Below are 57,671 nucleotides of genomic sequence, written 5' to 3'. Positions count from 1 at the left end.
CGCGCGCCGCGGTGGCCGCCGCCGCCAGGGTCGAGCGCGCGCTCGACATCCTCGGTGACTCCGCGCCGGACCACCTGCTCGCCGCCGGCAAGCTCCGCCTGTCCAACCGGCAGGCCTCGCTGGAGGAACTGGGCCAGCTCTCCGATCCGGTGATGACCAAGGACGCGGTGGCCGGGCGGATCCGGCGCCTGCTGGCGATGGCCGACAAGAAGGCGCGCGAGCAGGGCGTGCCGGACACCGAATCGGCGGTCACCGCGGAGATGCTCGAAGAGGAAGAGGCCTGAAGTCCGGGCCGGCCGGGGTGGCCCGCCGCCGCTCAACCGCCCCGGCCGGTCCGGTGGGGATTTCACCCCGGAAGACGGTTTCCTGTCAACTTTCTGTCAAGGGCCGCGGTAAACGCTTGCTCAGTCGGCGATCCCGGCGAAGGCGAGCACCTTGGTGATCCTCGCCCGGACGAGGTATTCGCCGGGGACCGCGTTCCGCTCGCCGAAGGCCGCGCCCCGCTCGGGCCCCATGTACCGGCTGCCGAGCCGGGTCGCCCACTCCAGCATCTCGCCGAGGTCCTCGTGCAGCGTGGCTTCGGCGGTGAACTGCAGGTAGGAGTACGGCGGCTGCTGGTCGTCCACGCACAGCGAGAACCGCGGGTCGCGGCGGAACGCCTTGCCCTTGAGGGAGTCGCGTTCGGTGGTGAAGATCAGCTCGTCGTACCCGGGGCCCTCGTTCAGCACGAACCAGATCGGCGTCACGTGCGGGGCTCCGTTCGCCCGCACCACCGCCAGCTTGCCCGTCCGCGTGCCCTCGCTCGCGAACTCCCACCACTCGGCCCTGCTCATCTCACGCATGGCGGCGACGCTACCGATGCGCCCGCTCGCGCGCCCATCGCCAAAGGCTAACCTGGCTCGCTGTGCACACCGAAGAGCTGATCACCGCGGGTCCGGCCGGCGAAGGGCTGACCCGGCGGCTGAAGGCGCTCGCCTGCACCGCGCCGCTGCACGACCTCGACGCGCGCAAGGCCAAGCTCGACTGGGCCGACGCCACGGTCTACCAGATGGCCGAGATCGCGCTGCACACCATCGACCAGGTCACCATCGCGATGGACTTCGACACCGGCGCGGACCACCAGCAGGTGACCGAGCGCCTGCTGCCGTTCATCGCCGCCCAGGCCCCGCACCGCCCGCCCGGCGAGCACACCAGGGTGGCGCGCTGGGTGCTGGACAACCTGATCAACGTCGGCACCACCGACCGCGGGTTCCGCCGGGTCTACGGCTCGGTCGCCGCCGACGGCACCTACCAGCGCCGCGCCTTCGACTTCAAGCTGCTGGTCGAGCTGGCCGCCCCGGACGGCGAGGTGTACCTGCGCGCCACCGACGAAGCGATCAACGTGCTGGTCGGCGCGCTGGACACCGACGTCGAATCGGCCCAGATCGCGGCCGAGGTCAAGCTGGAGAACCTGATCAGCCGCGGCCGCCTCGCCGACGCCAAGCTCGCCGCCGAGCAGGCGCGCTACCGCACCGTCCAGTACGGCGAGACGCTGCGCGCGAAGCTGGACGCCACCCGCCGCGACGTGCGCGCGGTCGACTGGGAACGCGAGATCCCGGACCTGCTGGACTCCGCGCTCGGCCACATCGAGTCCCGGTTCCGCGCGGAGAACGCGATCCTGAAGAACATCACCGCGGCCCGCGACGAGGCCGAGGACCCGGTGCACAAGCGGCGCGCGGCCGAACTGGTGGACATCGTCGCCGACTGCATCCGGCGGCACACCCAGCTGCAGTCCCGGCTGCAGGCGGCGGGCGCGGTCTTCCGCGCCGAACAGGACCGCCAGCAGTTCTCCGGGCCCCCGCAGCGCGCCGCGATCGACCTGTTCGGCCAGCTGCTCGTACCCGCCCTCGGCCTGCCGCTGGCCGACGCGGTGGAGCCGGTGCGCCGGTACTTCCACGCGGGCACCGGGGTGAGCGTGCCGGTGGTGCCGTCGCTGTCCGCGCTGGTGTCGCTGCTGCTGCGCCCGGCACCCGAACGCGACCAGCTGGTCGGCGAGGTGCCCGAGCCGGAACTGCTGCCCGCCGAGGAGACCGACCGCTACTCCGACGAGCAGTGGCGCCAGGCCGACGAGCTGCTCACCCTGCCGGAGGTGCCGCGGCGGCTGTCCGGGCTGATCGAGGAGGCCCGCCGGCTCGACCCCGCCCTGCCGCGGCTGGTCGCGCTGCGCGCGGTGCACGCCTACGGCCCGGGGATCGGGGCGGCGATCCGCCAGGGGGAGCGGCGGGTGCTGCTGGCCGTGGACGACGGCACCGAGCTCGACGACCCGGAGTTCGGCGGGTCGGACCTGCTGCTGATGACCGCGCGGGTGGAAGCCGAGCACACCGGAGAAACCGAGGGGGCCGCGTGAGCGCGCAGACCAACGACGCCGAGGCGGCGGCCAGGCTGATCTCCTTCGGCATGCGGCCGAAGCAGCTGCCCGCCCGCGACGTCGTCTACGGCGACCTGGTCCGGCGCTACGGCGAGGACAGCGCGTTCAAGCAGCTGACCCACGCGGTGGCGGCCGGGCTCGGGCTGATGGTGCTGGAGGTGAGCACGGCCGCCGGTGCGGTGCTCGCGGCCACCGACGAATCGGTGTTCGAGATCAAGATGGACAGCTACGCCCGGCAGAGCAAGATCCGCGAGCGCCGCGACACCGAGAAGGTGCTGCACGGGCTGGTCCACCTGGCCGTGGCCGCGCTCGGTTTCCCCCGGCCGGACGACCTGGCCAACGACACCTACATCGGCCGGGTCAGCGTGGCGCAGGTCGACGGCATGGTCCGCGAGGCGTGCCGCATCCTCGACGAGCGCGCGGCCGCCGCCGAGGCCAACAACGACCCGCTGGCCGACGCGCCCGAACTGGAGCAGGCGTGGCGCGCCTACGCCCGCCGCCCGGCGGCCGCGGCCACCAAGGACGGCAGGCTCGCCCCGGACACCACCCGCGGCATGGTCGCCCGCGCCCTGCGCTTCCTGGCCGACCAGGGTTTCCTGGTGCCGGTCAGCGGTGAGCAGGACGGCACCTACCGGACCACCCCGCGCTACCAGATCCAGGTGCGCGAACTCGCCGCCGACCTCGCCTTCGAGGAACTGCTCGCGCTCGGCGTGCTCGAGGTCGCCGACGGCGGCGGCACCCTGCGCGCGACCATCTCGGACACCCTCCAGTAAACGGGGACCTTCACAGCCATGTATGAGCTTTCGCGTGTGCGCCTGCATTCGGTCGGCCCGGCCGGTGCCCGCTACCAGGACGTGGTGCTGGACTTCAGCGGGGTCGGCGAGCCGGTGACCACCCCGCGCCAGGACGCGTTGTTCGCCGCGGGCATCCACTCCGCCGACCGCGGCCCGGTGCGGCGGCCGTCGCCCGCCAGCGTGCTGTTCCTGGAGAACGGCGGCGGCAAGTCGGTGCTGATCAAGCTGATCTTCTCGGTGATGCTGCCGGGGCGGCGGCAGGTGGTCGGCACCACCAGCACCCGGGTGCTGGAGAAGTTCGTGGCGGCCAAGGACGTCGCGCACGTGGTGCTGGAGTGGCAGCACACCGCCACCGGGGAGCGGGTGATCACCGGCAAGGCGTCGGAGTGGCGCGGGCACGTGGTCTCCGCCGATCCGGCGAACCTGATCGACTCCTGGTACTGCTTCCGCCCGAGCACCTCGCTCGGCCTGGACTCGCTGCCGCTGACCGAGGACGGCCGCCTGCTCACCCTGTCCGGTTACCACGACCGGCTGGCGAAGGCGCACACCGGCACACCGGAGCTGGAGCTGTACTGGACGCGGCGGCACAGCGACTGGACCGGCAAGCTCGACCAGCTCGGCCTGGACACCGAGCTGTTCCGCTACCAGCGCGCGATGAACGCCGGTGAGGGCGAGGCCGCCGACGCCTTCGCCTTCGGCACCGACGAGGCGTTCGCCGAGTTCCTGCTGCGGGCCGTGCTGTCCGAGGACGAGCCGAAGGAGCTCGCCGAGGTGCTGGCCACCTACGCGGGCAACCTGGCCCAGCGCGGCGAGCTGATGGCCGAGCGCGACTTCGTCGCCGGTGCGCTGGACCTGCTCGGGCCGCTGGCCGAGGAGGAGTCGCTGGCCGCCGCCTCGCGCAAGCTGGCCGCCACCGCGCGGGCCGAGCTGGCCGAGCTGGCCGGGATGATCGCCGCGCGGGAGAAGGTGGAAAGCGACCGGCTGGCGGTCCTCGAAGCCCACGTCGACGAACTCAGGACGGCCGAGAAGCTGGCCGAAGGAGATCACCGCAGGCTCACCGCGGTGGTGACCGAGCTGCGGCGGGTGGTCGCCGGGATGCGGCTGGAGGAGGCCACCGAAACCCGCCGCCGGCTCGACGAGTCCTACACCGAAGCCAAGGTCGAAGCCGAAGCCTGGCGGGAAACCACCACCGTGCTGGCGCACCTCAACGCCGCGCGCAAGGCCCGCGACATCCGCGAGCTGGTCGGCAACCGCGAGCAGAAGGCGCAGCCCGCGCTGGAAGCGAAGAACTCCGCCGCCACCGCGTTCGCCCGCGGCCTGCTCGCACTGGCCAAGGACGCGCAGGCGCAGGCGGACGCGGCCGACCAGGCGGCGGAGGCGCTGCTGGCCGAAGCCGAGCACGCGCAGCGGGAACGGGACGAAGCCACCGCCACCGCGGCGACGCGGCGTGCGGAGGCCGACGGCCTGGCCGGGCGCATCGCCGAGGTGCGCGCCGAGATCGCCGACGCGGTGCGCGAGAAGCTGCTCACCGACGCCGCCGAGGTGGCCGAAAGCGCCCGGATCGCCCGTGCCGCGGCCGAAACGGCGGCTTCGGAACTGGCCGGCCGCGAGGCCGAGCTGGAAGCCGTCGCCGAGGAACTCGGTGCCGCGCAGGCGGTGGCCAACGAGGCGCACCAGGCCGCCGGTTCCGCGCGCGACCGGCACGAGCGCGCCGCCGAGGAATTGGACCGGGCCACGCGCCGCACCGGCAGCCTGGCCGCCGAACCACGCTTCACCGAACTGCTCGGCACCGACGACGTGCAGCTCGAAACCGACGTCCCGGCCCTGGTGGATCGCCTGCGCGAAGCACGCGCGACAGCCGAGCGGGAGCAGACTGCCCTGCGCGTGGCCGAATCCGCCGACGAGCGCATCCTCGCCGCGCTCGGCTCCGGTGGCCTCCTGCCACCGCCGGAAGAGGTGCAGGCCGCGCTCGACGCGCTGGAGTCCGCCGGGATCACCGCGTGGTCCGGCTGGCGTTACCTGTCCAAATTGGACGCCGAGCAGCGCGCAACGGCGCTTTCCCGTGCCCCGCAACTGGTTTCCGGGGTGCTGCTCAACGAAGCGGCGCAGACCGGCCGGGCGCGTGAGGTGCTCACCGAACGGAAGCTGCTGCCCAGCGCGATGATCGCGGTCGGCACCACGGCCGCGCTCACCGCCGCGGCCGGGCAGGGCGGCGGGCAACCGGACGGCGTCGAATTCCTGGTACCGCCCAATCCGGCCATGTACGACGAGGACGCCGCCGACGCCGAACGCCGAGCGGTGGCCCAACGGCACGCCACCCGCCTGCGCCGCCTGTCCGAACTGGACGAAGCGATCGCCGCCGACGGGGCGCTGTCGTGGAAACTGGCCACCTGGCGCGAGGACTACCCGCCGGGCGCGATGGCGAGCCTGGCCGAGCGCGCCCAGTCGGCGAGCACCGCCCTCGGCACCGCGGAGAAGGCACTGGCCGCGGCGAACACCGAGCTGGAGCGCCTGAACACCAAACGGGTCTCCCTGCGCGAGCGCGTGCCGGGCCTGCGTTCGGCGCTGGCCGCGGCTGAGGACCGGGCCCGGCGGCTGGACGCGCTGGCCACCAGGGCGGCGAAGATTCCACAGTGGACCGAAGCGGCCGAGCACGCGCGCGAGGTCGTCGACCGCGCGGAGTCGCAGGCCAAGGAAGCCGGGACCAGGGCGGCGAAACTGCGCGAGCAGGCCGGTGAGCAGCAGCGCACGGCCGACGGGCACCGCCGCACCGCCACCGGCGCGCGAGCCGAACTGGCCGAGGTGCCCGGAGCCGGCTCGGTGAGCGAAGCCGATCCCGTCCCCGCCGAACCGGTCGACGCCCTGCGCCGGGCGTACGCCTCGGCCACCGAGGCCTACGCCAAGGTCGAGGTCGGCAGCGACCTGCGGGCCGAACTGGAGCAGGCCGAGAGCGCCGAGGCGGCCGCCCACGCCGCGGTCGAGGCGCTGGCGGAGCCGGTGCGGGCCCGCGCGGCCGGGCTGCTGGAAACCCCGGACGGCTCCGACGCCTCCGCCCGCGCCGCCGCGCAGGCCAGGGCCGGGCGCGCGGTCGCCGCGCTCGAGGAGGAACGCGCCGAGGTGATCGCCGAGGTCGCCACCCGCAAGGCCGAACTCGAGCAGTTGCCGCGGCAGAGCGGAACCGCCGACGCCCCGGAACGGCCCCGCGACGTCGAGCACGGCCGGGAGCTGATCGACGCGGCCGGCGCCGAGGTTTCCACCGCCGCGCGCAAATGGGAGGAACTCACCCGCCAGCGCGCCGACGCGGTGGAAACCTTCGAATCCGCGAAGAATTCCTCGGCCGGTTTCGGCCTGCTCGCCGAATCGCTGGCCGGCCTGGTTCCCGGCGGTGAACCGGCCCGCATTTACGACGGCGACCTCGAGTCCGCGCGCGCCAGGTACCAAGCGCTCAATTCGACCTGGACCGGCGCCGCCGAAGCGGTCGAGCACGCCGCGAAACGGGTCCGCGAACAAGCCGACGCGCTGGCGCAGTACGCCACCGAAAAACGGTTCGAACGGCTCACCACCCCGGTCCGGCAGCAGGTGGTTTCCGTCAAACGGGACAGCCTGCCCGCCCACGCCGCCGAATGGGCGCAGGCGCTGCGCCCGCGCCTGCGCTCGCTCACCGACGACCTCGCGCAGATCGACCGCCACCGCTCCGGCATCGTTTCCCGCCTGCAGGGCATGGTCGACGGCGCGCTGCGCACGCTGCGGTCCGCGCAGCGCGTTTCCCGGCTGCCCGACGGCCTCGGCGACTGGTCCGGCCAGGAATTCCTGCGCATCCGGTTCACCGAACCGGAGGACAACGTGCTCGCCGAGCGCCTCGGCGAAGTGGTCGACGAAGCCGCCGCGGGCAAGACCGGCGACGGCCGCGACGTCAAGCGGGACGGCATGTCCCTGCTGCTGCGCGGGGTGGCCGCGGCGGTGCCCAAGGGTTTCCGGGTGGACCTGCTCAAACCGGACTCGGTGCTGCGCACCGAACGGCAGCGCGTGTCCGAGATCAGGGACGTCTTCTCCGGCGGGCAGCAGCTGACCGCGGCGATCATCCTCTACTGCACGCTGGCCGCGCTGCGGGCGAACAACCGCGGCCGCCTGCGCAGCCCCCATTCCGGCGTGCTGTTCCTGGACAATCCGATCGGCCGCGCCTCGGCCGGATATCTGCTGGAACTGCAGCGCGCGGTGGCCCGTGCGCTCGGCGTGCAGTTGATCTACACCACCGGCTTGTTCGACGCGGGCGCGCTCAGTGAATTCCCGCTCATCGTGCGCCTGCGCAATGACGCCGACCTGCGCGCGGGCCGGAAGTACCTTTCGGTGGACGCCACCATCCGCCGCGAAGTGGACGAACTCGGTGAGCCGGACGGCACAGCGCGCCTTTCCGCGGCGAGGGTGTTCGTCCGCGGCGGCTGAACGCATTGCCGCACCTGCCGAAGTCGTCAGGCAAACGGGTCAAGATCAGGGCACGCCCTTGCCGGTGCACCGGCTGCGGCGCTACCGTCCGGCTCGGTTTCGCGGCCAGGGCGCGGAACGCCTGATACGGGGAGAACACCAGCAGTGAATCCGGCCGCAGCCGAACGCGCGAAAAGCACCGCGCGCGCCGAAAGCCGTGCCGGAACGCGGATCGCCGGGGAGCGGAAACGGTGACCGCTCCACTCGCCGATGATCTGTTTTTCCTCGCGCACGACGACCGCACCGGAAAACGGCGGCTGAACGAGCGCGCCGCCGGTTTCGGCCTGGCCGGCGCGGTGCTCGCCGAACTGCTGCTGGCCGGTCGCCTGACCGTGGAACACGGCCGGGTGCGGGTGCTCGACCCGCGGCTGCCGCGCTGCGAGGTGCTGGGCCCGGCGCTGCGGGACGTGGTCGCCGAACCGGAGGCGCGGGTGGTCCGCGACTGGCTGCGCTACTTCGGCCGCACCGCCTACGATTCGGTGGCGCGGCGGCTGCTGGGCAGCGGGCAGCTGCGGCCGGTCCGGTCCCGGATCCCGTGGCGGCCGGACTCCTACGAACCGGTCGACATCAACGCCGCGGCCTGGCCGGCGGCCCGCCTGTCCGGCCCGGTCGCCCGGCTCGACCCGCTCGACACCGTCGACGTCGTGCTGGCCGGCCTGGTCATCGCCACCGGACTGGACCGGTTCGTCTTCTACACCGTTTCCCCCGACGCCCGGCAGCACCTGGAACGGCTGGTCATCGAACTGCCCGCGCCGCTGCGGGTGCTCGTGCTGGAAACCGAGACCGCCGTCGGCGACGCCGTGCTCCACCACCGCATGTAGGTCCCCAACCGCCCAGGGAGTCCCTCGATGAACGATCGACCTGCCAGACCCAGTCCCGTGGCGCAGGCACTGGCCTCGGACCGGCTCGGCGCCTCGGCCGTGGTCTTCTTCGTGATCAGCGCGGCCACCCCGCTGACGGTGATCGCCGGGGTGGTCACCACCGGCTACGCCACCACCGGCCTGATCGGCATCCCGGTCGCCTTCGTGTTCATCGCGCTGGTGCTGGCGCTGTTCGCGGTGGGGTACGTGGCGATGTCGCGGCACGTGGCCATCGCGGGCGCGTTCTACGGCTTCATCAGCCGCGGGCTGGGCAAACCCCTCGGCGTCGGCGCGTCCTGGATCGCGCTGCTGTCCTACAACCTGCTGCAGGTCGGGCTGTACGGCGCGGCGGGCGCGGCGGCCGCCCCGCTGTTCCGGGAGTGGTTCGGCGCCGACCTGCCGTGGTGGGTCTTCGCGCTGGCCGCCTGGCTGGTGGTGGCCGTGCTCGGGCTGCAGCACGTGGACATCAACGGCAAGGTGCTGGCCGTGCTGCTGGCCGCCGAGGTGGCGGTGATCGCGGTGTACAGCGTGTCCAACGTCAGCCACCCGGCGGGCGGACAGGTCAGCTTCGCCACGCTGGACCCCGCCGAACTGGTCGGGCCGGGCGCCGGGGCGATCCTGGCGCTGGCCGTGCTGGGCTTCGTCGGGTTCGAGTCGTCCGTGGTGTTCAGCGAGGAGGTGCGCAACCCGCGGCGCACCGTCCCGATCGCCACCTACGTCTCCCTGCTGGCCATCGGCGGGCTCTACGCGTTCGCGTCGTGGTCGATGAGCGTGGCCACCGGCCCGGACCGGATCGTCGGCGAATCGCAGGCGCAGAGCTCGGAACTGCTGTTCTCGCTGGCCAGCACCCAGCTGGGCAGCGGCATGGCCACCGCGGGCCGGGTGCTGTTCGTGACCAGCATCCTGGCCGCGATGATCTCCTTCCACAACACCATCGCCCGCTACACCTTCGCCCTCGGCCGCGAACGCGTGCTGCCCGCCGCGCTGGGCCGGACCTCGCCGCGGTCGGGGTCCCCGGTGGCCGGTTCGGTCATCCAGACCGGCGTCGGGCTGCTGGTGATCGGGCTGTTCGCGCTGGCGGGCTGGGACCCGCTGGTGCACCTGTTCTACTGGGGCGGCACGGCGGGCGGCCTCGGCATCCTGACCCTGATCGGGGTCACCTCGATCGCGGTGGTGCTGTTCTTCGCGCGGCGGCCGTCGGGGGAGAACCTCTGGCGGCGCCTGATCGCGCCCGCACTGGCGGCGCTGGCCGTGCTGGTGGTGCTGGTGCTCGTGCTGCGCAACTTCGCCACGCTGCTGGGCGTGGGCCCGGAATCACCGCTGCCGTGGCTGGTACCGGTGGTCTTCGTGCTGGCCGGGCTGGCCGGGGTGCTGTGGGCGCTGGTGCTGCGCATCCGCCGCCCGCAGGTCTACGCCGCGATCGGGCTGGGCGCGAAGAACACCTCGCTGGCCGGGTCCGGCGAGCAGTACCGGGGGGCCCCGCTGTGACCGGCACCGCCGAGATCCGCCGCGCGGAGCCCGCCCAGGCCGGGGCGGTGGCGAGCCTGATCGCCACCGCGTTCGAACCGCTGGCCGTGTCGCGCTGGCTGGTCCCCGATCCGCACCCGCGCCGGGCCACGCTGGCCGCGAACTTCCACATCCTCGTCGAGCACGCGCTCACCCACGGGCACGCCGACCTGCTCGGCGACCGCGCCGCCGCGGTGTGGCTGCCGCAGGAAGCGGGCGCCGAGCCGCCGCCACCGCCGCCGGACTACGACGCCCGGCTGCTGGCGGCCTGCGGCCCGTACACCGACCGGTTCCGCGCACTGGACGACGCCTTCGAAGCCGCCCACCCGCACGAGCCGCACCACCACCTGGTGTTCCTGGCCGTGCACCCGGACGCCCAGGGCCGCGGCCTCGGCAGCAGCCTGCTGCGGCACCACCAGCGGGTGCTCGACGCCACCGGCACACCCGCCTACCTGGAGGCGAGCAGCCCGCGCGCCGCCGCGCTGTACGAACGCCACGGCTACCGGTTCCGCGGCGAGCCGTTCCACCTCCCGGACGGCCCGCCGATGTACCCGATGTGGCGCGACCCGGGCTGAGCCGGAGGCGGGGTCAGGCGGTGTCAGGCGGTGTTAGGCGGTGTTAGGCGGTGTTAGTCCTTGCGGCCGCTGACCGCGAGGCCGGCCCCCAGCCCGATCATCACCAGCCCACCGGTCCCGCCGATCATCGACAGCCGGCGCGGTGAACCGGCGAACCAGGAGCGCGCGACCCCGGCGGCGAAGGCCCACGCCGAGTCGCACACCAGCGCGGTCACCGGCAGCAGGATGCCGAGGAACAGCATCTGCGCGGGCACCGAACCGGCACCGTGGTCGACGAACTGCGGCAGCACCGCGGCCAGGAACACGATCGACTTCGGGTTCGCGAAGCCGACCACCAGGCCGTCGCGGACCACCCGCCACACCGGCGCCCGCGCCGCGCTGACCTGGTCGGCGAACGCCGACGCCAGCGACCGGCGGTGCCGGAACGCCTGCACCCCCAGGTGGACCAGGTACGCCGCACCGGCGAACTTGATCACCGCGAACACCGTCGCCGAGCCCTCGACCAGCGCGCCGAGGCCGAACGCCACGCCGACCACCTGCAGGTACACCCCGGCGGCGTTCCCGGCGACGGTGAGCAGCGCGTCCCGGCGCCCGGCGGTGAGCGCCCGGCTGATGGTGAACAGCACGCTCGGACCGGGCACGATGACCATCAGGAAGGTGAGCGCGGCGAAAGCGGCGAAGTGACCGGCGGAGACCATGCCGGAGGTTAACCCGCACCGGGTGCCGCGAGCACCCGAATTGTCGGCGGCCGGTGGTAGGAACTCCGGCATGGCCACACCGACCACCGCGGTGACCACCGCACAACGCCGGGCCCGGCTCGCCCGGCGCCACCTGCTGGCCGTCCCCGGAGCCGGACCGGAGGACGCGGCCGCGGCGGTGGTCGCGCTGCACGCCACCGATCCGGCCACCGTGCACCTGTCGGTGGCCGCCCGCACCGGCGGCTCACCCGTGGCCGTGACCGAGCGCGCGCTCTACGACGACCGCACCCTGGTGCGGCTGCTCGGCATGCGGCGCACCGTGTTCGCCGTGCCGCGCGAGGTCGCGCCCGTGGTGCAGGCCGCGTGCGCGGACGAGATCGCCGCGAAGCAGCGCAAGCTGCTGGTCAAGCACCTCACCGAGAACGGCCACCCGGCGGGCGTGCCCGCGGCGGCCGGGTGGCTGGCCGAGGTGGAGTCGGCGACGATGGCGGCGCTGTCGGCCCGCGGGGAGGCGCTCGGCCAGGAACTCGCCGCCGACGTGCCCGGCCTGCGCCAGCAGCTGCGGATGGCGCCGGGCAAGCCGTACGAGGCGATCGGCAACGTCACCAGCCGGGTGCTGTTCCTGCTCGCGGCGCAGGGCCGGATCGTGCGCGGCCGCCCGCGCGGCACCTGGCTGTCCACGCAGTACCGCTGGTCGCCGCTGGAAAGCTGGCTGCCCGGCCTGCCGCGCGCCGGCGCCGGCGCCGCCCGGGTCGAACTGGCGCGGCGCTGGCTGCACGCCTACGGCCCGGCACCGCTTTCGGACCTGCGCTGGTGGACCGGCTGGACGGCGGCCCAGGCGAAGCAGGCGCTGACCGCGATCGGCCCCCTGGAAGTCGGCCTCGAAGGCGGCGGTACCGGCCTGCTGCTGCCCGGCGACCTCGAACCCGAGCCGGAACCCCAGCCGTGGGTGGCGCTGCTGCCCGCGCTCGACCCCACGCCGATGGGCTGGGCCGGCCGGGACTTCTACCTCGGCCCGCACCGGGACGCCCTGTTCGACCGCAACGGCAACGCCGGGCCGACCGTCTGGTGCGACGGGCGCGTCGTCGGCGGCTGGGCCCAGCGCCCGGACGGGGAGATCGCCGTCCGCTGCCTGGAGGACGTCGGCGCGGAAGCCACCGCCCGCATCGGCGAGGCGGCGACCCGGTTGGGGGAGTGGCTCGGCGGGACCAGGGTCGTGCCGCGGTTCCGGACCCCGCTGGAACGCGCGCTGAGCGGATCATCTTGATCGATGACTTGATCGATTCTTGACCGGCGACCCGGTGTAGTGGAAGTCTCGCTGGGGCATGCGGGAACGCCCAGGCCAGCACGCTAGGGTTGCCCCGAGTCCCCCAGTCTGGCCGGGCCGGGCCCGGCCGAACCCCCAGAGGAGTGGCAGTAGTGACGGTTCGCGTAGGTGTGAACGGCTTCGGCCGGATCGGCCGCAACTTCTTCCGCGCCGTGCAGGCCAGCGGCCACGACATCGAGGTGGTCGCGTTCAACGACCTCGGCGATGTCGCCACCATGGCCCAGCTGCTGAAGTACGACAGCATCCTCGGCCGCTACCCCGACGAGGTCAGCGTCAGCGACGAGGGTCTCGTCGTCGGCGGCAAGACCATCAAGGCGCTCGCCGAGCGCGACCCGGCGAACCTGCCGTGGGGCGACCTGGGCGTGGACGTGGTCGTGGAGTCCACCGGCTTCTTCACCAACGCCGACGCCGCCAAGGCGCACGTCGCCGGTGGCGCGAAGAAGGTCATCATCTCGGCCCCGGCCAAGGGCGAGGACCTGACCGTGGTGCTCGGCGTGAACGACCACCTCTACGACGGCTCGCAGACGATCATCTCGAACGCCTCCTGCACCACCAACTGCCTGGCCCCGCTGGCCAAGGTGCTGCACGACGCCTTCGGCATCGAGCAGGGCCTGATGACCACCATCCACGCCTACACCCAGGACCAGAACCTGCAGGACGGCCCGCACAAGGACGCGCGCCGCGCCCGGGCGGCCGCGCTGAACGTGGTGCCCACCTCCACCGGTGCCGCCAAGGCCATCGGCCTGGTGCTGCCCGAGCTGAACGGCAAGCTCGACGGCTACTCGCTGCGCGTCCCGGTGCCCACCGGCTCGATCACCGACCTCACCGTGGACCTGGCCAAGAAGGCCAGCGTCGAGGAGATCAACGCCGCCTACCGGGCCGCCGCGGAGGGCCCGCTGCAGGGCATCCTGCGCTACAGCGAGGACCCGATCGTCTCCAGCGACATCGTCAACGACCCGGCCTCGTGCATCTACGACGCGCCGATCACCAAGGTGCTGGGCAACCAGGTCAAGGTCTACGGCTGGTACGACAACGAGTGGGGCTACTCCAGCCGCCTGGTGGACCTGGTCAAGCTCGTCGGCGGCAAGCTGTCCTGAGCCATGGCCGTGAAAACTCTCGATGAGCTGATCAGCGAGGGTGTGGCGGGTCGGCGCGTGCTGGTGCGCGCCGACCTCAACGTCCCCCTCGACGGCGACCGCATCACCGACGACGGCCGGGTACGGGCCGCGCTGCCGACCATCCAGCGCCTGGCCGAGGCCGGCGCGCGGGTGATCGTGGCGGCCCACCTCGGCCGCCCCAAGGGCGAGCCCGACCCGAAGTTCTCCCTCGCGCCCGTTTCGGCGCGGCTGGGTGAACTGCTGGGCGCGGAGGTGGCGCTGGCCGCCGACGTGGTCGGCGAAAGCGCGAAGTCGGTCACCGGCGCGCTGGCCGACGGCCAGGTGGCCCTGCTGCAGAACGTGCGGTTCGACCCGCGCGAGACCAGCAAGGTCGAGGACGAGCGGGCCGCGCTGGCCCGTGAACTGGCCGCCCTCACCGGGGACGGCGGTGCCTTCGTCTCCGACGGCTTCGGTGTGGTGCACCGCAAGCAGGCGTCGGTGTTCGACATCGCCGGGGTGCTGCCCGCCTACACCGGTGGCCTGGTGCTGGCCGAGCTCGAGGTGCTGCGCAAGCTCACCGAGGAACCGGCCCGCCCCTACGCGGTGGTGCTCGGCGGGGCCAAGGTCTCGGACAAGCTCGGCGTGATCGCCAACCTGCTGACCAAGGTCGACCGGCTGCTCATCGGCGGCGGCATGGCCTACACCTTCCTCAAGGCCCAGGGCCACGAGGTGGGCCAGTCGCTGCTGCAGGCCGACCAGCTCGACCAGGTCAGCGGTTTCCTCGCCGAGGCGGACAAGCGCGGCGTGGAACTGGTGCTGCCGGTCGACGTGCTGGCCGCCACCGAGTTCGCCGCCGACGCGCCGCACGAGGTGGTCGACGCCACCGCGATCCCGGCCGACCGGCAGGGCCTCGACATCGGCCCGAAGACCCGCGAGCTGTTCGCCGGCAAGCTGGCCGACGCCAAGACCGTGTTCTGGAACGGCCCGATGGGCGTGTTCGAGTTCGAGGCGTTCGCCGGCGGCACCAAGGCGGTCGCCGAGGCGATCGCCGCGAGCGAGGCGTTCAGCGTGGTCGGCGGTGGTGACTCCGCGGCCGCGGTGCGCCAGCTCGGCCTGCCCGAGGACGGCTTCTCGCACATCTCCACCGGCGGCGGCGCGTCGCTGGAATACCTCGAGGGCAAGGACCTGCCCGGCGTCTCGGTACTGGGGGAGTAGACCGACAGTGGCTCGAAAAGTGCTCATCGCCGGCAACTGGAAGATGAACCTCAACCACCTCGAGGCCATCGCGCTGGTGCAGAAGATCGCCTTCTCGCTCCCGGAGAAGTACTACGCGAAGGTGGACGTGACGGTGCTGCCGCCGTTCACCGACATCCGGAGCGTGCAAACCCTCACCGACGGCGACAAGCTCCTGCTCACCTACGGCGCGCAGGACCTCTCGCCCCACGACTCCGGTGCCTACACCGGGGACATCTCGGGGCCGATGCTCGCCAAGCTCGGGTGCACCTACGTCACCGTCGGGCACTCCGAGCGCCGTGAGTACCACCACGAAGACGACGAGGTGGTCAACAAGAAGGTGCGTGCCGCGCTCAAGCACGCGCTTTCCCCGATCCTGTGCGTCGGGGAGCAGCTCGAGGTCCGCGAAGCGGGCGGGCACCTCGAGCACACCACGAACCAGCTGGTCGCGGGCCTGAAGGGGCTCAAGGCCGAGCAGGTGAAGAACGTGGTGGTCGCCTACGAGCCGGTCTGGGCCATCGGCACCGGCCGCGTCGCCACCCCGGCCGACGCGGAGGAGGTCTGCGCCGCACTGCGGACCAAGCTGGGCGAGAAGTACGGCCCCGAAATCGCTGGTGAGGTGCGCGTGCTCTACGGCGGTTCGGTCAAATCGGGCAACATCGGCGACCTGGTCAAGTGCGAGAACATCGACGGCGCACTGGTCGGCGGGGCGAGCCTGGACGCCGACGAGTTCACCAAGCTCTGCGCGCTGGCCGCGGGCGGGCCGCTGCCCTGATCCGGGCGGTGACCGGGTAATGTGGGTCACGGTGCTCGTCAGCCCGCGCCGATCGCGCGTTTTCACCGGACACAGAGGATGAGATGAAACTGTTCCTGCAAGTGGTGTTGATCGCTTCCAGCGTGCTGCTGGTCGTCGCCGTCCTCCTGCACCGGGGACGCGGAGGCGGGCTGTCCTCCCTGTTCGGCGGCGGCATGCAGTCCAGCCTGGCGGGCTCGAGCGTGGCCGAGAAGAACCTCGACCGGATCACGCTCGGACTCGGTGCGATCTGGCTGATCAGCATCGTCGGCCTGGGCCTGCTGCTGAAGATCTGAGCGGCACGAGCCGTGGGAGGCGGCCGGGTGCACGCCCGGCCGGAGCAGACAGTGGCACGGCGTACCGTGCGGGTGCGCCGGGAACAAGACCGGGGTGTGAGAGTTCATGGTTGGCGGAAACGCGATTCGGGGTACCAGGGTCGGGGCGGGCCCGTCCGGCGAGTCCGAGCGGGGGGAGTCGGCGCCGCGGCGCCGGATCTCGTACTGGTGCGCCAACGGGCACGAGGCGCGCCCGTCCTTCGCCTTGGAAGCCGAGATTCCCGAGGAGTGGGACTGCCCGCGGTGCGGGCTGCCCGGCGGGCAGGACGAGCAGAACCCGCCCGCGGCCCCGCGGACGGAGCCGTACAAGACGCATCTCGCCTACGTGAAGGAGCGCCGCAGCGACGCGGATGGCGAAGCCATCCTCGCCGAGGCGCTCGACCGGCTGCGGAAGCGGCGCGAGATCATCTGACCGGCCCGGTGTGACGCCGGGAATGGGGCATTCACCGTGGGGGAATGCCCCATTCCGAGCTTTCCGGGGCTAGTTCGGCAGGGGGTAGACGGCGCGGACTCGGAAGCCGCCGTCGTCGGTCGGGGCCGTTTCGAAGGTGCCGCCGAGCAGCCGCGCGCGCTCGGCCAGCCCGGTCAGCCCGTGCCCGCCCGAAGGCAGCGCGCGGGCCGGTTCGCAGGGCTGCTCGTTGAGCACCTCCACGCCGAGCGCGTCCTCCTCACCGCGCACGCACACCTTCGCCTTCGCGCCGGGTGCGTGCTTGTGCACGTTGGTCAGGCACTCCTGCACGGTCCGGTAGGCCGCCGCGGAGACCTGGCGCGGCAGCGGGTCGGGGATGCGCTCCACGGTGAGCTGCACCGGCACGTCCGAGGTGCGGATCAGCTGGTGCAACTCGTCGATTCCGGGCTGTGGCCCGTCCTCGTCCACCCCGGAGCGCAGCACGCCGACCAGCGTGCGCAGTTCCTCGAGCGTGCGCTTGCTCAGGTGCCGGATGTTCTCCGCGGCCTGGTGCGCCTCGGTACCGGGGGCGGAGATCGACAGCACGTTGGCCTGCATCGCGATCAGCGTGATGTCGTGGGAAACCACGTCGTGCATTTCCCTGGCCAGCCGGGCGCGTTCCTGCGCGCGGACGGCCTGGGCGTGCAGCCGCTGCTCGCGGTCGCGGCTGGCGGCCAGCTCGGCCAGCTTGTCCGACAGCTCGCTCCTGGCCCGGATCAGCAGGCCCAGCGCCACCGGCATCCCGGCGACGACCACGCCGTAGATGCCGTCGAGCACGTGCTCCTGCCAGCTGAGCGCGGCGAACTCGTCCAGCGGCCACAGGATGAACCGGCTGGCCCAGACCATGCCGAAGCCCGCCATGGTCTGCCAGTGCAGTCCGCGCCGGGTGGCGAGCATGCCGAGCGCGATCATCGCCGCCAGCTGGGCCCAGCCGGCCAGGTAACCGGGGAAGGTGGCCAGTACCACGCCGAACGGCAGCCACCGCCGCGCCACCAGCGCCAGGCAGGAGAACGCCGACAGCCAGATGGAGTAGGTCGTGGCTTCTTCGGGGAAGACGAGCCAGACGTCCAGCACGGCGAGCGCGATCGCCAGGACGTCGATGGACAGCGCGCGCACGGCCCGTTTCCGGAACCAGTCCGCGATGCTGCCGTCACGGATGTGCCCGGTCGTGCCCGAATGGGGGCCGCCGACCGACATTCCCGGTATGGAGAGTCCCTCTGTGGTCATCGCAATGGACCTCTCGTCTTGTGGACTTACCAGTGAGAGGGATCCATCACCCGATCGGGACGCGTCGGCGGGCACAAATTAGCGGACGCTAACGTGTGCTGGCCGCTCGGCGGTAAGTTTCCGGCCATTCAGCCGTATGCGTGTCCTGTTTGACGTCATCGCTTCACCCGTCCGGGGGATGACCTCTGGTGTCCGATATCCGGACAGAATCGAGAGGCCAGGGCCGCCCTCGATCCAGGGGCGGCGGGCGTCCGGGCAGCGGCAGTCAGAAGATCACAAAATCCCCGGTGCTGGACGCCGTCCAGCCAGCCGGAGGTCGCGGATCCCCGGACGGAACCGAGGCCGGGAATCACGCAACCCGGCCTCAGCAGCCGTCCGGAGCTCCGGGGTAGACCGATCAAGCGATCCGCGGCCGGTAGACGTTCGAAGTCTTGGCCGCTGCCTGGCGGTCCAGCAGCCACAGCGTGCGGCGCCGCCCGCGGGCGCCCGCCACCGGCAGTTGCACCTCACCGGCCCCGGCCAGGGCCAAGGCCACCGCGTCGGCCTTGGCGGAGCCGGTGGTGACCAGCCAAACCTCGGCCGAGCGCCGGATGGCGGGCAGGGTCAGCGAGATCCGGGTGGGCGGCGGCTTCGGTGAGTTCCGCACCGCGATCACCGAGCGTTCGGTCTCGTAGACCGCCGGGGTCTCCGGGAAGATCGACGCCGTGTGGCCCTCACCGCCGAGGCCGAGCAGGGTGACGTCGAAGGTCGGCACGTCGCCGTGGTCCTCCGGCCGCGCGTTGCGCGCCAGCACCCTGGCGTAGTCGGCCGCGGCGGCGTCCGGGTCGTCGCCGAACTCGCCGTCCGACGGGGCCATCACGTGCACCCGCGCCGGGTCGACCGGCACGTGGTCGAGCAGCGCCTCCCGTGCCTGCTTCTCGTTGCGCTCGTCGTCGTCCGCGGGCAGGAAGCGCTCGTCACCCCAGTACAGGTCCAGCTTCGACCAGTCCACCGCGTCCCTGGCGGGGGAGTTCCGCAGCTCCCGCAGGATCGCCACGCCCGTGCCACCCCCGGTGAGCACCAGCGAGGCCGAGCCGCGCGCGGCCTGCACGTCGACCAGCCGGGTGACCAGCCGGGCCGCGCAGGCCGCCGCGAGCAACTGCGGATCGGAGTAGACGACTACCTCGGAGGTGCTCATGCCTTCGCCTTCGCCGGTGCCTTCGCCCCCGCCTTCGCGCCGGACCTGGCCGGTTCCTTGGCGGGCGCCTTGCGGGAGGTGGCCGCGATCTTGCCGAGGCCGTGCAGCGCCGCCTCGTAGATCTCGTCCGGGTCGAGCCGCCGCAACTCCTCGATCAGGCAGTCCTTGTTGTCCCGCCGCTGCAGCGAGATCCGCCGCGCCGGCTGGCCCGGCTGGGTCAGCGTGCCGACCCGGCCGTCCGGCCTGCTCAGCTCGATCGCCCCGGACCGCCGTTCCAGCGTCACCGACAGGATGCCCTGCGCACTGCTCGACTTGACCCGCTTGACCGGTGCCTTGAGGTACTCGGCCAGCCAGCCCGCGAGCAGCTCGGTCGAGGGCGAGTCCACCTCACCGGTGACCGTGGCCGAGAGCACGTCCTCGTACGGCGGCAGGTCCAGCGCGCTGACCAGCTGGGCCCGCCAGTTGGTCAGCCGGGTCCAGGCGAGGTCGGTGTCGCCGTCGGTGTAGGCCTTGCCACGCGTGCCGAGCGCGCGGATGGGGTTCTTCTCCGCGGCCGAGTCGGTGATCCGCCGCTGGGCCAGCTCACCGAGCTGGTCCTTGGCCGGGTTCCGCGGCCCGGTGCCCGGCCACCAGGTGACGATCGGCGCGTCGGGCAGCAGCAGCGGCACCACCGCGCTCTGGCTGTTGGCCACCAGCGCGCCGTAGAGCCGCAGCACGATCACCTCGCTGGCCCCGGCGTCCCCGCCGACGCGGATCTGCCCGTCGATGCGCGGGGCCGCGGTCTTCGAGCCCTTGGCCACCACGATCACCCGCGACGGGTGCTCCCGGCTGGCCTCGTTGGCCGCGTCGATCGCGTCTTCCAGGTGCTCGTCGTCGTCCGCGGCGATGACCAGGGTCAGCACCCGGCCCAGCGCCACGGCCCCACCGCGTTCGCGCAGCTCGACCAGCTTCTTGTTCAGCTGCGAGGTGGTGGTGGACGGCAGGTCGATGATCACGGGCGCCTCCAGTTGCGGCCCGAAGCGGCCAGCATCGCGTCGGCCGAAGCCGGACCCCACGTGCCCGGCGCGTACTCCTCGGGCTTGCCGTGCTTGGCCCAGTGCGCCAGCACCGGGTCGAGGATCTCCCAGGACAGCTCGACCTCTTCGTTCACCGGGAACAACGACGGCTCGCCGAGCAGCACGTCCAGGATGAGCCGCTCGTAGGCCTCCGGCGAGGACTCGGTGAAGGCGTGCCCGTAGCCGAAGTCCATCGTGACGTCGCGGACCTCCATCGTGGTCCCCGGCACCTTCGAGCCGAACCGCAGCGTCACGCCCTCGTCCGGCTGCACCCGGATGACCAGCGCGTTCTGCCCCAGCTCCTCGGTGGCGGTGGAGTCGAACGGCAGATGCGGCGCCCGCTTGAACACCACCGCGATCTCGGTGACCCGGCGGCCCAGCCGCTTGCCGGTGCGCAGGTAGAACGGCACCCCGGCCCAGCGGCGGTTCTGCACCTCCAGCGTCACCGCGGCGTAGGTCTCGGTGGTGGAGTCCTTCGAGAACCCGCCCTCCTGCAGCAGGCCGGGCACCTTCTTGCCACCCTGCCAGCCGCCGGTGTACTGCCCGCGCGCGGTGGTCGCGTCGAACGGCTCGAGCGGCTTGGTCGCGCCGAGCACCTTCACCTTCTCCGCGCGCAGCGCCTTCGGCTCGAACGAGACCGGCTCCTCCATCGCGGTGAACGCGAGCAGTTGGAGCAGGTGGTTCTGGATGACGTCGCGGGCCGCGCCGATCCCGTCGTAGTACCCCGCGCGCCCGCCGAGGCCGATGTCCTCGGCCATGGTGATCTGCACGTGGTCGACGTAGTTGGCGTTCCAGATCGGCTCGAACAGCTGGTTCGCGAAGCGCAGCGCCAGGATGTTCTGCACCGTCTCCTTGCCGAGGTAGTGGTCGATGCGGAACACCGACTCCTCGGGGAAGACGTCGTTGACGATCGCGTTCAGCTCCCGCGCGCTGCGCAGGTCGTGGCCGAACGGCTTCTCGATGACCACCCGTCGCCAGGTGTTCTCGTCGGTGTCGGCCAGCCCCGAACGAGCCAGCTGCTTGGTCACCACCGGGAACGCGCTCGGCGGGATGGACAGGTAGAACGCGGTGTTGCCACCGGTGCCGCGCTCGGCGTCCAGCTCGCGCACGGTCCGCGCCAGCCGGTCGAAGGCGTCGTCGTCGTCGAAGGTGCCCTGCACGAACCGGATGCCCTCGGCGAGCCGGTTCCACACCGACTCGCGGAACGGCGTCCGCGAGTGCTCGGCCACCGAATCGTGCACCAGCTCGCCGAAGTCCTGGTTCTCCCAGTCGCGGCGGGCGAACCCGACCAGCGAGAAGCCGGCGGGCAGCAGGCCGCGGTGGGCCAGGTCGTAGATCGCGGGCATCAGCTTCTTGCGGGACAGGTCGCCGGTGACGCCGAAGATCACCAGGCTGGACGGCCCGGCGATCCTCGGCAGCCGCTTGTCGCGGTGGTCCCGCAGCGGATTGGTCCAGCTCACGCCAACGCCTCCAGCGCGGCCACCAGCTGTGCCAGCCCGGCGGCCCGGTCGGTGAAGTGCAGCCGCAGCACCGGGCGCCCGTGGTCGGCCAGCACCTGCCCGTCGCCCAGCGCCTGCGCCAGCTGCAGCCCGGCCAGGGTGTACGGCCGGTCCGGCACGTCCAGGTCGGTTTCACCGGCCCCGGTCAGCTGCAGGAAGAACCCGTTCGGGTGGCCGCCCTTGTGGTACTGCCCGGTCGAGTGCAGGAACCGCGGACCCCAGCCGAAGGTGGTCTGCAGCCCGGTCCGCTTGGCCAGCTGCGCCCGCAGCAGCGCGGCGGACGCGTCGTCGAGGCGGTCCAGGTACGCCTGCACCGCGATGTAGGCCGGCGGCACCGAATCCGAGGCGGTCGCCGAGTCCAGGAAGGACTTCAGCGCCTCGGGCAGGTCCTTCGCGTCGAGGCCGTACCCCTCGATCGCGCCGTCGGTGAACGACGGCCCGGCCCCGCCGCCCGTGCCGGACGGCTGGTCCAGCAGCGCCCGCGCTGCCTTCTTCGCCGCCTCCACGTCGGGCTGGTCGAACGGGTTGATGCCGAGCAGCCGCCCGGCCAGCGCGGTGGCGAACTCCCACAGCAGGAACTGCGCGCCGAGCGGGCCGGTGACCGAGAGCTGGGCGGGTGAGTCCGCGCGGCCGATCGCCACCGGGGTGGCGTCGGCACCGGCGTCGGCGAACCCGGCCGCCACCGGCGACTCCACCACCACCGGCAGCAGGCCCGTGCCCTGCTTGCCGGTGGATTCGGCGATCAGCTGCTCGGCCCAGTCACCGAAGCCCCGGATACCGGAGCCGGTGTCGGCGAAGACCACCTTCTCCGCGTGCTGCGCGTGCCGGGCACCCAGCGCCGCCGCCAGCCGGATGGCCGGATTGGCCTCGTCGTCGGCGGCCAGCTGCTCGGCCACGCCCGCGGCCTGGTCGAGCAACCGCGCCACGTCCGCCCCGGCCAGCCCGGCGGGCACCAGGCCGAACGCGGTCAGCGCGGAGTACCGCCCGCCCACGTGCGGGTCGGCCAGGAACACCCGGCGGTAGCCCTCCGCCTCGGCCAGCTCCGCCAGCGGCGAGCCGGGGTCGGTGACCACGACGATCCGCCGGGCCGCCTCGATCCCGTGGTCGGCGAAGGCCTTGGCGAAGATCCGGCGGTGGCTGTCGGTCTCCACCGTGCCGCCGGACTTCGACGAGACCACCAGCACGGTCCGCTCCAGGTCCCCGGCGAGCGCGTCGGCGACCTGACCGGGGTCGGTGGTGTCGAGCACGGTCAGCGCGACGCCCTCGGTCCCGGTGATCACCTCCGGCGCCAGCGAGGAACCACCCATCCCGGCCAGCACCACGCGGTCCACGCCCTCGGAACGCAGTTCCGTGCGCAGCGCCTCGATCTCGCCGATCAGCGGCCGCGAGGAGCGGTGCAGGGTGGTCCAGGACAACCGGATGGCCGCCTCGGACTCGGCATCGGCCCCCCACAGCGTGGCGTCCTGCGCGGCCAGGCGGGAAGCCGCCCGGTCGGCGATCAGGCTGTCCGCGAGCGGTTTCGCCTGCTGTTCCAGCGCGGGGTCGGTGATGGTGACCCCGGCGCCCGTCTCTTCGGCTGCCATGCCCGCGCTCAGCCCTTCGCCTTCGCCAGCTGGCCGCGGACCGTCTCGAGCAGTTCGCCCCAGGACTTCTCGAACTTGTCGACGCCCTCGTTCTCCAGCGTCAGGAACACGTCGGTGATGTCGATGCCGACGCCCTCGAGCTTGGTGAACACCTCGCGGGCGGCGGCCTCGGTGCCGGACACCTTGTCGCCCTCGATCTCGGCGTGGTCGGCGGCCGCGTCGATGGTCTTCTCCGGCATGGTGTTCACCGTGTTGGCCACCACCAGCTGGTCCACGTACCGGGTGTCCGAATAGGACGGGTCCTTCACCCCGGTGGAGGCCCACAGCGGGCGCTGCTTGTTCGCGCCCTCGGCGGCCAGCGCCTGCCAGCGCTCGCCGGCGAACAGCTCCTCGTAGGCGGCGTAGGCGATCCGGGCGTTGGCGATGGCGGCTTCGCCGCGCAGCGCCTTGGCCTCGTCGGTGCCGATGGCGTCCAGCCGCTTGTCGATCTCACTGTCCACACGGGAGACGAAGAACGAGGCGACCGAGTGGATGCCCCCGAGGTCGTGCCCGTTGGCCTTGGCCTGCTCCAGCCCGGCGAAGTAGGCGTCGATGACCGCCCGGTAGCGCTCCTCGGAGAAGATCAGCGTGACGTTGACGCTGATGCCCTCGGCCAGCGTGCGGGTGATCGCCGGCAGGCCCTCCTCGGTGGCCGGGATCTTGATCAGGACGTTCGGCCGGTCGACGGTCTTCCACAGGTCCTTGGCCTCGGCCACGGTGGCGTCGGCGTCCTTGGCCATGCGCGGGTCCACCTCGATGGACACCCGGCCGTCCACCCCGTTCGTGGCGGAGTAGACCTCGCGGAACAGGTCCGCGGCGTTGCGCACGTCGGTGGTGGTCAGCTCGCGCACGGCGGCGTCGACGTCGGCACCGCGCGCGGCCAGCTCACCGACCTGCTGGTCGTAGGCGTCACCCTTCGACAGGGCGTTGGCGAAGATGGTCGGGTTGGTGGTGACCCCCACGACGTGCCGGTCGCGGATCAGCCCGGCGAGGTTGCCGGAGTCGAGCCGCTCCCTGGACAGGTCGTCGAGCCAGATCGAAACGCCGGCCTCGGACAGCTGGGCCAGCCGATCGGTGCTGCTCATGACTTCATCCCCTTCGGTGGAAATTCAGGAGTTCTTGGCGGTGTCCAGCGACCGGCGCGCGGCGTCGACCACGGCTTCGGCGGTGATGCCGAACTCGCGGAACAGGGTGGCGAAATCGGCGGAGGCACCGAAGTGCTCGATCGAGACGATCTCGCCGGCGTCCCCGACGAACTTGTGCCACGACTGGGCGACCCCGGCCTCCACGGCCACGCGCGCCTTCACCCCGCTGGGGATCACCGACTCGCGGTACGCCTGGTTCTGCGCTTCGAACCACTCGACGCACGGCATGGACACCACCCTGGTGGAAACGCCGTCGGCCTCGAGCTTCTTCCTGGCTTCGACGGCCAGCTGCACCTCGGAACCGGTGGCGATGAGCACCACGTCCGGGGTGGCGCCCGACGCCTCGGCGAGCACGTACCCGCCGCGGGCCACGCCCTCGGCGCTGGTGCCCTCGAGCACCGGCACGTTCTGGCGGGTCAGCGCCAGGCCGGAGGGGTGGTGCACGTCCTCCAGCACCGCCTTCCACGCCGCGGCCGTCTCGTTGGCGTCGGCCGGGCGGACCACGTTCAGCCCCGGGATGGCGCGCAGCGCGGAGAGCTGCTCGATCGGCTGGTGCGTCGGGCCGTCCTCGCCGAGGCCGATCGAGTCGTGCGTCCACACGTAGATGACCGGCGCCTTCATCAGCGCGGCCAGCCGCACCGGCGGGCGCATGTAGTCGGAGAAGATCAGGAAGGTGGCGCCGTAGGGCCGGGTGCCGCCGTGCAGCGCGATGCCGTTGAGGATCGAGCCCATCGCGTGCTCGCGGACGCCGAAGTGCAGCGTGCGGCCGTACGGGCTGGTCTTCCACATGTCGGTGGCGGCCGATTCGGGCCCGAACGAGTCGGCGCCCTTCATCGTGGTGTTGTTGCTCTCGGCCAGGTCGGCCGAACCGCCCCACAGCTCCGGCAGCGCGTCGGCGAGGGAGTTGAGCACCTCACCGGAGGCCTTGCGGGTGGCGATGCCCTTGGCGTCGGGCTCCCAGGAGGGCAGGTTGTCGGCCCAGCCCGCGGGCAGCTCGCGCTTGGCCAGCCGGGCGGCCAGCTCGGCGCGCTCGGGGTTGGCCTCGGCCCACTGGTCGAACTTGGTCTGCCACTCGGCGCGGGCGGCCTTGCCGCGCTCGGCGGCCTTGCGGGTGTGCTCGATCACCTCGTCGGCGACCTGGAAGTCCTTGCCGGTGTCGAAGCCGAGGATCTCCTTGACCGCGGCGACCTCGTCGGCACCGAGCGCGGCGCCGTGCGCCTTGCCGGTGTTCATCTTGTTCGGCGCCGGGTAGCCGATCACCGTGCGCAGCAGGATGAACGACGGGCGGGTGGTCTCGGCCTTGGCGGCCTCGATCGCGGCCTCGAAGGCCACCACGTCCTCACCGCCCTCGACCACCTGGACGTGCCAGCCGTAGGCCTCGTAGCGCTTCGCGGTGTCCTCGGACAGCGCGATGTTGGTGTCGTCCTCGATGGAGATCTTGTTGTCGTCGTAGATGACGGTGAGGTTGCCCAGCTCCTGGCGGCCGGCGATGGAGGAGGCCTCGGAGGTCACGCCCTCTTCGATGTCGCCGTCGGAGGCGATCACGTAGACGTGGTGGTCGAAGATGCTCTCGCCGGGGGCGGGCTCGGGGTCGAGCAGGCCGCGCTCGCGGCGGGCCGCCATCGCCATGCCGACCGCGTTGGCCAGGCCCTGGCCCAGCGGCCCGGTGGTGGTCTCCACTCCGGCGGTGTGCCGGTACTCCGGGTGGCCGGGGGTCTTGGAGCCCCAGCGGCGCAGCTGCTTGAGGTCTTCGAGCTCCAGGCCGTAGCCGGCCAGGTACAGCTGGATGTAGAGGGTCAGGCTGGAGTGCCCGGCGGAGAGGATGAACCGGTCACGCGCCGGCCACTCCGGGTCGGCCGGGTCGTGCCGCATGATGCGCTGGAACAGCGAGTAGGCGGCCGGGGCCAGGCTCATCGCCGTGCCGGGGTGCCCGCTGCCGCAGTTCTCCACGGCGTCCGCCGCGAGCACCCGGGCGGTGTCCACCGCGCGGGTGTCCAGCTCGGTCCAGTCGGCGGGGTGGTTCCGCCGGATGAGAGGGTTGTTCTCGCTGCTGAGGGCGGTTTCGGACACTGAACTCGAACTCCCCGTCTTCGGTGATTCGCTTGCATTGCACGGTGCTTGCCGGCGGGCGCGCCTTGATCGATCCGGGGTGCACGATATTCCTGTTCGCGCCCCCTCGCAGGGCACGCCACGCCCACGCGGGCCAGCCTAGTCCTAGGCGTACCCGCTGCCGTGCGGCCCAACCGTGTCAAGCCCCCGGCGCACCCCCACCGTGGAGGGGCGTGCGGTGGCGATTACGATCGGTCAGGGCGCAGGCCCGGCGTGGTTTCGGGCCCACCGGAAGATCGGCAACCGAGCCGCGTCCCAAGCCGGACCGACTGTGAGTAGCAGGGAGCGAAATGTCGTTGGTGCACGCCGCGCACGGACGCGGTGAAACCAGCGCCGTGGACGCACCCGAGGAGCCAGGTGGCCGGCGCAGCCCCCGCCGGGTCATCGGTGCCTACGCCGCGCTCGCCAAGCCCCGGGTGATCGAGCTGCTGCTGGTCACCACCATCCCGGCGATGTTCCTGGCCGGGCGCGAGATCCCCAACCCCTGGCTGGTGCTGGCCACCCTGGTCGGCGGCACCATGGCCGCGGGCAGCGCGAACGCGCTGAACTGCGTGATCGACGCCGACATCGACAAGGTGATGAACCGCACCAAGCGGCGTCCGCTGGTCAAGGACTCGGTGCCCCGGCGCAACGCGCTGGTCTTCGGCCTGGTGCTGGGGATCGCCTCGTTCGCTGTGCTGTTCTTCACGGTGAACCTGCTCTCGGCGATCCTCGCCGTCGCGACGATCCTGTTCTACATCTTCGTCTACACCCTCGGCCTCAAGCGGCGGACGCCGCAGAACGTGGTGTGGGGCGGGGCCGCGGGCTGCATGCCGGTGGTGATCGGCTGGGCCGCGGTCTCCGGCGCGGTCGAGTGGCCCGCCTTCGTGATGTTCGGCGTGATCTTCTTCTGGACGCCGCCGCACACCTGGGCGCTGGCGATGAAGTACCGCGAGGACTACGAGCGCGCCGGCGTGCCGATGCTGCCGGTGGTGGCCACCCCGCAGCACGTGGCCAAGCAGATCGTCATCTACTCGTGGGTGATGGTCGGCTGGACCCTGCTGCTGGCCCCGGCCACCAGCTGGCTCTACGCCTCGTTCGCCGCGCTCGCCGGCGCGTGGTTCCTGTTCTACGCGCACCGGCTGCGCGTGGCGGTGAACCGCGGGGTGGAGACCAAGCCGATGGCGTTGTTCCACCGGTCCAACACCTACCTGATGATCGTGTTCTGCGCGCTCGCCGTGGACTCCGCGATCGGCCTGCCCGTCATCGGCCTCCCGTTCTGAGCGGTTTGAGCCGATCGGGGGGACGGCGGCGGGGGACTCCACTGTGGCCGGTGCGGCGGGCCTGCCAGCGGCTCGCCGTGCGACGCCGGCCACCGGCGTAGAATCGATCGGAATCCCCCGCGCGCGAAAGTGAGTCACCCTTGTCTGTGTCCGGTCCGGAGCCGGCAAACCCCGAAGTTCAGCGAGAACAGGTCTACGTCACCAAGCTCTACGAGATGCTCGACGCCGAGCGCGAGCTGACCCAGCGGCGGCTCGGCGAGGCCCTGCGCCTGACCGGCGGCACCCCGCAGGCCCGCACCGAACGCGACGTCGCCACCGCCACCTACACCGAACGGCTGGCCCAGCTCGGCTCGGTCGAGCAGGGCCTGTGCTTCGGCAGGCTCGACTTCCACGACCAGGAGCCGGCCTACATCGGCAGGCTCGGCCTGTTCGACACCGAGGACGACTACCGGCCACTGCTGCTCGACTGGCGCGCGCCCGCGGCGCGGCCGTTCTACCTGGCCACCGCGGCGTCCCCGGAGGGCGTGCGCCGCCGCAGGCACATCCGCAGCCTGTCCAGGCGGGTCACCGGGGTCGACGACGAGATCCTCGACCTGGGTGAAGCCAGTGGCGGCGACCACGACCTCGGCCTGGCCGGGGAGGCCGCGCTGCTGGCCGCGCTGACCCAGCGGCGCACCGGTGAGATGAGCGACATCGTCGCCACCATCCAGGCCGAGCAGGACCGGATCATCCGCGCCGGGATGAACGGGGTGCTGGTGGTCCAGGGCGGGCCGGGCACCGGCAAGACCGCCGTCGCCCTGCACCGCGCGGCCTACCTGCTCTACACCTTCCGCCAGCAGCTGACCCAGCGCGGGGTGCTGGTGATCGGGCCCAACAGCACCTTCCTGCGTTACATCGGCCAGGTGCTGCCGTCGCTGGGGGAGACCGGCGTGCTGCTGGCCACGGTCGGCCAGCTCTACCCCGGCATCGACGCCACGGGCACCGACGACCGCGCGGCCGCGGTGGTCAAGGGGCGCGCGGTGCTGGCGGACGTGCTGGCCAACGCGGTGAAGGACCGGCAGGCCGTGCCGTCGCCGGTGCTCGAGATCGAGGTCGAGCGCGAGGTCCTGCGGCTGGACCGGCGCACCTGCACCGACGCGCGGGCCAAGGCACGGCGGTCCCGCCGCCCGCACAACCAGGCCCGCCGCATCTTCGTCAGCGAACTGCTCGACGCGCTCACCCGGCAGGCCGCGCGCCGGCTCGGTGACAACCTGCTCGACGCGCGTGACGTCGGTGACATCCGGGCCGAACTCGCCGAGGACAAGGGCGTCCGCCGGGCGATGGACCAACTGTGGCCGGTGCTCACCCCCGAAGAGGTGCTCGACGACCTCTTCGCGGACCCGGAACGCCTGGCCTCCGCCGCGTCGAAGGCGCTCTCCGAACCGGAGCGGGCCGCGCTGCGGCGGGACCGCGGTGCCGACTGGACCCCCGCCGACGTGCCGCTGCTCGACGAGCTCGCCGAACTGCTCGGCTGGGACGACACCGAGGAACGCGCCGCCAGGGCCCGCGAGGAACGCGAGCAGCGCGCGTACGCCGAAGGCGTGCTGGACATCCTGGAGCAGGACGAGGAGATCATCGACCCCGAACTGCTGCGGGTCAGCGACGTGCTGGACGCGGAGCTGTTCGCCGAGCGGCAGCAGGCCCGCAGCGAGCTGACCGCCGCCCAGCGGGCCGCGCAGGACCGCACCTGGACCTTCGGGCACGTGATCGTGGACGAGGCGCAGGAACTGTCCGAAATGGACTGGCGGACCATCATGCGGCGCATCCCGAGCCGGTCGATGACCGTGGTCGGCGACGTGGCGCAGACCGGCGCCGAGGGCGGGGCGTCGGCCTGGGGCGACGTGCTCGGCCGGTACGTGGCCGACCGCTGGCGGCTGGCGGAGCTGACGGTCAACTACCGCACCCCGGCCGAGATCATGGCGCTGGCCGCCAGGGCGCTGGCCAGGGTGGACCCGGCGCTGACCGTGCCCACCTCGGTGCGCTCGACCGGGGTGCAGCCGTGGCAGGAGCCGCTGGACTCGGCCGACCTCGCCGCGCTGACCGCCGCCGAACTGTCCGCAGTGGACGGTGGCACGGTGGCGGTGCTGTGCCCGCCGGGGCGGATCGATGCGGTGCGGGAGCTGCTGCCGTCGCACGAACGGCTGTCGGTGCTGACCGTGGAGCTGGCCAAGGGCCTGGAATTCGACTCCGTGGTGCTCGTCGCCCCGGAGGAGGTCGCCGCCGGTTCGCCCCGCGGCTGGAACGACCTCTACGTGGCGCTGACCCGGGCCACCCGGCGGCTCGGGGTGCTCCACGCCGGGTCGGAACCGTTTCCGGCCGAAAGCTAAGCTGCCCGTCATGCGGAACTCTGCCAAGCTCATGGTCGTGGTCGCCGCCGCACTGGCCCTCGGTGCGTGCGCGAACTCCGAACAGGACTCCACCCAGCCCCCCGGCTCGAACCAGCAGCCATCGATCGCGCCCGCCGGGCCGAACACCGGGGTGCCCGGCACGGTGACCGCGCCGCCCCAGCCGTCCCAGCCCACCGGGCCGGAGTGCACGGTGGACCAGATCGAGGTCACCGGCGAGCTGGGCCAGGAGCCGGAGGTCAAGCTGCCCGACGGCTGCGTCTTGCCGACCAAGCTGCTGACCAAGGACCTGGAGCCCGGCCAGGGCGCCGCGGCCACCAAGGGCAGCCAGCTCGAGGCCAACTACCTGCTGGTGACCTGGAGCGACAAGCAGGTGGCGGACAACTCCTACGAGCGGGGCAAGCCGCTGCCGCTGACCCTGGGCGCGCAGCAGGTCATCCCCGGCTGGGAGCAGGGCCTGGAGGGCATCTACCAGGGCGGGCGCCGGCTCATCGTGGTGCCGCCGGACCTGGCCTACGGCAAGCAGCTCGGCCACCCGCTGCAGAAGGAGACGCTGGTCTTCGTCGTCGACGCGGTGAAGGTCACCCCGGGCACCAACTGACCCGGCGGGTGGCTTCCGGGTGCGCCCGGAAGCCACCGGCGGGATTTCAGGGCAGCAGGAGCAGCTTCCCGGTGGTCCGGCGGCCCTGCAGGTCCTCGTGCGCCTGCCGGGCCTCGGCCAGCGGGTAGCGCCCGCCGATCCGGATGTTCAGCGAACCTTCGGCCACCGCGCCGAACAACTCGCCCGCCCGCCAGTCCAGTTCCGCCCTGGTGGCGGTGTAGTCGACGGTCTTGGGGCGGGTCATGAAGATCGACCCGGCCGCGTTCAGGCGCAGCGGGTCCACCGGCGGCACCGCACCGCTGGCGTTGCCGAACAGCACCAGCATGCCGCGCCGCCGCACGCTGGCCATGCTGCCGTCCACTGTGGACTTGCCGACCCCGTCGTAGACCACCGACACGCCCTCGCCGCCGGTCAGCTTCCTGGTCACCTCGGCGAAGTCGTCCTGGTCGTACCGGATCACCTCGTCGGCCCCGGCTTCGCGGGCCAGCCGCGCCTTCTCCTCGGTCGACACGGTGCCGATCACCCTGGCCCCCCTGGCCTTGGCCAGCTGGGTCAGCAGCAGGCCGACCCCGCCGGCCGCGGCGTGCACCAGCACCGATTCGCCCTCCTGCACCGGATAGGTCGACGAGACCAGGTAGTGCGCGGTGATGCCCTGGAGCAGGGTCGCCGCGGCGATGTCGTCGCCGACGCCGTCCGGCACCCGCACCGCCGCCGACGCGGGCACCCGCGCCTGCCCGGCGTAGCCACCGGGCACGCCCTGCCACGCCACGCGGTCACCGGCGGCGAACCCGTCCACGCCCTCGCCGACGGCGGCGACCCGCCCGGCGCCCTCCAGCCCCAGCACCAGCGGCAGCTCCACCGGGTACAGCCCGCTCCGCTGGTAGGTGTCGATGTAGTTGACCCCGGCCGCCGCCACGTCGACCAGCAGTTCACCCGGCCCGGGAGCACCGGGGTCGATCTCGGTGAACTCCAGGACCTCCGTGCCGCCGGTCTGCCGGATCCGTACTGCTGGGGTGGGCATGCGTCCTCCTCGGGGTGCGTTCTCGGTAACCGCAACTATGGCCGGGGCCACGATGTTCCGCGTCCCGGCCCGTGGACCGATACGCTCGGCGGGTGGCTGAGGTGAACGAGGAGAACGAGAACACGCGACCGGCCGAACCGAGCGGGCGCCAGCTGGCCGCCGCACGCGGTTTCGTCGCGAAGCACGGGGGCGCGGACAAGACCGGCCGTGCCGTGGTGGAGAGCATCGGCCGCGCCGGGGCCAGGGTGGTGCTGGTCGGCGCGGACGGGGCGATGGGCGACGTGGTCGTGCCCAGCGTGGGGACCGGCGAGAAGCTGGTCGAAGCGGTCGACGGCCTCGAAGCGTCCACCTGGGACAACGAGACCGTCGGCGCGACGAAGATCGGCGCGGAGTACCGCCGCCGGATGGCCAGGCCGCGTTAGCGCCTAGCCCGCGGGCTGGGCGGGTTTGACCAGCTTGGCCGCGATGCGCTCCGGCTTCGGCCAGCGCACGTCGCTGGCCCAGCCGAACTTCTCGAACAGCCAGATCACCCGCGCCGACACGTCGACCTGACCGCGCAGCACCCCGTGCCGGGCGCAGGTCGGGTCGGCGTGGTGCGAGTTGTGCCAGGACTCGCCCATGGACAGGATCGCCAGCGGCCAGAAGTTCGCCGCCTTGTCCCGGCTGGCGAACGGCCGGTCGCCGACCAGGTGGCAGATCGAGTTCACCGACCAGGTGACGTGGTGCAGGAAGGCGATGCGCACCAGCCCGGCCCAGAAGAACGCGGTCACCGCACCCCAGAACGACCAGGTGAGCAGGCCGCCGAGCAGCGCGGGCGCGGCCAGGCTGAGCGTGGTCCACAGCCAGAAGTACCGGTTGACCAGGCGCAGGTCCTCGTCGGCCAGCAGGTCCGGGGCGAACCGCTCGTAGCTGGTCACCTCGCGCTGGAACATCCAGCCCATGTGCGCGTGCCAGAACCCCCGCGCCAGCGCCACCGGCGTGGTGCCGAACAGCCAGGGGGAGTGCGGGTCGCCCTCGCGGTCGGCGAAGGCGTGGTGCCGCCGGTGGCTGGCCACCCAGAAGATCACCGAGCCCTGCACCGCCAGCCCGCCTGCCACGGCCAGCGCGATCCGCAGCGGCCGCGACGCCTTGAACGCGCCGTGGGTGAAGTAGCGGTGGTAGCCCACGGTCACGCCGAGCGTGCCGATCACGTAGAACGCCACCGCGAGGCCGACGTCCACCCAGTTGAGCCCCCAGCCCCAGGCGACCGGCACGGCCACCACCAGCGCGGCGAACGGGATCAGCAGGAACGCCTTGAGCACCACCATCTCGGCGGTGGAGCGCTGGTGGGAAACGATCGGCTTCGGCCCGGTGGCCGCCGAGGGTGACTTCATGGGCACCAAGCCTATTCGGACATTCCGGCTCGCGGTTCGCGCCCTCGTTAAGCCCGGGTGTCGGTCAGCCGGCGGTCGCGGGTACCGGGGCCGCCGCCGGGGTCCTGGCGGGCACCGGGCCGCGGTCGCGGGTGGCGCACCACAGCGCCGCGGTGGCCACGATGACCAGCGCCGAACCGAGCACGTGGAGGGAGACCAGCGCCTCGGGGATACCGAGTGCGTACTGCAGGCTGCCGAGCCCGCCCTGGGCCAGCGCGACCACCCACAGCACGGTGTAGCGGCGCCACACGGCCGCGGGCACGCCGGTGCGGGAGAGGTTCAGCCCGAGCACCGCCAGCACGACCAGGAAGGCCACCAGCAGGCCGCCGTGCACCTGGGCCAGCGCCTCGATCGGCGCGTCCAGCCGCGGGGTGTCCGGGTCACCGCCGTGCGGGCCGGCCCCGGTCACCGTGGTCCCGGCGACGAGCACCGCGCCGAGCAGCACCACCAGTGCCACCATCAGCTTCCTGGCCAGCGGCTCGATCAGCCAGCGCGGCTGTTCGTCACCCTCGCCGAAGGCGCGCAGCAGCATGAACGCCAGCCACACCAGCGGGGTGGAGGCGAGGAAGTGGATGGCCACGGTCCACCACAGCAGGCCGGTGAGCACGGTCATCCCGCCGATCACCGCCTGCGCGACCACGCCGAGCGGCATCGTCCAGGCCAGCGCCACCAGCCGGCGCCTGCTCGGCTGGTCGGCCTGGATGCGCCAGGCGGCCAGCACGCACAGCCCGGCCACCACGATCACCAGCCCGGTGAGCAGCCGGTTGCCGAACTCGATCCACTGGGTGAGCGCGCTCAGTTCGGGGTGCTCGACCGGGAACATGCTGCCGGGGAAGCACTGCGGCCAGGTCGGGCAGCCGAGGCCGGAGCCGGTGACGCGCACGATGGAGCCGGTCACCCCGATCCCGCCCTGGGTGATCACCGCGGCGATGGCGAGCACCCGCTGCACCACGGGAGAGGGATAGGGAAGACGGGCGACGAGCGACTTCAACGGCACGCCCCGATGGTAGGCGGCCGGTTCTGCGCCTTCGCTGAGAGGTCTGCAGGCCCGGCTCACGCACCCGCCCCGCCCGTCCCGGCGGAGCCGAGGCCGTGGTTTCAGCTCAGGCGGGTGGTGCGGGCGGCCAGGGCGCCGCCCGCGGCCGCCCACGCCGCCAGCACGGCGACCGGGCCCCAGCTGAACCGCCCGTCCAGCAGCGCCGACCGCAGCCCTTCGGCGAGCGCGCCGGAGGGCAGCAGGCCGACCACGTCGCCGAGCGCACCCGGCATCGCGGCGGGCACCAGCAGGATGCCGCCCGCCAGCAGCAGCACGAACCACACCACGTTCGCCAGCGCCAGCACCGCCTCCGCCCGCAGCGAGCCGCCCAGCAGCACGCCCAGCGCACCGAAGGCGAAGGTGCCCGCGACCAGGAAGACCACCGCGGCCAGCAACCCGCCCGGCGACGGCGACCAGCCGAGCAGCGCGGCCACCACCCCGAGCACCACGGCCTGGATGGCGACCACCACCAGCGCGGCGAGCAGCCGCCCGGCGACCAGCAGCCAGCGCGGCAGCGCGGTCGCCGAAAGCCGTTTCAGCACGCCGTAGCGCCGGTCGAAGCCGAGTGCGATGGCCTGCCCGGTGAACGCCGACGACATCACCGCCAGCGCCAGGATCCGCGGGGTCACCCAGTCCACCGCCGCGACCGGGCCCAGTTCCCCCGAGGGCAGCAGGTCCAGCAGGCTCAACCCGATCAGCAGCGCCAGCGGGATGAGCAGGGTGAGCAGGATCTGCTCGCCGTGGCGCAGGGTCAGCGCGGTCTCCACGCGGGCGTGCGTGCGCAGCATGCGGCCGAGCCCGCCCCGGCCGGGCGCCGGGGTGAACGTGCCCGGCGCGAAGCGGGGGCCCACCGCTGGTCTGGTGGCCGTCATCCGCGCAACTCCCGTCCCGTCAGCTCCAGGAAGACCTCTTCCAGGTCCCGGCGGCCGACGTGCAGTTCTTCGGCGAGCACGCCCTGCTGGGCGCACCACGCGGTGACCGCGGAGACCACCTGCGGGTCGACCACGCCCTCCACCCGGTAGCTGCCGGGCGCGGATTCCCGCACCAGGTAACCCTCGGGCAGCGCCGCGGTGAGCAGCGCGGTGTCGAGCCCGGCCCGCGCGCGGAACCGCAGCTGGGCGGCTTCACCGGCTTCGGCGGTCAGTTCACCCGGCGCGCCTTCGGCGATCACCCTGCCGCCGTCGACGATCACCACGTGATCGGCGAGCGTTTCGGCTTCTTCCATCAGGTGCGTGGTCAGCAGCACGCTGACGCCGTCGGCGCGCAGGGCGGCGAGCAGGTCCCAGACCAGGCGCCGCGCCTGCGGGTCCATGCCCGCCGTCGGCTCGTCGAGGAACACCAGTTCCGGGCGGCCGACCAGGGCGCACGCCAGCGAAAGCCGCTGCTGCTGCCCGCCGGAGAGCCGTTTGAACGGGGTGCGGCGCACGTTCTCCAAGCCGAGCACTTCGAGCAGCCACGCCGGATCGAGCGGCCGGGCCGCGCACGAGGCCACCAGGCCGAGCATCTCCTCGGCCCGCACGCCGGGATAGGCGCCACCGCCCTGCGGCATCACCCCGATCCGGGGCCGCAGCCGGGCGCCCTGGCCGGCGGGATCCAGCCCGAGCACCCGGACGGTCCCGGAATCCGGCCGCTGGAAGCCTTCGCACACCTCGACCGTGGTCGTCTTGCCCGCCCCGTTCGGGCCCAGCAGGGCCAGCAGCGTGCCCTGCGGCATCCGCAGGTCCAGGCCGTCGACGGCGGTGACCTTCCTGGTCGAGCCGAAGCGCTTCACCAGCCCGGTTATCTCCACGGCGGGTGCGTTCACATCGCCAGGCTAGTTGGTCTCGGCTCCGCCGAGGCGGTGAGGTCGCTCTTGAGCGGGTGCCTCAGGCGGGCTGGCGCGGGCCGGGGTAGAGCTCGTCGTCGAGGTGGGCTTCGGACAGCGCGCCGGAGATGGCGGCGGCGTCGGGCCGGGTGAAGATCAGCGGGCACATCCGGCGCACCAGCAGCAGCGCCAGCACCACCACCACGATCGCCGCGGTGTAGGCCTGGAACGGCACGAAGGTGCGCCCGCCGAAGCTGCCGCCGGTGGGGAAGACCACCAGCGAGAGCACCACGCTCGACCAGGTCGCGGCGACCCGGAACCGCGAGGTGCCCGCCGCCGCGGCCAGCGGGATCGCCGCCCACAGCAGGTACCACGGCTGCAGCGCCACGTGCAGCACCATCACCGCGCCGAGCGAGACGCCGAGCCCGATGATCGGGCGGTAGCGCCACTTCAGGCTGTCCCGGATGAACTTCGCGGTGACCACCGCGGCCACCAGGTAACCGAGGTTGCCCAGGATCGGCACCAGCGCGTTGGTGTGGTTGCCCAGGTCGAGCGCGATGCCGAGCAGGCCGCCGAGGTTGCCGAGTTCGGCGGTCGGGGAGATCCACGCCCGCACCAGGCCGGGGGTGTCCAGCGCGCCGATCCAGCCGAAGCCGAGCCCGGTGAGCAGGGTGACCCCGGCGAAGACCACCGCGAACACCACGAACATCGGCGCCGCCGCGCGGAAGAGGTCCTTGATGCCGCCGTGCCAGCGCCGCGCCACCATCACGGTGAAGAACGGCAGCGCCAGGATCGCGCTGACCTTGACCAGCACGCCCAGGGTGATCACCGCCACGCCGAGCGCGATGAACCGCAGTTCACCGGGAGCCACCGGCGGGGGCGTGTCGCCCTTCACCCGCCTGGGCAGTTTCCGCAGCCCCAGTTCCAGCCCGGCGACCATCAGCCCCAGCGCCAGCGCGTCGTTGTGCGCCCCGGCCACCAGGTGGAAGATCAGCAGCGGGTTGAGCGCGCCCAGCCAGAGCGCGGTGGCGGGCTGCACGCCGAACCGCGAGGCCAGCCGCGGCAGCGCCCACACGATCAGCACCACGCCGACCACGGCGAGCCCGCGGTGCAGCATCACGCCGGTGACGATGTTGTTGCCTGCCGCCTCCGCCAGCCAGCTGCCGAACCGCAGGTAGAGCGGCCCGTACGGGGCCGGGGTCTCCCGCCACATGTTCGACACGCCCGCGGTCAGCGGATCGCCGATGCCCAGCGCCTCGGCCGGGCCGAGGGAGTACGGGTCCATGCCGCGCCGCACGATCTCGCTCTGCGCCAGGTAGCTGTAGACGTCGCGGGAGAACAGCGGCGGGATGAACAGCAGCGGCGTCACCCAGGTGATCAGCGCGCGGTGCAGCTGCTTGGGCGTGGCCAGCCGGGCGTTGGCGGGCCGGGCGAACCGGCCGAGCATCAGCCAGGCCAGCACCACCATCAGGATGCCGGTGGCCGCGATCGCCAGCGAGACCGTCGAAATGCGGGCGAACACGCGCAGCACCGGGATCTCCAGCACCGGGTTGATCACCGGGGCGGCACCCGCGCCGAGCGAGCCGGTGGCCAGGAACAGCGACCCGGTGGTGCCGAACCGGCGGATGAGCTTGAGCGCGCGCTCCTCGGTCACGTCCAGCGGCTGCGGTACGGCGGGCTCCACGGGCGACCTGGTCTCCACTCCGGCAGGGTATCGACCGCTGCTCAACCGTGATGTCGGTCACCCGCAATTGACCCGCCTTTGCCCCTCGCCCGGATATACGACACACTTGTGTTGTGAAAAAGACGGGTGCCCAGCAGCGGCGGGACGGCCACGGCCGGACCGCGGCCACCGGCGTGCCCGTGCAGGCCAGCGCCGACGGCCGGACCCGGCACGAAGTGGCGCGGCTGCTGCTCGAGGAGGGGCCGATCACCGCCGCGGTGGTCGCCGAAAAGCTCGGCATCAGCCCCACCGCGGTGCGCCGCCACCTCGACACCCTGCTCGACTGCGGCGAGGCCGAGACGCTCGACGCGCCCCGGCGCGGCCCGCGGGGGAGGGGGCGCCCGGCCAGGGCGTTCCGGCTCACCGACAGCGGCCGGGCCCGGTTCGGGCACGCCTACGACGACCTCGCGGTCTCGGCCGTCCGGTTCCTCGCCGAGCACGCGGGCCCGGACGCGGTCCGCGCGTTCGCCGAGAGCCGCGTCGCCGCGCTCGTGGAGCCCCACCGCGACGCGGTGACCAGTTCCCCGGCGCCCGCCTCCCGGGCGGAGGCCCTCGCCGCCGCCCTGACCAGGGAGGGTTACGCTGCCTCGACCCGGCAGGTCCGCACGGGTGAACAGCTGTGCCAGCACCACTGCCCGGTGGCCCACGTGGCCGCCGAGTTCCCCCAGCTTTGCGAAGCCGAAACCGAGGCGTTCGCGAGGCTGCTGGGTACCCACGTGCAGCGCCTCGCGACCATCGCGCGCGGGGACACCGCCTGCACCACCCACGTACCCGCGGAGAATCCGCGCGGTATGGAAGCACCATCTCCGGACGGAGGGAATCCCGTATGACTGCCGCTGCCGAGCAGCGCACTCCCACCACTGCGCCCCTGTCCCAGGAAGAGACCATCGACTCCCTGGGCAACTACGCGTACGGCTGGGCGGACTCCGATGCCGCCGGGGCCAGCGCCCGGCGCGGCCTCAGCGAAGATGTCGTGCTCGACATCTCGGCGAAGAAGTCCGAGCCGGAGTGGATGCGTGACGCGCGCCTGAAGGCGCTGAAGCTGTTCGACCTCAAGCCGATGCCCAACTGGGGCGCGGACCTGTCGGGCATCGACTTCGACAACATCAAGTACTTCGTGCGCTCCACCGAGAAGCAGGCGACCAGCTGGGAAGACCTGCCCGAGGACATCAAGAACACCTACGACCGGCTCGGCATCCCCGAGGCGGAGAAGCAGCGGCTGGTCGCGGGCGTGGCCGCCCAGTACGAGTCCGAGGTGGTCTACCACCAGATCCGCGAGGACCTCGAGGCCCAGGGCGTGATCTTCCTGGACACCGACACCGGCCTGCGTGAGCACCCGGAGCTGTTCCAGGAGTACTTCGGCTCGGTCATCCCGGCCGGGGACAACAAGTTCTCCGCGCTGAACACCGCGGTCTGGTCGGGCGGCTCGTTCATCTACGTGCCGCCGGGCGTGCACGTGGACATCCCGCTGCAGGCCTACTTCCGGATCAACACCGAGAACATGGGCCAGTTCGAGCGCACGCTGATCATCGTCGACGAGGGTGCCTACGTGCACTACGTCGAGGGCTGCACGGCGCCGATCTACCAGTCGGACTCGCTGCACTCGGCGGTCGTGGAGATCATCGTGAAGAAGGGCGGCCGCTGCCGCTACACCACGATCCAGAACTGGTCGAACAACGTCTACAACCTGGTCACCAAGCGGGCCAAGGCCGAAGAGGGCGCGACCATGGAGTGGGTCGACGGCAACATCGGCTCCAAGGTCACGATGAAGTACCCGTCGGTGTTCCTGATGGGTGAGCACGCCAAGGGCGAAGTGCTCTCGGTCGCCTTCGCCGGTGAGGGCCAGCACCAGGACGCCGGCGCGAAGATGGAGCACCTGGCGCCGTACACCTCCTCGACCGTGGTGTCGAAGTCGGTGGCGCGCGGCGGTGGCCGCACCTCCTACCGCGGCCTGGTCAAGGTCGCCAAGCGGGCGCACCACTCGCGCTCCAGCGTGGTCTGCGACGCGCTGCTGGTGGACACGATCTCCCGCTCGGACACCTACCCGTACGTGGACATCCGCAACGACGAGGTGTCCATGGGCCACGAGGCCACGGTGTCCAAGGTCAGCGCGGACCAGCTGTTCTACCTGATGTCGCGCGGGCTGACCGAGGAAGAGGCCATGGCCATGGTGGTCCGCGGGTTCGTCGAGCCCATCGCGCGTGAACTCCCGATGGAGTACGCGCTCGAGCTGAACCGCCTGATCGAGCTGCAGATGGAAGGGTCCGTCGGCTGACATGACGGCTACGACAGAGAACAACGTTTCGAACGCCGCACGGGAATCGGTCATCCCGGCCGCTTCCCGTGCGGAGCGGTTCGCCTCCTACGACGTCGAGGCCTTCGAGGTGCCCGGCGGTCGTGAGGAGAACTGGCGCTTCACGCCGATGAAGCGCCTGCGCGGCCTGCACGACGGCACCGCCGTCGCCGACGGCCGGCTCACCGTGGAGGCCGACCTGGCCCCCGAGCTGAAGCTGGAAACGGTCGGCCGGGACGACGAGCGCCTCGGCGCGGCGGGCGTGCCGAGCGACCGCATCGCCGCCCAGGCCTACTCCGCGTTCGAAACCGCCACCGTGGTGACCGTGCCGAAGGAGACCAGGGCGTCCAGCCCGAGCGTGCTCCGGCTGGTCGGTCCCGGCGAGGGCAAGACCGCCTACGGCCACCTGCAGGTGCGCGCCGAGGCCTTCGCCGAGGCCGTGATCATCCTCGACCACGCCGGCTCCGGCACCTACGCCGACAACGTGGAGTTCGTCGTCGGCGACTCGGCCAAGATCACCGTGGTCTCCGTGCAGGACTGGGCCGACGACGCGGTGCACGTCTCCGAGCAGCACCTGAAGCTGGGCCGGGACGCGGTGCTCAAGCACACCGTGGTCACCCTCGGCGGCGACCTGGTGCGCGTGTCGCCGACCGCGGCCTTCGCCGAACCGGGTGGCGAGGTCGAACTGCTCGGCGTGTACTTCGCCGACGCCGGCCAGCACCAGGAGCACCGGCTGTTCGTCGACCACGCGGTGCCCAACTGCAAGTCGAACGTGATGTACAAGGGCGCGCTGCAGGGCGACGGCGCGCACGCGGTGTGGATCGGCGACGTGCTGATCCGCGCGGCCGCCGAGGCCACCGACACCTACGAGCTCAACCGGAACCTGGTGCTCACCGAGGGCGCGCGGGCCGACTCGGTGCCGAACCTGGAGATCGAGACCGGCGAGATCGAGGGCGCCGGGCACGCCAGCGCCACCGGGCGGTTCGACGACGAGCAGCTGTTCTACCTGCAGTCGCGCGGCATCGCCGAGGAGCAGGCGCGCCGGCTGGTGGTGCGCGGGTTCTTCCACGAGATCCTGGCGAAGATCACCGTGCCCGAGGTGCGCGAGCGCCTCGAAGCCGCGATCGAGGCCGAACTCCAGGCCGTCGGCGCCTGACCTCCCCCGAACTTTAGGAACAGAAAGACTCATGGCCACTCTGGAAATCAAGGACCTGCACGCCTCGGTCACCACCGACGAGGGTGCCAAGGAGATCCTCAAGGGCGTCAACCTGACCATCCGCTCGGGTGAGACGCACGCGATCATGGGCCCCAACGGCTCCGGCAAGTCGACCCTGTCCTACGCCATCGCCGGGCACCCGAAGTACGAGGTCACCTCGGGCCAGGTGCTGCTCGACGGCGAGGACGTGCTCGAGATGAGCGTGGACGAGCGCGCCCGCGCCGGGCTGTTCCTCGCCATGCAGTACCCGGTCGAGGTGCCCGGCGTGTCCATGTCGAACTTCCTGCGCACCGCGGCTACCGCGGTCCGCGGCGAGGCCCCCAAGCTGCGCCACTGGGTCAAGGAGGTCAAGGAGGAGATGGGCAAGCTCGACATCTCCGCCGAGTTCGCCGAGCGCAGCGTGAACGAGGGCTTCTCCGGTGGGGAGAAGAAGCGCCACGAGATCCTGCAGCTGGCGCTGCTCAAGCCGAAGTTCGCCATCCTCGACGAGACCGACTCCGGCCTGGACGTGGACGCGCTGCGGGTGGTCTCCGAGGGCGTCAACGACTACAAGGCGGGCAACGAGGTCGGTGTCATGCTGATCACGCACTACACCCGGATCCTCAAGCACATCACGCCGGATTTCGTGCACGTGTTCGCCGGCGGGAAGATCGTCGAGTCCGGCGGTGTTGAACTGGCTGACGAACTCGAGGCGAACGGCTACGTCAAGTACGCGGGCAAGGCCGAGACCGCCGCGGTCTGACCCGAGCACGCCCCGGAATCCACCACACGATCGAGAGGAGCCGGCTTGACCACCACCGCCGCCGACTCTGTGCCACTGGACGTCGCCGCCCTGCGTGCCGACTTCCCCATCCTGTCCCGCACCGTCCGGGACGGGAAACCCTTGGTGTATCTGGATTCCGGGGCCACCGCGCAACGCCCGTCGCAGGTGCTCGACGCCGAGCGACGGTTCCTGGAGACGGCCAACGCCGCGGTGCACCGCGGTGCGCACCAGCTCGCCGAGGAGGCGACCGACGCCTACGAGGACGCCCGCGCGCGCATCGCGGAATTCGTCGGCGCCACCCCCGGTGAGCTGGTCTTCACCAAGAACGCCACCGAGGGCTTCAACCTGGTCGTCTACGCGATGAGCAACGCGGCGACCGCCGGCCCCGAGGCGGCGCGCTTCGCCATCGGCGAGGGCGACGAGATCGTCATCACCGAGATGGAGCACCACGCCAACCTGGTGCCGTGGCAGCAGCTGGCCCAGCGGACCGGGGCGGAGCTGCGCTGGTTCGGCGTCACCGACGAGGGCAGGCTCGACCTGTCCGAACTGGACTCGCTGATCACCGGGCGGACCAAGCTGGTCGCCTTCACCCACCAGTCGAACGTGCTCGGCACGGTCAACCCGGTGGCGGAACTGGTGGCCGCGGCGAAGCGGGTGGGCGCGCTCACCCTGCTCGACGCCTGCCAGTCGGTGCCGCACGCCCCGGTCGACCTGGCCGGGCTCGGGGTGGACTTCGCCACCTTCTCCGGGCACAAGATGCTCGGCCCGTCCGGCATCGGCGTGCTGTACGGCCGCCGGGAACTGCTCGAGGCGATGCCGCCGTTCATCACCGGCGGCTCGATGATCGAGCTGGTCCGGATGGAGGGCTCCACCTTCGCGCCGCCGCCGCAGCGGTTCGAGGCGGGTTCGCCGATGACCTCGCAGGCGGTCGGCCTCGGTGCCGCGGTGGACTACCTGTCCGCCGTGGGCATGGACGCCGTCGCCGCGCACGAGCACCAGCTCACCGAGGCCGCGATCGCCGGGCTCGCCGAGATCGCCGGGGTCCGGCTGATCGGGCCAGCCGACTCGGCCGACCGCGGGGGAGCGGTGTCCTTCGTGATCGACGGGGTGCACCCGCACGACGCCGGGCAGGTGCTGGACAGCCTCGGGGTCGCGGTGCGCGTCGGGCACCACTGCGCGTGGCCGCTGCACCGCCGGATGGGCGTGCCCGCCACCGTGCGCGCGTCGTTCTACCTCTACAACGAACTGTCCGAAGTGGACCAGCTGGTGCGCGGGGTCCGCGAGGCGCAGCGGTTCTTCGGGGTGGCCTGATGCAGCTGCAGAGCATGTACCAGGAAATCATCCTGGACCACTACAAGAACCCGCACGGCCGCGGCCTGCGGGAGCCGTTCGACGCCGAGTCGTTCCAGGTCAACCCCACCTGCGGGGACGAGGTGACGCTGCGGGTGAAGCTGGACGGCGCCACCGTGGCCGACATCTCCTACGAGGGCCAGGGGTGCTCGATCAGCCAGGCGTCGACGTCGGTGCTGAACGACCTGGTGGTCGGGCACACCGTGGACGAGGCGATGCGGACGCTGGACGCGTTCGTCGAGTTGATGCAGGGCCGGGGCCAGGTGGAACCGGACGAGGACGTGCTCGAAGACGGCATCGCCTTCGCGGGTGTCGCGAAGTACCCGGCACGCGTGAAGTGCGCGCTGCTCGGGTGGATGGCGTTCAAGGACGCGGTAAGCAGCGCCGGTTCGAACGGAGAGGTGAAATGAGCGAGACCGAAACCCAGCCCGCCCCCCGCGACGGCCGGACCGCCGCCGACCTGCCCGAACAGCAGGCGCCGTCGGCCGACGTGGCCAAGGTGGAGGACGTGGAGGAGGCCATGCGCGACGTGGTCGACCCCGAACTGGGCATCAACGTGGTCGACCTCGGCCTGGTGTACGGCATCCACGTCGAGCCGGACAACACCGCCACCATCGACATGACCCTGACCTCGGCGGCCTGCCCGCTGACCGACGTCATCGAGGACCAGACCGCTTCCGCCCTCACCGGCGGCGCCGGCCTGGTCTCGGACTTCCGGATCAACTGGGTCTGGATGCCGCCGTGGGGCCCGGAGAAGATCACCGAAGACGGCCGCGACCAGCTGCGCGCCCTCGGCTTCACGCTGTGACTCTGTCCCGCCTCCGGCGGGACGGGCGAGGTCGCTTTTGAGCCGGGCATCGGTGTGGGGCGCCAGTCGGATGATCGGTGCGGTCTTGTGGGTGCTCCGCGCCGGTGGCTGGCGGTTCCTGCTGCGCGCAGGTGCTTCACTCGGATGATCGGCGCGCCCTTCGCCGATCACCACTTCGGTGATCGGCAAAGGGCGGCGTGCCTCGGCGCGTTCTGGCCAAGCGCCCTCGTAGCCGGGCGTATAACGCCCTATACGGCTGCGCTCTGTCCCTCCAGGTGGCGGACGGCGGCGAAGGCCAGCGCCCGGATGATCGGGTGCGGCGCCAGGTCCTCCCGCGCCAGTTCCGGCTGGAACAGGGTGGCCAGGAAGAACGGGTGCCCCGGCAGCTCCACCACCCGCGGGTCCCCGGCTTCGTCCAGTCCGCTGAACCGCAGGCCGTTCGAAAGCAGAACCTGCAGGTAAGCCGCGTCGCAGCCGTAGGAGCAGTGGTATCGCTCCACCGTCCGCGCCGACCCGAGGACGGTGCCCGCCAGTGACTCCGGGTCCACCACGATCGTGCCCTCGTGCCCGGCCAGGGAGCACGCCAGCGGCACGATCAGCGGCGACGCCGCCGCCGGGTCGTTCTCCCCGTGCGCGACGTCCAGCCCGCACACGTTCCTGGCGTACTCCAGCAGCGCGTGCTGGAAACCACCGCACGTGCCGAGGAACGGGATGCCCCGCGTCCGCGCCGCGGTCACCGCGGCCAGGGCACCGGCCTCGCTCCGGTACGGGCTGCCCGGCAGCAGCCAGATCGCGTCGAAGCCGTCGACCGCCGCCGCCTCCTCGGTGGGGATCCAGTACGCGTCCAGCACGAGACCGTCGCGTTCGGCGAGTGTTTCCAGCAGCCCGGGGATCCGGGTGTGCGAGCGGACGTGGGGCGAGCGGTCGCCGACCAGGGCGATCCGCGCGGCGGGCGGCGTGGTCATGCCGTTCATCGTGGTCCTCCGGCGAGTTCAGGTCCAACGATGAAACATGCTGACCGCATTAGCGATAATGATTGTTATGGATCCGCATCTGCTCCGAACCTTCGTCACGGTGGTGCGCTGCGGCTCCTTCAGCGCTGCCGCCCGTGAACTCGGCTACACCCAGTCGGCGGTCTCCCAGCACATCGCCAGCCTGGAGGCCGACCTGGGCACCGTGCTGCTCTTCCGCCGCCCGGTCGCGCCGTCCGAAGCCGGGGCCCGCCTGCTCGAACACGCCGGGCCGCTGCTGATCCGCCTCGAAGCCGCCCGCGCCGACATCACCCGCCTCGCCGCGACGCCCCACACCGCGGTGTCCGTGGGTGCCTCGCCGCTGGCCGTGAAGCACCGCCTGCCCACCGCCCTCGCCGAGCTGCGCCGCCGGTTCCCGCGCACCGAGGTGACGCTGCGGGTGCTGGGCAGGCAGGCGGTGCTCGACGAGGTGTCCACCGGCGCGCTCACCCTCGGCCTGGTCGACGGCGTCGCCGCGCCGAGCGACCCGCTGCGGCTGCCCGAGGCCGCCCCGCTGACCGGGGTCGTGCGCGCGGCCGGGGACGACGAACTGGTCGCCGCCCTGCCCGCGGACCACCCGCTGGCCGGGCGGGCGGCGCTGCGCCTGGCCGACCTCTCCGACGCCCGCTGGATCGACGCGCCCGAAGCCGGGCTGCCGCTGGCGCAGCTCCGCGCGAACGCCGGGTTCGGCGGCTTCCGCCCGGCGCTGGCCTACCACGGCACGGACGTGGCCGCGCTCGGGGCGCTGGTCGCGGGCGGGCACGGCCTGGCCGTGCTGCCCCGCCCGGTCGCCTCGGCCGCACCCGGGGTGAGCGGGGTGCCGATCGCCGAACCGCGGCTGGTCCACTGCGTGGAGGTGGTCCACTCCGGGGCGCTGGACGGCCCGGCCGCCGGGCTGGTCAGGGCGCTGACCCGAACCGCCGCTGGCTCCGGAACACCACGAACAGCAGCCGCAGGCCCACCAGCAGGCTGACCACCAGCAGGTGGTAGCCGAACAGCTGGTTGAGCGTGAGGTCCGGCAGCACCCGCGGCCCGCCGGAACTGGCGAGCAGTAGCACCGCCATCAGCCCGGTGGCGGCGCCGGTGGCGGCGAGCAGGACCTCGTGCAGCCAGCCGGTGAGCACCGCGCGGTCGCGCTCGTCGGCGAGCAACCGCACGCTGACCGAAAGCCGGCCCTGTTCCAGCGCGGTGCTGATGCGGTCCAGCCGCCGGGGCAGGCGCCGCACCACCGGCAGCAGCGAGAGCAGTTCGTCGGTGGCGGCCTGCCGCAGCGAATCCGGCCGCAGTTTCCCGCCCACCGCGCCCAGCGCGAACGAACGCGACTCGGTCATCACGTCGAACCCGGGTGCGAGCAGGCCCAGCGTGCCCTCCATGGTGGCCAGCGCGCGGAACACCGCGGCGACCGGCGGTGGCACCGACAGCCGGAACCCGGCGATCACCTTGAACAGATCGGTGAACAGGTCGAGGTCCGGGGCCTGCCGGTGGCTGAAGTGCTTGGCCACCAGCGCGCCCAGCGCGCGTTCCAGGCGCCGTTCGTCGATGTCGTCCGGGCGGTCGACGATCTCCAGCAGGCCGTCGCGCAGCGCCGCCGGGTCACCGCGGTCGACCGCGGCGAGCAGGTCCCGCAGCCCGCCGCGCAGGCTCGGGTCGAGGCGGCCGACCGAGCCGAAGTCGAGCAGGCCGAGCCGCCCGTCCGCGAGCACCAGCACGTTGCCGGGGTGCGGGTCGGCGTGGAAGACCCCGTGCCGCAGCACCTGGTGCAGCAGGCAGTCCAGCAGCGAGCGGGCCAGCACCGGCCGCCGGTCGGCAGCGACCGCGGCGGTGCCGAGCGGCACCCCGTCGAGCCTGCTCATCACCAGCACCCGCGCGGTGGACAGCTCTTCGTGCACGGCCGGCAGCACCACCGAGTCGTCCGGCCGGGCGGCCGCCACCGAGGCCAGGTTCCGCGCCTCGACCCGGAAGTCCAGTTCCTCGGCCAGCGCGGCGGCGAAGCCCCCGGCGAGTTCGGCGACCCCGAGGGAGCGCGCCCAGCGGGTGCGCAGTTCCAGCGACCGCGCGACGCGGTGCACGATGTCGAGGTCGCGTTCCACCACGCGCCGGACGTCGGGCCGCTGCACCTTGACCACCACCTGCGCACCCGAGCGCAGTTTCGCGCGGTAGACCTGCGCGATGGAGGCCGCGGCGATCGGCTCGGGGTCGAACTCGGCGAACACCTCGGACGGCGGTGCGCCCAGTTCGTCGTGCAGCAGCCGTTCGATCAGCCCGGCCGGAACCGGCGCGACCCCGTCCTGCAGCCGGCTCAGTTCGTCGATGAACGGCTGGGACAGCAGGTCGGGCCGGGTGGACATCAGCTGCCCGAGCTTGACGAAGGCGCCCCCGGCGTCTTCGAGCGCCCGGCGCAGTGATCGCGCCAGCGCGGCTTCGCGGCTGCTGTCCGGGTTGCGGCGCCCGCTCAGGTAGGGGCCGAGGCCGTGCTTGACCGCGATCCGGGTGATCTGCGAGTACCGGCGCCCGCGGGCGGCCTTCGCCCGTGCCGCGCGGATCCGCCCGAGCAACCCGAGGCCGCCGCCGCTCGGCACCGCGAGTTCGGCGACGAACAGGAAGACCAGTGTGGTGACGAAGGCGGCCCCGGCGATCGGGACGAGCAGGCCGGAGAAGGCGGCCGGGCGGCCCGTGTGCACCGGGGGCAGCAGGGTGAACACCCCGGTGGCCACGAGCCAGCCGAGCAACGCGCCGGACAGCGCGCGGACCGCCCCGATGCGCACGCCGAGCACCCGGCGCGAGGCGGCCACCAGCGGCCAGAGGAACACGACGTAGAACGGCAGGCTGAGCAGGCCGAAGAGCAAGGAGGACACCCGGGGAGTAGAGCAAGCGCGCGGGGTGCCCCGGGTCCACCGCGCGCGGGTTCGCCCTCCCTCCCGAGAGGGAACTCCGATCGCCGCGCGCCCGCCTACGATCGGCTGGTGCGCTTGCTCAACCCGGTGGTGAACCGGTCGACCTACCGCCGCTGGGCCTACCTGATCCTCGGCGGCGCGCTGAGCGTGCCGTACCTGATCTTCGCCTCGATCGCGGTCCCGTCGGTGACGCCGGTGACCACGTCGATCGGCGCCGCCTTCTGGACCGGGAGCGTGCTGGCGCTGGCGGTCATGCTGGCCTCGTCGTTCATCCCGGCGGTCCGGGTGCTGGAGGGCACCGCGGTGCGGGAACTGCTCGACGACCCGGCGCCGGGGGTGGTCTTCGGCCGGGCGGAGAACTGGCCGGTGCGGCTGCGCTCGAGCGCGATGTTCCTGCTGCACGTGGTGTGCGGGGGTGTGCTGAGCTTCGCCAGCCTGGTGCTGCCGGTGGTTTTTGTGCTGTCGGTGACCGCGCCGTTCACCGGGCGCATCGCGATCGCCTCCGAGGAGGGCATCCGGGTGCCGCGCGGCTGGGCCGGGGCCTGGGTGCCGGTGCTCTGCCTGCTGCTGGTGCTCGGGCTGGTCTACACCGTTTCGGCGGTGGGTGCCCTGCTCAGCCGCGCCGCGGCGACCCTGCTCGGCGTCTCCGCGGCCGACCGGATCGCCCAGCTGGAAAAGCGCGCCGAGCAGCTGGCCGAGCGCAACCGGCTGGCCAGGGAGCTGCACGATTCGGTGGGGCACGCGCTGAGCGTGGTGACCATCCAGGCCGGGGCCGCGCGGCGCACGCTGCGGCGGGACCCGGAGTTCACCGAACGCGCGCTGGAGGCCATCGAGGACTCCGCCCGGTCGGCGCTGGAGGACCTCGACCACGTGCTGGGCCTGCTGCGCGAGGAGAAGGCGGGCAAGGCACCGCAGGCGGGGCTGGCCGAGCTGCCCGGCCTGCTGGCGGCGACCCGGCTGGCCGGCGTGCCGGTGACCGCGGAGATCACCGGCGAGCCGGACGAGGTGCCGGCGGTGGTCTCCCGCGAGGCGTACCGGATCCTGCAGGAATGCCTGACCAACGTGCTGCGGCACGCCGGTAAGGTCCCGGTCGAGGTGCGCGTGGTGATCGGCGGGGAGCGGCTGGAACTGCTGGTGCGCAATCCCGCCGGGGCGCCGGTGGCCTCGCGCCGCACCGGCGGGCGCGGGGTGCGGGGCATGGCGGAACGGGTCGAGGTGCTGCGTGGCGAGTTCCGCGCCGGGCGCGCCGGAGCACATTGGGAGGTCGTGGTGGGATTGCCGTGGGGAGCCGGGAAATGAGCATCGGGGTGCTGCTGGTCGACGACGAGCAGCTGATCAGGGCCGGGCTGCGGGCGATCATCGAGTCCGAGCCGGAGCTGAGCGTGGTGGGGGAGGCCGGGGACGGCGCCGAGGTGCCCGGCCTGGTCGCCCGGCTGCGCCCGGACGTGGTGCTGATGGACGTGCGGATGCCCGCGGTGGACGGCATCCGCGCCACCGAGCACCTGCTGTCCACGGTGGACGACCCGCCGAAGATCGTGGTGGTGACCACCTTCGAGAACGACGACTACGTCTACGAGGCCCTGCGGGCGGGCGCGAGCGGGTTCCTGCTCAAGCGGGCGCGGCCGGAGGAGATCGTGGGCGCGGTGCGCACCGTGTGCGCCGGTGATTCGCTGCTGTTCCCGGCCGCGATCCGCCGGCTGGCCGCCACCCACGGCGAGCCCGGCGGGCGGGACGGCCTGGCCGGGGCCGGGCTCACCGAGCGCGAGTCCGAGGTGCTCCGCCTCGTCGCGAAAGGACTGTCCAATGTGGAAATCGCCGGGGAGCTGTTCCTCGGGGTGCAGACGGTGAAGACCCACGTCGGCAACCTGCTCGCGAAGCTGGGGGCGCGTGACCGCACCCAGGCGGTGATCAGGGCGTACGAATCCGGCTTCATCAAGCCGGTGGGTTGAGCCGCACCGGCCGGCCACCCCGCCCGCGCAGCACTTCGACCCGGTCGGAGCCGGGGCGGCCGAGCACCCAGCTGGACCCGGGCACCTCCTTGGCCCGCTTCTTCAGCGGCGCCAGCAGTTTCGACACGTCGCGGTAGGAACCCACCGAGGCGGTCGTGCAGACCAGGGTGGCCAGCGAGACCGACACCGGGCGGCCCTCCGCCGACCACGAGGCGTCGACCAGCGCCGCGGCCAGGGTGGCGATCTCGTCGACGTCGCAGGCGATGAGGAAGTCGTCGCCGCCGACGTGGCTGACGGTGGTCCGCGGCAGCCGCGTGGCCACGTCGGTCAGGACGCGGCCGAGTTCGCGGATCAGGTCGTCGCCCGCGGCGAAGCCGAAGCTGTCGTTGACCGACTTGAACGCGTCCACGTCCAGCCAGGCGGTGACGAACGGCTCGCGGGCGGCGATGCGGCGGTCGATGTCCCTGGCCACGGTCTCGGTGCCGGGCAGCCGGGTCAGCGGGTTGAGCGCGGTGGCCGCCTCGACCTTGGCCTCGGCCACCCCGCGCACCACCTCGGTCACCAGCACCACCCCCAGGCACCGGCCGCGCCGGTCGACCACCACCACGTCGTCGCCGGTGCGGTCCCAGTCCGCGTCGGCCACCACGTCGAGCAGGTCCAGCGCCGAGGCCTCGGCGTCGATGGTGTGCGGGACGTCGGCCAGCCGGCCGGCCGGTCGCTTGGCGTGCAGGGCGTGCCCGTACGGACCGGTGAAGGCGAGCAGGAACCGCGCCCGGTCCACCGACCACAGTGGACGTTCGCGGGTGTCCACGCCGACGATGCCGGTGGCCCGCTCCGAGGCGGCCAGCGCCTCGCGGACGTCCTCGCAGGTGGCCGAAGCGGGCAGGGTGACCGCCGGTTTCAGGAAGTCGCGGACCCGGGGTGCCGGTGTGGCGGGGTGGTCGGTGGTCTTCGGCAACGGCGTGGTGGCGCCGTCCAGCAGGCCGTCGTGCCCGGTGCCGGTGAACAGCGGCCCCTGCGCCACCCGCAGGCCCAGCGCCCGCACCGCCTCCAGGTGCGCGGTGTTCTCGACGCCGGTGGCCACCAGCCGGGCGCCGGTGCGGGAGGCGAACTGCACCAGGGATTCCACGACCGCCGCCGAAGCCGGGTCGGCCGGGGCGCGGGCGGTGAGCGTGCCGTCGACCTTGAGCGTGTGCACCCCGGCCACGGCCAGCAGGGCCAGCGGCAGGTCACCGCGGCCGAGCCCGTCCAGCGCCAGCCGGAAGCCGAGGTCGGTCAGCGCGGCCATGCTGTCGAGCAGTTCGGCCGGGCGCACCCGGCCGAACGGCGGGCCGATCTCCAGCACCACCTCGCGGGGCGGCCTGCCCACCTCGTCCAGCACGTCGAGCAGCGGGGTGCACCGCGCGGCGCCCTCGGCGACCGAGGCGGCGGTCAGGTTCAGGTGCAGCGGCAGCAGGCCGGGCCCGCGGGTCTCGTCCTCGGCTTCCTGGCGCACGGCGTGCGCGGCCAGTGCCACATCGGTCTCGGCGAGCTCGCCCGCCCTGGCGGCCTCGTCGAGCAGCCTGGCCACCGAGTGCTCCCCGGTGCCGGCGCGCGCGAGCGCTTCCAGCGCCACGGCGCCGCCGGTGTGCAGGCTGTAGAGCGGCTGGAAGGCGAAGCTGACGGCGATCTGGGACGGACCCACGACCGCATGGTGCCCAGCCCGGAGCGGTTCCGGGTGGTCTGTAAGCAGAAATTCACCGGCTGGACGCGCAATTACACCATCCGGGTGCGAATTCGCCACGGCGCCAGCCGGAAAAGTCCTACCATGGCGGCCATCGTCCCGGTCAGGTCCTCACGGCCGGACAGATACGCGCGTTGCGACTCCGGCGGGAGCGCGAAGAACATTTCGAAGAATTCCGGTACCTGGGCGGGCGGTAGCCCGGTGAACACGCGCAGGCCGAATTTTCGCAGCGCGTGCACCCGCCGCGCCCGCGCCGAGGCCACCACCGCGCGGGCCGCGCGATCGGCTTCGGCCGGGCCGCGTGCGGCCGCGATGGCCTGTGCCACCGGGGAAGCGAGCCGCAGCGCGGTGCCGACGCTGTAACCCGTGGCGGGGTGCGCGAAGCCGCCCGCGACGCCGAAGGCGAGCGTGCGCGGAATGGGCAGGTCGAGCGGAATGCGCACGCGTTCCGGCCCGCGTGGTTCGCCGACCCCGGCCGCGGCCAGCCGTGAACGCAGGCGCGCGGAAAGAATGCGTTGCGGCACCCCGGGCCTGGCCGCCAGGCAGGTTTCCTCGACCAGCGTCCGGCCGTCGCCGAGCGGCAGGGAATAGAGGAAGGTGGGCGTCGCCGAATCACCCGGTTCGGGGGCGGGCCGCCAATCCATGAACACCGCCGTGCCCGCCGGGTGCCCGGTCACCCGTTCGGCGAGCGCGGCGGGCAGGGCGACGCCGAACGCGGTCTGCTCGGCGGGCCGCCGGGCCGGGCCGCCGGTCAGCGCGCGCTGGGCACCCGTGGCGTCGACGGCCACCGCGCAGGCCAGCCGCCTGCCGTCGGCCAGGGTCACCGTCGCACCCCGGTCACCGCGCGTCACCGCCGCCACCCGTCCGGGAATCGTCTCGACGGCGGGGTGGGTCAGCCACTCGCGCAGGCCGGCGTTGTCGAGCACGGCGTACTCGCGGTCGATCGGGTGCGTGGTGACGGCGGTGGCCACCACGGAATGCGGCACGGCGGCGACGGCGGCGCCGGGCAGGTCCGGCACCTCGTCGCGCCAGAGGCCGTAGACCGGGGTCCACGGCCGTGCGGGTGCGGGGTCGACCACCGCGGTGCGCAGTCCGGCACGGGCGCAGGCGCCCGCCAGTGCCCAGCCTGCCGGGCCCGCGCCGGCGATCAGGGTGTCCATGCCGGAATCCCACCACAGCCGCGGTTAGGGTGGGCGGGTGCGCAACTTCGAGGAGTCGGCCGACCCCAGGGCGCGCCGCCGCGACCACGACCGGCAGGCCGAGCGGTCTTCGGCGGCCGCGGACCTGGCGAGCAGCCCGTTCCGGATCGACCGCGACCGGATCGCCGCCTCCCCGTTCTTCGCCCGGCTCGGCGGGGTCACCCAGGTGGTCAGCGCCGGCGGGGCCGGCCTGCTGCACAACCGGCTCACGCACAGCCTGAAGGTGGCGCAGGTGGCCAGGGCGATCGCCGAGCGGCTGACCGCCGCGCCGGACACCGCCGAACTGGCCGAGAAGCTGGGCGGCTGCGACCCCGACGTGGCCGAGGCCGCCGCGCTCGCGCACGACCTCGGGCACCCGCCGTTCGGCCACCTCGGCGAGCAGGTGCTCGACCGGCTCGCCCGGCACCGGTACGGGCTGGCCGACGGCTTCGAGGGCAACGCGCAGACCTTCCGCATCCTGACCACCACCGACGTGCGCGGGCCCGCGGCGATCGGCCTCGACCTGACCGCCGCCGTGCGCGCGGCGGTGCTGAAGTACCCGTGGGCCCGGCTGCACGTGCCCGACCCGCACCCGTCCGGGATGCGCGTGCCGCCGCGCGGGGCCGCCGAGCCGGAGACCGGGCCGGGCACCGGGGCGAGCAAGTTCTCCGCCTACTGCACCGAACTGGACGACTTCGCGCAGGCGCGGGCCCCGTTCACCGGCAGGCTGGAGCACTGGCAGCAGACGGTCGAGGCGTCGGTGATGGACACCGCCGACGACATCGCCTACGCCATCCACGACCTGCAGGACTTCCACCGCATCGGGGTGCTGCAGCACGCGTCGGTGGCCGCCGAACTGGGCCAGTGGGCCGCGCACGCGGGCGAATTGTCCGGACTGGACGGTGCCGCGCTGGCCGCCGAACGGCGCCGGCCCGGTTACTCCCTCGAACGCCTGCGGCGGCGCATGCACACCAAGGACCGCTGGATCGTCGACGACGACGCGTTCGCCATGGCGGTGGCGCGGGTGCGCGGTGAACTGGTCGACGACCTGCTCGCCGGTGCCTTCGACGGCTCCATCGAAGCCGAGCAGGCAACCGCCGCGTTCTCCGCCCGCTGGACCGCGCGCCTGGTCGACGGGGTGTCGCTGACGCCGTCCCCGTCCACCCGGTCGGGGCACGTGACGCTGCGGCCCCCGCAGTGGCACGAGGTGCAGGTGCTCAAGTTCGTGCACCGGCGGTTTGTCCTGCTTCGCCCGGATCTGGCGTTGCACCAGCGCGGGCAGGCCAGCCTGGTGTCCACTTTGGTCGACGCGCTGGACGCCTGGCTGGTCGACCGCGAGGAGGCTTCGCGGCTGCCCCGGCGGCTGCACGACCTGGTCGAACTGGCGCACCAGGAGTACCAGCAGCTGGCGCGCCACGCCCCGGAACTGCTGGTCGGGGCCACCGGCGAACCGGTGCGCGGGCAGGACGAGGTGCGGGGGCTGGCCAGGGGCCGCGCGGTGGTCGACTTCGTCGCCTCGCTGACCGACAAGCAGGCGGTCAGCCTGCTCGACGCCCTGTCCGGCCGCGCTTCGCAGCCCTGGTCCGACTCGTTCGTGCTGTAGCCACAGCGTTACCGCCTCCGTTAGAGATTCACCGATCGACGGTCACTCGAAAGGCTGCTGTAAACCTCTGCACTCTGCACTTAAGTGGTCTCAGCCGGTGATCACCGGCGATCGGCCAGCGTGAGTCGGGGCACGCGCCAGTCAATCGGAGGCGCCCGTGCGTCCAGCTCATTCACCAGGTAGGAGAGCGCGAAGCGGCCTCGCCGGCGCGGCCTGCCTGGCGGTCGTCGCCGGGGTGCTCACCCCGGCCACCGCGGCGGCGGGGGTGGCGGACCCCGCCGCGCAGGTGCAGGAGCGAGTGCTCCAGCAGATCGCCGCGCTGCAGGAGCTCAAGCGCGCGCAGCGGCCCGTGGACTCCAAAGTGGACAGCCACCTGCTGGTGGAGCGGCAGCGGCGCGCGCAGCGGCTGCCCGCGGCCGAGCTGTCCGCATTGGACACCGGGGCGAAGGTCACCGAACGCGGCACGGTCACCGTCGACGTGCGGGCCACCGCGGTCACCGACGACCTGCTCGCGGGCCTGGGGGCCGCGGGCGCGGAAATCCGCACCGTCTCGGCGAAGGCGGCCAGCATCCGGGCCGAGCTGCCGCTCGACGCGGTCACCGGCCTGGCCGAGCGCGCCGACGTGCGGCTGATCGAACCCGCCGTGCAGGCGGTCACCGCGCACCAGCTGGCCGATCCGTCGGCCCGCGCCCCCCGCTCGGACGACACCCCGGCCAAGAGCAAGGCGGAGTTCGCCGCCCAGCTGGAGGCGGAGCTGAACCAGGCGCAGGCGCGCATCCAGGCCGGTCCGGTGACCAGCGAGGGCGACCGCGCGCACAACGCCGACACCGCCCGCCAGCAGTACGGCGTCAGCGGCGCCGGGGTGAAGATCTGCGCGCTGTCCGACGGGGTCGCCTCGCTGGCCGCGTCCCAGGCCAAGGGCGAGCTGCCGCCGTCGATCGACGTGCTGCCCGGCCAGGAGGGCTCCGGTGACGAGGGCACCGCGATGCTGGAGATCATCCACGACGTGGCGCCGGGGGCCGACCTCGGTTTCGCCACCGCGTTCAGCTCCGACGCCGGCTTCGCCGACAACATCCGCAAGCTCCGCTTCGACGCGGGCTGCGACATCATCGTCGACGACGTGCTCTACTTCAAGGAGTCGCCGTTCCAGGACTGGATCATCGCCCAGGCGGTGAACGAGGTGACCGCCGACGGCGCGCTGTACTTCTCCTCGGCCGGCAACGAGGGCAACACCAGCGACGGCACCACCGCGCACTGGGAAGGCGACTTCGCCGACTCCGGGCTGCAGGCGGGCAAGTTCACCGGCGCGGCCCACGACTTCGCCGGGGCCGGCGGCACGCAGATCTTCCAGCCGATCTCCGACGCCTCCTCGGCCTCGGTGGTGGTCACGCTGTTCTGGTCGGACCCGGTCGGCCGCTCGGCCAACGACTACGACCTGTACCTGTTCAACGCCGCCGGTGCGGTGGTGGCGATGAGCCAGAACAACCAGACCGGCACCCAGGACCCGTACGAGCGGCTGGACACCCCGCTCTTCGGCGGCACCGGGCTGCGGCTGGCCGTGGTCAAGTACTCCGGGGAGAACCGGTACCTGTCGCTGTCCGGCCTCGGCGGGCGCTTCGCCGACTCGGCCGACGGCCTCAAGGCCTACACCACCCCGGGCGTGACCGTGGGCCACTCGGCCGCGCGGCAGGCCTACAGCGTGGCGGCGACGCCGGCGGCCAAGGCGTTCGGCTCCCCGCTGGAGCCGGGTGACCCGGCCAACCCGGCCGGCCCGTTCCCCGGCTCGTTCGGCCCGGACACGCAGGTCGAGCGGTTCAGCTCGGACGGCCCGCGCCGGGTGTTCTACGAGTCGGACGGCACCCCCATCACCCCCGGCGACGTCTCGGCGACCGGGGGAGAGGTGCGGCAGAAGCCGGACCTGACCGCGGCCGACGGGGTGAGCACCGGCGTCACCGGGTTCAACCCGTTCTTCGGCACCTCGGCCGCGGCCCCGCACGCGGCGGCGATCGCCGGGCTGGTGCTCTCGGGCAATCCGGGCCTGCACCCGAAGGAGATGCGGGAGGCGCTGGTCAACACCGCCGCCGACATCGAACTGGCCGGTACCGACGTGCTCAGCGGGGCCGGGGTGCTGCTGGCCGACCGGGTGCTGGCCCACACCGGAGCCAGCCCGCAGCCGGTGGCGGTGGCCAAGGCACCCACCGTGCTCGCGCCGGACGGTTTCCTCGACCCGGGTGAGACCGCGAAGCTGAACCTGCCGGTGACCAACACCGGGGACGGCGCGGCGGTGTCCACCAGCGTGGTGCTGACCTCGCCGACGCCGGGGGTGAGCATCACCCCGCGGTCGAAGTCCTACGGCACGATCAGCCCGAAGCAGACCGGGGTCAACGAGTTCGGCATCAGCGTGCCGGCGAACCACCAGCTGGGGGTGCCGGTCCTGCTCGACGCCAAGGTGAGCTTCGCCGGGGCGCACTCGCCGACCACCGTGCGGTTCCCGCTGCCGGTCGGCAAGCCCTCCCCGGTGGCCACCGACTTCGCCTACACCGGGGCACCGGTGGCCATCCCGGACAACAACCAGGTCGGGGTGAGCGTGCCGATCGAGGTGGCCGGGGTCGGCCGGGCGTCGAAGCTGACGCTGTCGGTGGACGGCAGCACCTGCAGCACCGACCAGACCTCGACCACGGTTGGGCTGAGCCACTCCTACGTCGGGGACCTGGTCGGCACGCTGACCGCGCCCTCGGGCGCGCAGGCGGTGGTGTTCCAGCGCAACGGCAGTTCGGGCAACAACCTGTGCCAGGTGGTGTTCGCCGACGGGGCGGCGCGGGCGTTCAGCTCGGTGTCCTTCTCCGACGCGCCGTTCACCGGTTCGTGGCGCCCGGCCGCGGCGCTGTCCGGGCTGACCACTGGGGCGGTGGACGGCACCTGGACCTTCCACGCCCGCGACGTGGCCGGTGGTGACTCCGGCACGATCCGCGCGGTTTCCTTGCACATCAACGGATATGTCGGGGGCAGCGCGGCCGGGCAGCCGGCCGCGGTGCACCGTGAAGTGCGCAACGGGCCGGTCCGCCCGGTCTGACCGCCTGCACCCCGGCCGGGGGGGGGGGGCCCGGGGGGGGGGGGGGGGGGGGGGGGGGGTGGGGGGGGGGGTGGGGGGGGGAGGGGGGGGGGGGGGGGGGGGGGGGGGGGTTGGGGGGGGGGGGGGGGGGGGGGGGAGGGGGGGGGGGGGGGGGGGTGTGTGGGGGGGGGGGAGGGCGT

48 protein-coding genes (1 of these 48 running past the window's edge) are annotated in these 57,671 nt (G+C 72.6%); 29 read left to right on the top strand and 19 right to left on the bottom strand.

Annotated features, from left to right (window positions below):
- A protein-coding gene (gene whiA, locus AC07EG_RS08410; protein ID WP_478252359.1) for a DNA-binding protein WhiA crosses the window boundary here: on the top strand, positions 1 to 284 show its end. The gene continues 706 nt to the left of window position 1, outside the view; the window shows 284 of its 990 coding nt (coding positions 707–990); the start codon falls outside the window, past its left edge; it ends in the stop codon at positions 282 to 284.
- Positions 285 to 404: 120 nt separating this feature from the next.
- Here the strand turns inward: whiA and AC07EG_RS08405 are convergent, their stop codons facing one another.
- Positions 405 to 842, bottom strand: a complete 438-nt coding sequence (locus AC07EG_RS08405; RefSeq protein ID WP_478252358.1) for a PPOX class F420-dependent oxidoreductase — start codon at positions 840 to 842, stop codon at positions 405 to 407.
- A 62-nt stretch (positions 843 to 904) separates the two neighbouring features.
- On the opposite strand from AC07EG_RS08405, the gene AC07EG_RS08400 reads away from it, so the two are divergent.
- The 6 genes from AC07EG_RS08400 (at position 905) to AC07EG_RS08375 (ending at position 10,624) form a co-directional block, all read left to right on the top strand.
- Positions 905 to 2,386 carry a hypothetical protein gene (locus AC07EG_RS08400; RefSeq protein ID WP_478252357.1) on the top strand — a complete coding sequence of 494 codons (1,482 nt, stop codon included), beginning with the start codon at positions 905 to 907 and terminating at the stop codon, positions 2,384 to 2,386.
- A gap of 50 nt (positions 2,387 to 2,436) precedes the next feature.
- A complete protein-coding gene (locus AC07EG_RS08395; RefSeq protein ID WP_478252615.1) occupies positions 2,437 to 3,180 on the top strand; it encodes a hypothetical protein in 744 nt (247 codons plus the stop codon).
- Between the two features lie 18 nt (positions 3,181 to 3,198).
- Positions 3,199 to 7,644: a hypothetical protein gene (locus AC07EG_RS08390; RefSeq protein ID WP_478252356.1), complete on the top strand. Its 4,446-nt coding sequence runs from the start codon at positions 3,199 to 3,201 to the stop codon at positions 7,642 to 7,644.
- Between the two features lie 230 nt (positions 7,645 to 7,874).
- Positions 7,875 to 8,504 (top strand): GOLPH3/VPS74 family protein, encoded by a 630-nt coding sequence (locus AC07EG_RS08385; RefSeq protein WP_478252355.1) that lies wholly within the window; start codon positions 7,875 to 7,877, stop codon positions 8,502 to 8,504.
- Between the two features lie 27 nt (positions 8,505 to 8,531).
- A complete protein-coding gene (locus AC07EG_RS08380) occupies positions 8,532 to 10,031 on the top strand; it encodes an APC family permease (RefSeq protein ID WP_478252354.1) in 1,500 nt (499 codons plus the stop codon).
- Positions 10,028 to 10,624 carry a GNAT family N-acetyltransferase gene (locus tag AC07EG_RS08375; protein ID WP_478252353.1) on the top strand — a complete coding sequence of 199 codons (597 nt, stop codon included), beginning with the start codon at positions 10,028 to 10,030 and terminating at the stop codon, positions 10,622 to 10,624. The genes AC07EG_RS08380 and AC07EG_RS08375 overlap by 4 nt, the downstream gene beginning before the upstream one ends.
- 53 nt (positions 10,625 to 10,677) lie before the next feature.
- On the opposite strand, the gene AC07EG_RS08370 is transcribed toward AC07EG_RS08375, so the two are convergent.
- Entirely contained in the window at positions 10,678 to 11,322 is a 645-nt protein-coding gene (locus AC07EG_RS08370) for a LysE family translocator (protein ID WP_478252352.1), read from the bottom strand.
- 70 nt (positions 11,323 to 11,392) lie between these two features.
- Between AC07EG_RS08370 and AC07EG_RS08365 the strand changes: the two genes are divergently transcribed.
- The 6 genes from AC07EG_RS08365 (at position 11,393) to AC07EG_RS08340 (ending at position 16,519) form a co-directional block, all read left to right on the top strand.
- Positions 11,393 to 12,589, top strand: a complete 1,197-nt coding sequence (locus tag AC07EG_RS08365) for a winged helix DNA-binding domain-containing protein (protein WP_478252351.1) — start codon at positions 11,393 to 11,395, stop codon at positions 12,587 to 12,589.
- A gap of 152 nt (positions 12,590 to 12,741) precedes the next feature.
- A complete protein-coding gene (gene gap / locus AC07EG_RS08360; protein WP_478252350.1) occupies positions 12,742 to 13,746 on the top strand; it encodes a type I glyceraldehyde-3-phosphate dehydrogenase in 1,005 nt (334 codons plus the stop codon).
- Positions 13,747 to 13,755: 9 nt separating this feature from the next.
- Complete coding sequence (locus AC07EG_RS08355) at positions 13,756 to 14,961, top strand: phosphoglycerate kinase (protein WP_478252614.1); 1,206 nt, start codon at positions 13,756 to 13,758, stop codon at positions 14,959 to 14,961.
- 7 nt (positions 14,962 to 14,968) lie between these two features.
- Positions 14,969 to 15,754, top strand: a complete 786-nt coding sequence (gene tpiA, locus AC07EG_RS08350; protein WP_478252349.1) for a triose-phosphate isomerase — start codon at positions 14,969 to 14,971, stop codon at positions 15,752 to 15,754.
- Between the two features lie 83 nt (positions 15,755 to 15,837).
- On the top strand, positions 15,838 to 16,068 hold the full coding sequence (gene secG, locus AC07EG_RS08345) for a preprotein translocase subunit SecG (RefSeq protein ID WP_206808694.1): 231 nt from the start codon (positions 15,838 to 15,840) through the stop codon (positions 16,066 to 16,068).
- 106 nt (positions 16,069 to 16,174) lie between these two features.
- Positions 16,175 to 16,519: an RNA polymerase-binding protein RbpA gene (locus tag AC07EG_RS08340; RefSeq protein WP_113691219.1), complete on the top strand. Its 345-nt coding sequence runs from the start codon at positions 16,175 to 16,177 to the stop codon at positions 16,517 to 16,519.
- Positions 16,520 to 16,588: 69 nt separating this feature from the next.
- Here the strand turns inward: AC07EG_RS08340 and AC07EG_RS08335 are convergent, their stop codons facing one another.
- The 7 genes from AC07EG_RS08335 to tkt form a co-directional block, all read right to left on the bottom strand.
- Complete coding sequence (locus AC07EG_RS08335; protein WP_478252348.1) at positions 16,589 to 17,782, bottom strand: sensor histidine kinase; 1,194 nt, start codon at positions 17,780 to 17,782, stop codon at positions 16,589 to 16,591.
- A 397-nt stretch (positions 17,783 to 18,179) separates the two neighbouring features.
- The gene (gene pgl / locus AC07EG_RS08330; RefSeq protein ID WP_478252347.1) at positions 18,180 to 18,959 is read right to left on the bottom strand and encodes a 6-phosphogluconolactonase; all 780 of its coding nucleotides are present in this window, start codon (positions 18,957 to 18,959) and stop codon (positions 18,180 to 18,182) included.
- Positions 18,956 to 19,954, bottom strand: a complete 999-nt coding sequence (opcA, locus tag AC07EG_RS08325) for a glucose-6-phosphate dehydrogenase assembly protein OpcA (protein ID WP_478252346.1) — start codon at positions 19,952 to 19,954, stop codon at positions 18,956 to 18,958. Before opcA ends, pgl begins: the two co-directional genes overlap by 4 nt.
- Positions 19,951 to 21,474, bottom strand: coding sequence for a glucose-6-phosphate dehydrogenase (gene zwf / locus AC07EG_RS08320; protein ID WP_478252345.1), 1,524 nt, complete (start codon positions 21,472 to 21,474; stop codon positions 19,951 to 19,953). Before zwf ends, opcA begins: the two co-directional genes overlap by 4 nt.
- Positions 21,471 to 23,096 carry a glucose-6-phosphate isomerase gene (locus AC07EG_RS08315; RefSeq protein ID WP_478252344.1) on the bottom strand — a complete coding sequence of 542 codons (1,626 nt, stop codon included), beginning with the start codon at positions 23,094 to 23,096 and terminating at the stop codon, positions 21,471 to 21,473. The genes zwf and AC07EG_RS08315 overlap by 4 nt, the downstream gene beginning before the upstream one ends.
- Before the next feature lie 8 nt (positions 23,097 to 23,104).
- Entirely contained in the window at positions 23,105 to 24,220 is a 1,116-nt protein-coding gene (gene tal / locus AC07EG_RS08310) for a transaldolase (RefSeq protein ID WP_478252343.1), read from the bottom strand.
- Positions 24,221 to 24,244: 24 nt separating this feature from the next.
- Positions 24,245 to 26,350 (bottom strand): transketolase, encoded by a 2,106-nt coding sequence (gene tkt / locus AC07EG_RS08305; protein ID WP_478252342.1) that lies wholly within the window; start codon positions 26,348 to 26,350, stop codon positions 24,245 to 24,247.
- A gap of 329 nt (positions 26,351 to 26,679) precedes the next feature.
- Between tkt and AC07EG_RS08300 the strand changes: the two genes are divergently transcribed.
- The 3 genes from AC07EG_RS08300 (at position 26,680) to AC07EG_RS08290 (ending at position 30,636) form a co-directional block, all read left to right on the top strand.
- The gene (locus AC07EG_RS08300) at positions 26,680 to 27,651 is read left to right on the top strand and encodes a heme o synthase (RefSeq protein ID WP_478252341.1); all 972 of its coding nucleotides are present in this window, start codon (positions 26,680 to 26,682) and stop codon (positions 27,649 to 27,651) included.
- 140 nt (positions 27,652 to 27,791) lie between these two features.
- Positions 27,792 to 30,017, top strand: a complete 2,226-nt coding sequence (locus AC07EG_RS08295) for a HelD family protein (protein ID WP_478252340.1) — start codon at positions 27,792 to 27,794, stop codon at positions 30,015 to 30,017.
- Between the two features lie 10 nt (positions 30,018 to 30,027).
- Positions 30,028 to 30,636, top strand: a complete 609-nt coding sequence (locus tag AC07EG_RS08290) for an FKBP-type peptidyl-prolyl cis-trans isomerase (RefSeq protein ID WP_478252339.1) — start codon at positions 30,028 to 30,030, stop codon at positions 30,634 to 30,636.
- A gap of 46 nt (positions 30,637 to 30,682) precedes the next feature.
- Here AC07EG_RS08290 and AC07EG_RS08285 read toward each other — a convergent pair whose 3' ends face one another.
- Complete coding sequence (locus tag AC07EG_RS08285; RefSeq protein WP_478252338.1) at positions 30,683 to 31,657, bottom strand: quinone oxidoreductase family protein; 975 nt, start codon at positions 31,655 to 31,657, stop codon at positions 30,683 to 30,685.
- 92 nt (positions 31,658 to 31,749) lie between these two features.
- Here AC07EG_RS08285 and AC07EG_RS08280 point away from each other — a divergent pair, with 92 nt between their 5' ends.
- Entirely contained in the window at positions 31,750 to 32,079 is a 330-nt protein-coding gene (locus tag AC07EG_RS08280; RefSeq protein WP_478252337.1) for a hypothetical protein, read from the top strand.
- A 3-nt stretch (positions 32,080 to 32,082) separates the two neighbouring features.
- On the opposite strand, the gene AC07EG_RS08275 is transcribed toward AC07EG_RS08280, so the two are convergent.
- The 5 genes from AC07EG_RS08275 to mptB all read right to left on the bottom strand — a co-directional run bounded on the left by AC07EG_RS08275 (position 32,083) and on the right by mptB (position 37,611).
- The gene (locus tag AC07EG_RS08275) at positions 32,083 to 33,030 is read right to left on the bottom strand and encodes an acyl-CoA desaturase (RefSeq protein ID WP_478252336.1); all 948 of its coding nucleotides are present in this window, start codon (positions 33,028 to 33,030) and stop codon (positions 32,083 to 32,085) included.
- A gap of 64 nt (positions 33,031 to 33,094) precedes the next feature.
- Positions 33,095 to 34,066 (bottom strand): COX15/CtaA family protein, encoded by a 972-nt coding sequence (locus tag AC07EG_RS08270; RefSeq protein ID WP_478252335.1) that lies wholly within the window; start codon positions 34,064 to 34,066, stop codon positions 33,095 to 33,097.
- Between the two features lie 101 nt (positions 34,067 to 34,167).
- A complete protein-coding gene (locus tag AC07EG_RS08265) occupies positions 34,168 to 34,977 on the bottom strand; it encodes an ABC transporter permease (protein ID WP_478252334.1) in 810 nt (269 codons plus the stop codon).
- Positions 34,974 to 35,909, bottom strand: coding sequence for an ABC transporter ATP-binding protein (locus AC07EG_RS08260; protein ID WP_478252333.1), 936 nt, complete (start codon positions 35,907 to 35,909; stop codon positions 34,974 to 34,976). The genes AC07EG_RS08265 and AC07EG_RS08260 overlap by 4 nt, the downstream gene beginning before the upstream one ends.
- 61 nt (positions 35,910 to 35,970) lie before the next feature.
- On the bottom strand, positions 35,971 to 37,611 hold the full coding sequence (gene mptB / locus AC07EG_RS08255; RefSeq protein ID WP_478252332.1) for a polyprenol phosphomannose-dependent alpha 1,6 mannosyltransferase MptB: 1,641 nt from the start codon (positions 37,609 to 37,611) through the stop codon (positions 35,971 to 35,973).
- A 95-nt stretch (positions 37,612 to 37,706) separates the two neighbouring features.
- On the opposite strand from mptB, the gene AC07EG_RS08250 reads away from it, so the two are divergent.
- From AC07EG_RS08250 to AC07EG_RS08220, 7 genes are read left to right on the top strand one after another with little or no spacing between them, the layout of a single operon-like run.
- Positions 37,707 to 38,462 (top strand): helix-turn-helix transcriptional regulator, encoded by a 756-nt coding sequence (locus tag AC07EG_RS08250; RefSeq protein WP_478252331.1) that lies wholly within the window; start codon positions 37,707 to 37,709, stop codon positions 38,460 to 38,462.
- Positions 38,459 to 39,907 (top strand): Fe-S cluster assembly protein SufB, encoded by a 1,449-nt coding sequence (sufB, locus tag AC07EG_RS08245; RefSeq protein ID WP_478252330.1) that lies wholly within the window; start codon positions 38,459 to 38,461, stop codon positions 39,905 to 39,907. The genes AC07EG_RS08250 and sufB overlap by 4 nt, the downstream gene beginning before the upstream one ends.
- 1 nt (position 39,908) lies before the next feature.
- On the top strand, positions 39,909 to 41,081 hold the full coding sequence (sufD, locus tag AC07EG_RS08240) for a Fe-S cluster assembly protein SufD (RefSeq protein WP_478252329.1): 1,173 nt from the start codon (positions 39,909 to 39,911) through the stop codon (positions 41,079 to 41,081).
- A gap of 31 nt (positions 41,082 to 41,112) precedes the next feature.
- The gene (gene sufC / locus AC07EG_RS08235; RefSeq protein WP_478252328.1) at positions 41,113 to 41,883 is read left to right on the top strand and encodes a Fe-S cluster assembly ATPase SufC; all 771 of its coding nucleotides are present in this window, start codon (positions 41,113 to 41,115) and stop codon (positions 41,881 to 41,883) included.
- Positions 41,884 to 41,928: 45 nt separating this feature from the next.
- Positions 41,929 to 43,215: a cysteine desulfurase gene (locus tag AC07EG_RS08230; protein ID WP_478252327.1), complete on the top strand. Its 1,287-nt coding sequence runs from the start codon at positions 41,929 to 41,931 to the stop codon at positions 43,213 to 43,215.
- The gene (gene sufU / locus AC07EG_RS08225) at positions 43,215 to 43,664 is read left to right on the top strand and encodes a Fe-S cluster assembly sulfur transfer protein SufU (protein ID WP_478252326.1); all 450 of its coding nucleotides are present in this window, start codon (positions 43,215 to 43,217) and stop codon (positions 43,662 to 43,664) included. The genes AC07EG_RS08230 and sufU overlap by 1 nt, the downstream gene beginning before the upstream one ends.
- On the top strand, positions 43,661 to 44,062 hold the full coding sequence (locus tag AC07EG_RS08220) for a metal-sulfur cluster assembly factor (RefSeq protein ID WP_478252325.1): 402 nt from the start codon (positions 43,661 to 43,663) through the stop codon (positions 44,060 to 44,062). Before sufU ends, AC07EG_RS08220 begins: the two co-directional genes overlap by 4 nt.
- Positions 44,063 to 44,310: 248 nt before the next feature.
- Here AC07EG_RS08220 and AC07EG_RS08215 read toward each other — a convergent pair whose 3' ends face one another.
- Positions 44,311 to 45,027: a CTP synthase C-terminal region-related (seleno)protein gene (locus AC07EG_RS08215; protein ID WP_478252324.1), complete on the bottom strand. Its 717-nt coding sequence runs from the start codon at positions 45,025 to 45,027 to the stop codon at positions 44,311 to 44,313.
- 76 nt (positions 45,028 to 45,103) lie between these two features.
- Between AC07EG_RS08215 and AC07EG_RS08210 the strand changes: the two genes are divergently transcribed.
- Complete coding sequence (locus tag AC07EG_RS08210) at positions 45,104 to 46,045, top strand: LysR family transcriptional regulator (RefSeq protein ID WP_478252323.1); 942 nt, start codon at positions 45,104 to 45,106, stop codon at positions 46,043 to 46,045.
- Here the strand turns inward: AC07EG_RS08210 and AC07EG_RS08205 are convergent.
- A complete protein-coding gene (locus tag AC07EG_RS08205) occupies positions 45,972 to 47,927 on the bottom strand; it encodes an ABC1 kinase family protein (protein ID WP_478252322.1) in 1,956 nt (651 codons plus the stop codon). The genes AC07EG_RS08210 and AC07EG_RS08205 overlap by 74 nt on opposite strands.
- A gap of 108 nt (positions 47,928 to 48,035) precedes the next feature.
- Here AC07EG_RS08205 and AC07EG_RS08200 point away from each other — a divergent pair, with 108 nt between their 5' ends.
- Positions 48,036 to 49,265, top strand: a complete 1,230-nt coding sequence (locus AC07EG_RS08200) for a sensor histidine kinase (RefSeq protein ID WP_478252321.1) — start codon at positions 48,036 to 48,038, stop codon at positions 49,263 to 49,265.
- Positions 49,262 to 49,915 (top strand): response regulator, encoded by a 654-nt coding sequence (locus tag AC07EG_RS08195; protein ID WP_478252320.1) that lies wholly within the window; start codon positions 49,262 to 49,264, stop codon positions 49,913 to 49,915. The genes AC07EG_RS08200 and AC07EG_RS08195 overlap by 4 nt, the downstream gene beginning before the upstream one ends.
- Here AC07EG_RS08195 and AC07EG_RS08190 read toward each other — a convergent pair.
- Positions 49,899 to 51,599, bottom strand: coding sequence for an EAL domain-containing protein (locus AC07EG_RS08190; protein WP_478252319.1), 1,701 nt, complete (start codon positions 51,597 to 51,599; stop codon positions 49,899 to 49,901). The genes AC07EG_RS08195 and AC07EG_RS08190 overlap by 17 nt on opposite strands.
- A gap of 71 nt (positions 51,600 to 51,670) precedes the next feature.
- On the bottom strand, positions 51,671 to 52,798 hold the full coding sequence (locus AC07EG_RS08185) for a lycopene cyclase family protein (protein ID WP_478252318.1): 1,128 nt from the start codon (positions 52,796 to 52,798) through the stop codon (positions 51,671 to 51,673).
- A gap of 37 nt (positions 52,799 to 52,835) precedes the next feature.
- Here AC07EG_RS08185 and AC07EG_RS08180 point away from each other — a divergent pair, with 37 nt between their 5' ends.
- Together AC07EG_RS08180 and AC07EG_RS08175 are read left to right on the top strand one after the other, a co-directional pair.
- Positions 52,836 to 54,419, top strand: coding sequence for a deoxyguanosinetriphosphate triphosphohydrolase family protein (locus AC07EG_RS08180; RefSeq protein ID WP_478252317.1), 1,584 nt, complete (start codon positions 52,836 to 52,838; stop codon positions 54,417 to 54,419).
- A 235-nt stretch (positions 54,420 to 54,654) separates the two neighbouring features.
- A complete protein-coding gene (locus tag AC07EG_RS08175; protein ID WP_478252316.1) occupies positions 54,655 to 57,492 on the top strand; it encodes a S8 family serine peptidase in 2,838 nt (945 codons plus the stop codon).
- Positions 57,493 to 57,671: the final 179 nt, after the last annotated feature.

The sequence above is a fragment of the Amycolatopsis sp. NPDC045836 genome (assembly GCF_056431745.1).
The sequence above is the reverse complement of the archived record's forward strand: the minus strand, read 5'-3'. Positions and strand labels throughout refer to the sequence as shown.

What these genes read in the sequence shown, in the direction of transcription:
- secG (WP_206808694.1), top strand. Translation starts at nt 15,838, where the DNA reads ATGAAACTGTTCCTGCAAGTGGTGTTGATCGCTTCCAGCGTGCTGCTG.
- AC07EG_RS08395 (WP_478252615.1), top strand. Translation starts at nt 2,437, where the DNA reads ATGCGGCCGAAGCAGCTGCCCGCCCGCGACGTCGTCTACGGCGACCTG.
- tal (WP_478252343.1), bottom strand. Translation starts at nt 24,220, where the DNA reads ATGAGCAGCACCGATCGGCTGGCCCAGCTGTCCGAGGCCGGCGTTTCG.
- sufU (WP_478252326.1), top strand. Translation starts at nt 43,215, where the DNA reads ATGCAGCTGCAGAGCATGTACCAGGAAATCATCCTGGACCACTACAAG.
- AC07EG_RS08285 (WP_478252338.1), bottom strand. Translation starts at nt 31,657, where the DNA reads ATGCCCACCCCAGCAGTACGGATCCGGCAGACCGGCGGCACGGAGGTC.
- AC07EG_RS08335 (WP_478252348.1), bottom strand. Translation starts at nt 17,782, where the DNA reads ATGACCACAGAGGGACTCTCCATACCGGGAATGTCGGTCGGCGGCCCC.
- sufB (WP_478252330.1), top strand. Translation starts at nt 38,459, where the DNA reads ATGACTGCCGCTGCCGAGCAGCGCACTCCCACCACTGCGCCCCTGTCC.
- sufC (WP_478252328.1), top strand. Translation starts at nt 41,113, where the DNA reads ATGGCCACTCTGGAAATCAAGGACCTGCACGCCTCGGTCACCACCGAC.
- AC07EG_RS08340 (WP_113691219.1), top strand. Translation starts at nt 16,175, where the DNA reads ATGGTTGGCGGAAACGCGATTCGGGGTACCAGGGTCGGGGCGGGCCCG.
- AC07EG_RS08380 (WP_478252354.1), top strand. Translation starts at nt 8,532, where the DNA reads ATGAACGATCGACCTGCCAGACCCAGTCCCGTGGCGCAGGCACTGGCC.
- AC07EG_RS08290 (WP_478252339.1), top strand. Translation starts at nt 30,028, where the DNA reads ATGCGGAACTCTGCCAAGCTCATGGTCGTGGTCGCCGCCGCACTGGCC.
- AC07EG_RS08370 (WP_478252352.1), bottom strand. Translation starts at nt 11,322, where the DNA reads ATGGTCTCCGCCGGTCACTTCGCCGCTTTCGCCGCGCTCACCTTCCTG.
- AC07EG_RS08210 (WP_478252323.1), top strand. Translation starts at nt 45,104, where the DNA reads ATGGATCCGCATCTGCTCCGAACCTTCGTCACGGTGGTGCGCTGCGGC.
- AC07EG_RS08215 (WP_478252324.1), bottom strand. Translation starts at nt 45,027, where the DNA reads ATGACCACGCCGCCCGCCGCGCGGATCGCCCTGGTCGGCGACCGCTCG.
- AC07EG_RS08300 (WP_478252341.1), top strand. Translation starts at nt 26,680, where the DNA reads ATGTCGTTGGTGCACGCCGCGCACGGACGCGGTGAAACCAGCGCCGTG.
- AC07EG_RS08405 (WP_478252358.1), bottom strand. Translation starts at nt 842, where the DNA reads ATGCGTGAGATGAGCAGGGCCGAGTGGTGGGAGTTCGCGAGCGAGGGC.
- AC07EG_RS08275 (WP_478252336.1), bottom strand. Translation starts at nt 33,030, where the DNA reads ATGAAGTCACCCTCGGCGGCCACCGGGCCGAAGCCGATCGTTTCCCAC.
- AC07EG_RS08365 (WP_478252351.1), top strand. Translation starts at nt 11,393, where the DNA reads ATGGCCACACCGACCACCGCGGTGACCACCGCACAACGCCGGGCCCGG.
- AC07EG_RS08315 (WP_478252344.1), bottom strand. Translation starts at nt 23,096, where the DNA reads ATGGCAGCCGAAGAGACGGGCGCCGGGGTCACCATCACCGACCCCGCG.
- AC07EG_RS08195 (WP_478252320.1), top strand. Translation starts at nt 49,262, where the DNA reads ATGAGCATCGGGGTGCTGCTGGTCGACGACGAGCAGCTGATCAGGGCC.
- pgl (WP_478252347.1), bottom strand. Translation starts at nt 18,959, where the DNA reads ATGAGCACCTCCGAGGTAGTCGTCTACTCCGATCCGCAGTTGCTCGCG.
- AC07EG_RS08265 (WP_478252334.1), bottom strand. Translation starts at nt 34,977, where the DNA reads ATGACGGCCACCAGACCAGCGGTGGGCCCCCGCTTCGCGCCGGGCACG.
- AC07EG_RS08220 (WP_478252325.1), top strand. Translation starts at nt 43,661, where the DNA reads ATGAGCGAGACCGAAACCCAGCCCGCCCCCCGCGACGGCCGGACCGCC.
- AC07EG_RS08390 (WP_478252356.1), top strand. Translation starts at nt 3,199, where the DNA reads ATGTATGAGCTTTCGCGTGTGCGCCTGCATTCGGTCGGCCCGGCCGGT.
- AC07EG_RS08185 (WP_478252318.1), bottom strand. Translation starts at nt 52,798, where the DNA reads ATGGACACCCTGATCGCCGGCGCGGGCCCGGCAGGCTGGGCACTGGCG.
- sufD (WP_478252329.1), top strand. Translation starts at nt 39,909, where the DNA reads ATGACGGCTACGACAGAGAACAACGTTTCGAACGCCGCACGGGAATCG.